This window comes from Streptomyces sp. NPDC079020 (assembly GCF_044542225.1).
Classification (GTDB): domain Bacteria; phylum Actinomycetota; class Actinomycetes; order Streptomycetales; family Streptomycetaceae; genus Streptomyces.
The window spans coordinates 397,862-454,740 of sequence record NZ_JBITUB010000008.1 but is presented as its reverse complement, the minus strand read 5'-3'; the positions used below and the strand labels follow the sequence as shown (position 1 = coordinate 454,740).

The following is a 56,879-nucleotide window of genomic DNA, read 5'->3' as shown; positions in this document are numbered from 1 at the left end:
GCACCGAACTCCACGACGCCTTCGTCTCCCTCGCCTGCAGCCTCATCTGCTGGAGACGCCTCAAGAAGTCCCGCTCATGATCGTGTTACGAGCTCTTAGGTCGTCGCCGAGGGGGCGCCCGCGGAACTGATCACCGAGAACCGGTCGAGGAGGTGTTCGGGCCGCCCTGCCGGATCATCGAGGACCCGGTCTCGCACAGCCCGCTGGTCATTCCGCTCGGCGGGTACGCCGCACAGCCGTCCCCGCCGCGATGACCAGCGCCAGTCCCGCCGCGCACACCGGCGCCGCGTAACCGGTCACCGTCCCGGCGTGCTCCACCAGCCAGCCGCCGGCCGCGGCCCCCGCCCCGATGCCGCCCAGCAGTGCGGTGACCGCGAGCGTCATGCCCTCGTTCAGCCGCGCCTCGGGCGTGAGGCGCTGGACCACGGTCATACCGGTGACCATCGTGGGCGCCGTCGCCGCGCCCGCCAGCAGCAGGCAGAGGGCGAGAACGGGCAGGGAACCGGTTGTGGAGGCGGCCAGCAGCGGCAGTGACATCAGCGCCGTCATGCACGCGAGGCAGACCAGCAGCCGGCGGCCGATGTCCGGGGCGGGCCGCAGCGATCCGTACAGCAGCCCGGCCACGCAGGAGCCGCCCGCCTGGAGGGCGAGGATCGCGCCCCCGGCGTGCGCGATCGAGACGACCTCCATGGTCCCGAACACCGCGCCGGTGGCGAGGAAGACGGCGAGCAGGGCGGGCATGCCGGGGGTGCGGAGCGGGGAGACCGCCCGCGTACGGGCGGCGACCGGCGGTTCGGTCGAGCGCTGGGCGGCGAAGACCAGCATGCCGGTCATCAGCAGGACCGCCCCGACGAGCGTTCCCGCCTCGGGGAACAGCGCGGCGCACAGGGTCGCGGCGACGACCGGGCCCAGCATGTAGCAGAGTTCGTCGACGGCCTGCTCGAAGGAGTTCGCGGTGTGCAGGGCCGCCGGATCGCCCCGGTGCAGATACGCCCAGCGGGCCCGGGACATGCCGCCGGTGTTCGGGGTGGTCGCGGTCGCGGCGTACGCGGCGAAGAGTGTCCAGGCCGGGGCGCCGCGGTGCACACAGAGCAGGAGGGCCAGGGAGCCGAGCACGGCGATCGCGGTGGCGGGCACGGCGATCCGGGCCTGGCCGTAGCGGTCCACGAGCCGTGCGGTCCATGGGGCGACCAGGGCCGTCGCGGCCAGCCCGGTCGCGGTCACGGCTCCGGCCAGGGCGTACGAACCGTAGGACCCGGCGATCATGATGACCGCGCTGACGCTGAACATCCCCTGGGGGAACCGGGCGATGAGGTTGCCCGCCGTGAAGGCCCGCGCGCCCGGGGTGGCGAGCAGCCGGCGATACGGGTAGGCGGCGGGAGCAGGCGGCGCGGCGGTCTCCTTCCCGTGCGGCCGCGGTACGGACTTCCCTCCGGGCCTCCGCGGAACGGCCGCCCCGGTGGGGCGCGGTACGGCCGCCCCGGCAGGTTCCCCCGGCGTGACCGGTGTCCGCGGGGCGATGATCAGCAGGTCGCCGCAGACGGTGTGCAGCGGGCCCGCGGCGCGGGGCCCGGGGGCGGCGGAGGGCATCGGCATACGGCAAGCCTCACGGCCCCCGGCCCGTACGGTCCAACACCTGTTCCGCACCGACTCACGCACCCGTGTTGTAAATTCTGCGGCGTGACCACGCCCGACACCGACCCCCGTCTCCTGCGCGCCTTCCTCGCCGTGGCCGAGGAACTGCACTTCACCCGCGCCGCCGCCCGGCTCTTCCTCGCCCAGCAGGCCCTGAGCAGGGACATCCGCCGTCTGGAGCGCGGGCTCGGCACGGAACTGTTCGTCCGGACCACCCGCCGGGTGTCGCTCACCCCGGACGGCGAACGCCTCCTCCCGTACGCCCGGCGGGTGCTCGACGCACACGCCGAACTGGCCGGAGCCTTCGCCGATCCGGCCGCCCGGCCGCTGCTCGTCGACCTCAACACCGACGGCATGACCGCCGCCCGGGTCCTGGCCCGCGCGCGGGAACTGGCCCCGGAGTGCGAGCTGATGGCGCGCTTCGAGTCCGGGCTGACCCGGGCGGCCGACGAGATCCTCGCGGGCCGCCTCGACGTCTCCTTCGGGCGGGCCGCCGGGCTCGACCCCGCGGTGCGCGGCGGGCTCCACGTACAGCCCGTGCGGTACGAGCCGATGGCCGTCCTGCTCCCGTCCGCCCACCCGCTCGCCGGGCGGGAGACGGTCGCGCTGGACGAACTGGCCGGGGAGACCGTGTACGCCGGGGCCGGCAACGAACGCACCCGGGAGTGGACGGCCCTGGCCGCCCTGCTGTTCGCCGAGTACGGCATCGAGCTGGCCCCGCCCACGCCGCTCGCCGTCGGAGCGGCCGAATTCCAGCGGGTGATGGCCAAGGCGGGGAATCCGGTACTCGCCGTCGTCGGCTTCCCGCCCCTGCCGGGGACCGTGCTGCGCCCGCTCACCCGGCCCGTACCGCTTTCCGCGCTGATGCTGGTCTGGCGCAAGGGTCTGCGCCATCCGGGACTCGACGCCCTGCGCGCGGCGGCCGGTCAGCTCGCCGCGTCCGAGGGATGGATGGAGAGGCCTCCCCACGGCTGGCTGCCCGAGGGCGACGCGGCACTGATGCGCCAACCCCCGCCGGCCACCGGACACTGAACCGGCTCCCGGCCTGGCCGGGCCGCCTCGCTCACCTTTTCTACGCCGTCTGTTCCGTCCTCACCCGGGCGGTATACCTTCGCCGCACCGCCGCCGTGTCCGCGAAGCCCCGGCTCGGCTACGCGGAGGTGTGAGGACGACGGCCGGGCGTCGAGCGACGTAACGGGCGGGAAATACGGGCGAACCGAGGACGACACGCGGGGTTGGCAGTCTCGCTCCTCCGCACCACCGAGCAGCAGCGGGACCACGAGAGCCGGGTATCACGCCATGCAGGACGACGACGCAACGCACGGGCCCCTCGCGGGCTTCACGGTCGGGGTGACCGCCGCCCGCCGGGCCGAGGAACTCGGCACCCTCCTCAAGCGCAGGGGCGCCGCCGTCATGCATGCCCCCGCCCTGCGCATCGTGCCGCTCGCGGACGACCGTGAACTCCTCACCGCCACCGAGGAATTGATCGAGCACGCCCCCGATGTCGTGGTCGCCACCACGGCGATCGGCTTCCGGGGCTGGGTGGAGGCCGCGGACGGCTGGGGGATCGGCGACCGGCTCCTGGACCGGCTGCGCGGGGCCGAACTGCTGGCCCGCGGCCCCAAGGTCAAGGGCGCCATCAGGGCGGCCGGGCTGACCGAGACCTGGTCGCCCGGCTCCGAGTCCATGGCCGAAGTGCTCGACCGGCTCCTCGGCGAGGGCGTCGAGGGGCGCCGTATCGCCCTCCAGCTGCACGGCGAACCGCTGCCCGGTTTCGTCGAGTCGCTCCGGGCGGGCGGCGCCGAAGTCGTCGGCGTACCCGTCTACCGCTGGATGCCCCCGCAGGACATCGCCCCGCTCGACCGGATGCTCGATGTCACGGCGGCCCGGGGCCTGGACGCGGTCACCTTCACCAGCGCCCCCGCCGCCGCCTCGTTCCTGAACCGCGCCGAGGAGCGCGGTCTGCTCCCGGAGGTCCTGGGCGCCCTGCACGACGACGTCCTGGTGGCCTGCGTCGGCCCGGTCACCGCGCTTCCCCTCCAGGCCCGGGGCATCGGCACGCTCCAGCCGGAGCGCTTCCGGCTCGGCCCCCTCGTCCAGGTGCTCTGCGCCCGGCTCCCGGGCACCGTCCGCACCCTGCCGGTCGCCGGACACCGCGTCGAGATCCGCGGCCACGCCGTGCTCGTCGACGACGAGCTGCGCCCGGTGGCGCCCGCGGGCATGGCCCTGCTGCACGCGCTGGCCCGCCGGCCGGGCTGGGTGGTGGCCCGTGCAGACCTGCTGCGGGCGCTGCCCGGCAGCGGCTCCGACGAGCACGCGGTGGAGACGGCGATGGCCCGGCTGCGTGCCGCGCTCGGTGTGCCCCGGCTGATCCAGACGGTCGTCAAGCGCGGCTACCGGCTGGCGCTGGACCCGTCGGCGGACACCGAGTACGCGGGGTAGGGCGCGGGAGTACGGCGGGCGCGCGCACGGCGGTTCCGGGGCGCGAGGACCGGCGTACGAGGACCGGGGTACGGGAGCCGGGGCGCGGGCCACCGGGGACAGGCGACCGCACCGGAATCAGGCCCACCGCACCGGCACCCGACGCCCCGGCCCCGGGATAACGTAATCCGATGATCCACGACAGCCACCCCGTCGCCCAGGACGTGACTCTGCGGCCTGCGGCCCTCACCGACGCCCACTCGCTGGCCGCCGTACTCGTCCGCAACCGCGCCTACATGGCTCCCTGGGAGCCCATCCGCACCGAGGCCTTCTACACCCCCGAGGGGCAGGCCGTACGCCTCACCTCGATGCTGGTCGAGCGGAACGCGGGGCGCTCCATGCCCTGGGTGCTGGCCGACGGGGAGGACCGGGCGATCGGCGCCGTCACGTTCAACAGCATCGTGCGGGGACCGCTCCGCAGCGCCGGCCTCGGCTACTGGGTCGACGCCGACCGGGCGGGCCAGGGGCTCACGACCGCCGCCGTCCGTGTCGTCTGCGACATCGCCCGGGACGAGCTGGGGCTGCACCGGGTCTCGGCGGGGACCGCCCTCGACAACGTGGCCTCCCAGCGCGTGCTCGCCAAGTGCGGCTTCGAGCACATCGGCACCGCCCCGTGCTATCTCCACATCAACGGGGAGTGGCGCGACCACCGGCTGTTCCAGCGGATTCTGCACAACGACCCGCCGCGGGACTGACCCCCGCCCCCGGGGCGTGGCGGACGTGGAGATGGCGGCCCTGGAGATGGTCCGGGGGCAGCGCGGGCAGGATCCCGGCGAGCGCGTAGCCGCACTTCTCCGCCACCCGGCACGAGGCCTCGTTGTCCACGTGGTGCAGCAGTTCCAGCCGGGCCGGCGCCCGTGCGCCGAGACCCAGGAACGCCCAGTCGGTGAGCGCCCCGAGCGCTCGGGGGGCCACGCCCCGGCCCCGGGCCGCCGCCGTCGTCCAGTAGCCGACCTCCGCCCGGTCCGAGGCGGGGCCGGACCGCTTCAGCGCGAGATGGCCGACCAGTTCGCCGTCCCGCTGCGTGTCGGTCACCGCGAAACCGAACCGGTCGCCGGACTCCCACCCCGCGCGCTGTACGTCCAGCCAGCGGGCCGCCTCCTCGGCGTCCGCCACCTGTGAGCGGAGCCAGAGGCGCATCGCGGGATCGTCGTACGCGCGGACCAGCGCCGCGATGTCCCCGGGGCCCCAGGGGCGCATCAGCAGCGACCCCGCCGTGAGCGTGACGGCTCCCTGATCGTTCTCCATGGCCACCACCGTACGGCGGCCCCTCCCCGGCATGCCCCGCGGTGGCAGGGGTTCCGGCCCGGACCGGGGACGGGCACTCTGGGAGTGGCATCCCCACCGGTGACCTGGAGGCGGTGACAGGCGCATGGCTACGGGCGTGGGCAGGGGCACGGTTACGGGTACGGGTACGGGCGCGGGCCGACGGCGGTTCGACTCCGGCCGGGTCTGTCTCGACCTGGTCGCGACCGGGACGGTCACCTCGGGTGCGGGCGAACTGCTCGACGGCCCCGAGCGGCTGGCCGACTGGCTGGTGGCCGCCCGGCTGGTACCGGAAGGGACCGCGCTGACGGCCCTGGACGACAGCTGGGTGACCCGCTTCCGGCAGCTGAGGACCGGCGTCGACCGGCTGATGACCGCCGAGCTCTGCGGCCGGGGCGCCGACGCGGCCCTGGACCGGGTGAACGCGCTGGCGGCCGGGGCGCCGCCGGGACTGCGGGCCGTGCGGGGCCGCGGCGGCACTCTCGTACGGGCGCTGAACGCCGAACCCGACTGCGGGGCGCTGCTCGCCGCCGTGGCCAGGGACGCCGTCGAGCTGCTCACGGACCCGGCCGCGCGGGCGGTGCTGCGCCGCTGCGAGGGGGAGGCCTGCCGCCGCCTCTACCTGGACACCTCGCGCGGGAGGCGCCGGCGCTGGTGCTCCAGCGAGGTCTGCGGCAACCGGGAACGGGTCGCCAGACACCGGCGCCGGGCGGCCGCGGCCGCCACCGGCGCGTGACCCCACGGGGGGTGCGCGCCCCGCGCCCCGGCACGCGGAGGCACCGGCGCGCACTCGGCGCGCGGCCGACAGGTGCGCTCGGGCGCCCCTTCGCATAAGGTTGACGGCTGCCCAGTGCACGTCAGAAGGGGGCCTCGGTGGCCGCGCAGGATGCCGCTGTCGATTCGTTGCGGGACCGGGAAATCGGTGTCGAGCAAGAACATCTGGACCGGGTTTACCACCGCCTCGAAGAGAAGATCCACGAGGCGGAATTTCTCATGCACGACGCCGTCAAGCGCGGGCAGGTCGGCACGCCCGGCGCGCTCGCCGAGCGGGACGCCCAGGTCTTCCGGGCCGGCGTCCACCTCAACCGGCTGAACAGCGAGTTCGAGGACTTCCTCTTCGGACGGGTCGATCTGCTGCTCGGCAAGGACGGTGAACGCGGCCCGGACGGCGCGTACACCTCCGTCGAGCCCGCCGACGACGCCGTGCGCGAGGACGCCACCGCCGATATCGCGGAGACGCTCCACATCGGCCGCATCGGAGTCCTGGACTCCGACTACGCCCCGCTGGTGATCGACTGGCGTGCCCCGGCCGCCGCGCCGTTCTACCGCTCGACGCCGAAGGAACCGGGCCGGGTGGTACGCCGCCGGGTCATCCGCTCCAAGGGCCGCAGGGTCCTGGGGGTCGAGGACGACCTGATGCGGCCCGAACTGACCGCGTACCTGGACGGCGAGAAGCTGCCCGTGATCGGCGACGGTGCCCTGATGGCCGCGCTCGGCCAGGCCCGCAGCCACACCATGCGGGACATCGTCTCCTCCATCCAGGCCGAACAGGACCTGGTGATCCGGGCCCCCGCCGCCTCCGTCACGGAGGTCACCGGCGGGCCGGGCACCGGCAAGACCGCGGTCGCCCTGCACCGCGCGGCCTACCTGCTCTACCAGGACCGGCGGCGGTACGCGGGCGGCATCCTCATCGTCTCCCCGACCCCGCTCCTGGTCGCGTACACCGAAGGGGTGCTGCCCTCGCTCGGCGAGGAGGGCCAGGTCGCGATCCGCGCGGTCGGCTCGCTGTCCGACGAGGCGGCGGGCGTCGCCGGGGCCACCACGTACGACGAACCGGCCGTCGCCCGCGTCAAGGGTTCCTCCCGGATGCTCCAGGTGCTGCGCAAGGCCTCGCGCGGAGCCCTGGAGACCCCGGGCACCCGTTCGGCACCGCGCGAGGGCCAGCTCGCCTTCGGCGAGGAGGCGTCGGACGGCCCCGCCGCCACACCGACCCGGCTCCGGGTGGTCGCCTTCGGCGCCCGCGTCGAGCTGAACGCCGACGAGCTCCAGCGCATCCGGCACAACGTCCTGGGCGGCACCGCGCCGGTCAACCTGCTGCGCCCGCGCGCCCGCAAGCTGCTGCTGGACGCGCTCTGGAGCAAGTCCTCGGGCAAGGGCCGCTACACCGACCCCGAGCTGGTCGCCGAGTTGCGCTCGTCCTTCGACGAGGACGTCTCCACGGAGACCCCGTTCCTGGTCTTCCTGAACGCCTGGTGGCCCGAACTCACCCCGCGCGGGGTGCTCGCCGCGATGGCCGACGAGAAGCGGCTCGGCCGCTGGGCACGCCGGGTGCTCAACCAGGGGGAGGTGCGGCGGCTGGCCCGTTCGCTCAAGCGGCTCGACGCCGACGGGCAGGGCCCCCTGTCCGTGCACGACGTGGCGATCCTGGACGAGCTCCAGGCGCTGCTCGGCACCCCGCACCGGCCGAAGAAGAAGCGCGAGTACGACCCGCTGGACCAGCTCACCGGGCTGGAGGAGCTGATGCCGCAGCGCGAGGAGACCCAGCGCGAGCGGGCCGAGCGGCTGGCGGCGGAGCGCACCGAGTACGCGCACGTCATCGTCGACGAGGCACAGGACCTGACGCCCATGCAGTGGCGGATGGTCGGCCGCCGCGGCCGGCACGCGACCTGGACGATCGTCGGGGACCCGGCGCAGTCCTCCTGGTCCGACCCGGACGAGGCGGCGGCGGCCCGCGACGAGGCGCTCGGCAGCCGTCCGCGCCGGCGCTTCACCCTCACCGTCAACTACCGCAACCCGGCGGAGATCGCCGAGCTCGCGGCGAAGGTGCTGGCGCTCGCGATGCCCGGGACCCCGTCCCCGTCCGCCGTCCGCTCGACCGGCGTACAGCCCCGCTTCGAGACCGTGCGGGACGGCGATCTGGCCGCCGCCGTGCGCGAGGAGGCACGCCGGCTGCTCGCCGAGGTGGACGGCACGGTCGGTGTGGTGGTGGCGATGAACCGCCGCGCCCAGGCCCGCACCTGGCTCGCGGAGCTGGGGGAGCGGGTGGTGGCGCTGGGCAGCCTGGAGGCGAAGGGCCTGGAGTACGACGCCACGGTCGTGGTCTCGCCCGCCGAGATCGCCGACGAGTCCCCGGCCGGGCTGCGGGTGCTGTATGTGGCGCTGACCCGTGCGACCCAGCAGCTCACCGTGGTCTCGGGGGAGCGGGACATGCCGGACGAGGACGGTGTTCCGGACCTGCTGCGGGACTGAGAAGGGCGGTCCGGGGCCGACCCGGGCAGAACGGGTGGGCGGGAACGATTCGATTCCGGGTCAACCCGCCGTTGGGGAATCACTTCTCGGGGGTGTTTGTTAGCCTGGTGTCGGCACCGGCTCGATCCAAGCCCCCGGGCCCAACCTTCGTCGCTACGAGCGACCACTTGCCGCGAGGCGAGCATGGCGGGTCGGTGCCGCTCAACCGAAAAAGACAGGCCCGCGTCACCTGATGGTGGCGCGGGCCTGTTCTTGTGAGGGGGGCGGCAGGGGTTCCGCCGGAACGGTGATTTCTCGTATGGTGGAAAAAACTTTCCGAAACGTGGCACTCATTACCGGCTACCGGTCGGTAGGTGCGACGATCGGGAAGCGTGTACGGGGCGATTGCCCCGGCCGCGTAGCAATGAAGCTAAGGAAAGCGAAGGACTCGGCCATGGCAACGGCGCCCAGCGTCTCGTACTCGATGACGGTCAGGCTGGAGGTGCCCGCGAGCGGCACAGCAGTCTCCCAGCTCACCACGGCCGTGGAGTCCTCCGGGGGTTCCGTCACCGGCCTCGATGTGACCGCTTCCGGCCACGAGAAGCTGCGGATCGATGTCACCATCGCGGCCTCCTCCACCTCGCACGCGGACGAGATCGTCGAAGGTCTGCGCGACATCGAGGGCGTCGTGCTCGGCAAGGTCTCCGACCGTACGTTCCTGATGCACCTCGGCGGCAAGATCGAGATGGCGTCCAAGCACCCCATCCGCAACCGTGACGACCTCTCGATGATCTACACCCCGGGTGTCGCCCGGGTCTGCATGGCGATCGCCGAGAATCCCGAGGACGCCCGCCGCCTCACCATCAAGCGCAACTCCGTCGCAGTTGTGACGGACGGCTCCGCCGTGCTCGGCCTCGGCAACATCGGCCCGATGGCCGCACTGCCGGTGATGGAGGGCAAGGCGGCCCTCTTCAAGCGCTTCGCCGGCATCGACGCCTGGCCGATCTGCCTGGACACCCAGGACACCGACGCCATCGTCGAGATCGTCAAGGCGATCGCCCCGGGCTTCGCGGGCATCAACCTGGAGGACATCTCCGCACCCCGCTGCTTCGAGATCGAGGCGCGGCTGCGCGAGGCCCTGGACATCCCCGTCTTCCACGACGACCAGCACGGAACCGCGATCGTCGTCCTGGCCGCGCTGACCAACGCCCTGCGCGTGGTGGGCAAGGACATCGGCGACGTACGGGTCGTCATGTCCGGTGCCGGAGCCGCCGGTACGGCCATCCTGAAGCTGCTCATCGCCGCGGGCGTCAAGCACGCGGTCGTCGCCGACATCCACGGCGTGGTGCACGCGGGACGCACGGACCTGGTCCCCGCCGACCCCGATTCGCCGCTGCGCTGGATCGCCGACAACACCAACCCGGAGGGCGTCACCGGCACGCTCAAGGAGGCCGTCGTCGGCGCCGACGTCTTCATCGGTGTCTCCGCTCCGAACGTCCTGAACGGCGACGATGTCGCGGCGATGGCGGACGGCGCGATCGTCTTCGCGCTCGCGAACCCGGACCCCGAGGTGGACCCGGCGGTCGCCCGCCGGACGGCGGCGGTCGTCGCCACCGGCCGTTCCGACTTCCCCAACCAGATCAACAACGTGCTGGTCTTCCCGGGTGTCTTCCGCGGCCTGCTGGACGCCCAGTCCCGCACCGTCAACACGGAGATGATGCTCGCCGCGGCCGGCGCCCTGGCCGATGTCGTCGCCGAGGACGAGGTGAACGCGAACTACATCATCCCGTCGGTCTTCAACGACAAGGTCGCGGGAGCCGTCGCGGGCGCGGTCCGGGCCGCCGCGAAGGCCGCCGGAGCCGACGGGGCGACCCCGGCCGTCCAGGCGTAGCACCTTTTCGCAGGACTTTTCCGCGGGAGCCGGTCACGGTTCCCGCGGAGAGTGCCGTACCTCACGCGGGCCGCCGTACGGCGCGTCGTGGGTCGCGGCGCCCCAAACGCCCCTTTAGGGTGGGCGGGCAGCGGGCCCCGCAGGCCCGGCATCCGCTGCGGACCGCTCAGGCCAGTCGACGGAACGTCACCACGAGCAAACCGTGGCGCTTTTCGTGTGACCCCGGAGGGTTCCGGATTGGCTTTCCCGCCGCAGGTGGGGGCAGGATGCGTAATCGGGCGCGAGGGTCTGACATCAGACCCGGGTCCGGGGACTGTCAGAGGGCCCTGGCAGCATCGGCTTCGATCTCACGCCTCACAGGCAAGAAGAACACGGGAGTAACAACATGAACCGCAGTGAGCTGGTGGCCGCCCTGGCCGACCGCGCCGAGGTGACTCGCAAGGACGCCGACGCCGTGCTGGCCGCGCTCGCCGAGACCGTCGGTGAGATCGTCGCCAAGGGCGACGAGAAGGTCACCATCCCCGGCTTCCTGACCTTCGAGCGCACCCACCGTGCCGCTCGCACCGCTCGTAACCCGCAGACCGGCGACCCGATCAACATCCCGGCCGGCTACAGCGTGAAGGTCTCCGCGGGCTCCAAGCTCAAGGAAGCCGCCAAGGGCAAGTAAGTCTTCTCGGGCCCGTCGTCGCACGACGGGCCCCGTGGACGCGAGAAGGGCGGCCACCCCGACCGGGGTGGCCGCCCTTCGGCGTGTCATGTGGTGCCCGCACGGGCTCCGGCCGCCGCCGGGCGGGGGCGAGGGACCGCAATGGCCTGTACGGGCCTGTACGTGGCGTCCAGCGGGGCTGTAGGCCCCGGCCCGGGACACCGCGACGGGCTGTCCCGCACGCGACGGCCCGTCGCACCGCACACGACAGCCCGCCGGCCCGGCCCCGGACACGGGGCGGAGCGGCGGGCTGCGGTGGACGGCCGTGCCGTACGGCGGCCGTCCGGGTACGGCCGCACAGGCGTACGGGTGTGCGAGCTGCGCAATGCTGTGTGTGGCAGCACTGTGCGGGCGGGCCGGCCCGGGGCCTGCCCCGGGGGTCACCCCGGTGTCGTCCGTGCGTCAGACGAGCGAGCCGCCGGGCAGTTCGACCTTCGCGCCGAGCTTCTCCAGCTTCTCCATGAAGTTCTCGTAGCCGCGGTTGATCAGGTCGATGCCGTGCACCCGGGACGTGCCCTGGGCCGCCAGCGCGGCGATCAGGTACGAGAACCCGCCACGCAGGTCGGGGATGACCAGATCCGCGCCCTGGAGCTTCGTCGGCCCGGAGACGACCGCCGAGTGCAGGAAATTGCGCTGGCCGAAGCGGCAGTCGGAGCCGCCCAGGCACTCGCGGTAGAGCTGGATGTGCGCACCCATCTGGTTGAGCGCCGAGGTGAACCCGAGCCGGGACTCGTACACCGTCTCGTGGACGATGGACAGGCCCGCGGCCTGCGTCAGCGCCACCACCAGGGGCTGCTGCCAGTCGGTCTGGAAGCCGGGGTGCACGTCCGTCTCCAGCGCGATGGCGTTCAGCGCGCCGCCGGGGTGCCAGAAGCGGATGCCCTCGTCGTCGATCTCGAACGCCCCGCCGACCCGGCGGAAGGTGTTGAGGAAGGTCATCATCGAGCGCTGCTGGGCGCCGCGCACATAGATGTTGCCCTCGGTCGCCAGCGCGGCGGACGCCCAGGAGGCGGCCTCCAGGCGGTCCGGGATCGCCCGGTGCGTATAGCCGTCGAGCCGGTCGACACCCGTGATCCGGATCGTCCGGTCGGTGTCCACGGAGATGATCGCGCCCATCTTCTGCAGTACGCAGATGAGGTCCTCGATCTCCGGCTCCACGGCCGCGTTGGACAGCTCGGTGACGCCCTCGGCGAGCACCGCCGTCAGCAGCACCTGCTCGGTGGAGCCGACCGACGGGTAGGGCAGCCGGATCTTCGTGCCGCGCAGGCGCTGCGGGGCCTCCAGGTACTGGCCGTCCGCCCGCTTCTCGATGGTCGCGCCGAACTGGCGCAGCACCTCGAAGTGGAAGTCGATCGGCCGGCCGCCGATGTCGCAGCCGCCGAGGCCCGGGATGAAGGCGTGGCCCAGCCGGTGCAGCAGCGGGCCGCAGAAGAGGATCGGAATGCGCGACGAGCCGGCGTGGGCGTCGATGTCGGCGACGTTCGCGCTCTCGACGTGCGACGGGTCGAGAATCAGTTCGCCCGGTTCGTCACCGGGGCGCACGGTCACACCGTGCAGCTGGAGAAGTCCCCGGACCACCCGTACGTCACGGATGTCGGGCACGTTGCGGAGTCGGCTGGGACCGCTGCCGAGCAGCGCGGCGACCATTGCCTTCGGCACCAGGTTCTTGGCGCCTCGGACGCGGATCTCGCCCTCCAGCGGGGTTCCGCCGTGGACAAGCAGGACATCGTCTGTGCCGGTCATGAATCTCGCGTTCCGGAGTGGTCGGGCGGGGGGCCAACGAAAAGGGTAATGGCCTCTTACCCCCATTCCGTAAGGCAAAGGGGGGTGTACGAACGTCATGAATCCGCCACAACACGCTCCGCGCCCCCGCACGTGCGGAGGGTCACCGTCCGGAACGCCCGCCCGTGGTGCGCTCCCCGTGCATCCGTGCGCCCTGAGCTGCGCTCGCTCGGCCCGGGCGGGCCGTGGCGCCATCCGGTGTCCACCGGGGCCGAAGATGCGGGATCATTTCTCCATGACCGAGGTGTCCTCGCTCACAGGGCGACTGCTCGTGGCCACACCCGCACTGGCGGACCCGAATTTCGACCGGGCGGTGGTGCTTCTTCTCGACCACGACGAGGAGGGTTCGCTCGGCGTTGTCCTGAACCGCCCGACCCCGGTCGGCGTCGGCGACATCCTCGCGTCCTGGGCCGGTCTGACGGGGGAGCCCGATGTGGTCTTCCAGGGCGGCCCCGTCTCGCTGGACTCCGCCCTCGGTGTGGCGGTGATCCCCGGGGACGAGGGCCCGCTCGGCTGGCGCCGGGTGCACGGCGCGATCGGCCTGGTGGACCTGGAGGCGCCGCCCGAGCTGCTGGCCGCGGCGCTGGGCTCGCTGCGGATCTTCGCCGGGTACGCCGGATGGGGGCCGGGCCAGCTGGAGACGGAGCTGACGGACGGCGCCTGGTACGTGGTCGAGTCGGAGCCGGGCGATGTCTCCTCGCCGCGCCCGGAGAACCTCTGGCGGGCGGTCCTGCGCCGCCAGCGCAGTGAGCTGGCGATGATCGCGACGTATCCGGACGACCCTTCGCTCAACTGACTCGCGCGGCTTTCAGTACCCTTGGCGGTTATGAGCACTCTTGAGCCCGAGCGCGGGGCAGGTACGGGGACCCTCGTAGAGCCGACGCCGCAGGTGTCGAACGGCGACGGCGACCACGAGCGCTACGCCCATTACGTCCAGAAGGACAAGATCATGGCGAGCGCCCTGGAGGGCACTCCCGTGGTGGCACTGTGCGGCAAGGTCTGGGTACCGGGGCGTGACCCCAAGAAGTATCCGGTCTGTCCCATGTGCAAGGAGATCTACGAGTCCATGGGCGCCGGCGGCGACAAGGACAAGGGCAAGGGCGGCAAGGACAAGAAGTAGTCCTCACTCCCGGACACCCTCCAGAAGATGCCCCCGGGGTGCGCAGAGATGCGCGCCCCGGGGGCTTTTCGTATGCCTCGCAGCCTCGCAGCCTCGCAGCCTCGCAGCCTCGCAGCCTCGCAGCCTCGCAGCCCCCGGCCCCCGGCCCCCGGCCCGGCAGCCCCGGGCGCCCGGCAGCCCCCCCCCGCGCGCCCGGCGTGTGTGCGCGGCTTGTGCGCGGCTCGTCTCCCGGGGTGCCCGGAGTGCGCCCGCGCGCCCGGCCCGGTGCGGCGCCGGATGTCCGGGGCGGCCTCCGGTGGATGGCCGGTATCGCTGCCCCGCGAGAGGCGCGCGGGAGCTCCCGTGCGAGGCCGCGCGTTGCACGGGCTGCACCCGCGGGTCACAGAGTGGTAGAGACCACTTGTCGGCGCGAAAGTCCGGACCTACTCTCCTGCCAGTTGTGCAGAACGAAACGCCCGTTGCGCGTGTTGCAACGGCCGATCGGTAAGGGTTCCTTATGAAGCTTTCTGCCCGAATTGCTGCTCCCGCGGCGGCACTTGTGCTGGCGGGCCTCACCGCCACCGCCTGCGCGCCGCAGACGTCCGACACCAGTGCGAAGGGTGACGAGAAGACCGGCACCCTGCGCGTCTGGCTGTTCCAGGAGGTCGGCAACAAGCCCAAGGAGAAGGTCGTCGACGCGGCCGTGGCCGACTTCAGGAAGAGCCACAAGGACGCGAAGGTCGAGATCGAGTACATACCCGTCGACACCCGCGCCCAGCGGATCAAGGCGGCCTTCAACGACCCCAAGAGCGCGCCGGACCTCATCGAGTACGGCAACACCGACACGGCCGGATACGTGAAGGACGGCGGACTGGCCGATGTGAGCGCGGAGTTCGCCGCCTGGGACGAGGCCAAGGACACCGACCCGACCGCCAGGCAGTCCGTCACCGTCGGCGGCAAGGTCTACGGAGCCCCGCTCTTCGTCGGCGTACGCGCGCTCTACTACCGCACCGACGTCTTCAAGGACCTCGGCATCGACGCCCCCAAGTCCCAGGCCGAGCTGATCTCCACCGCCAAGAAGATCCACAAGGCGAAGCCCGACCTCTACGGCCTCGCGGTCGGCGGCGCCTACACCTACGGTGCGATGCCGTTCATCTGGGCGAACGGCGGCGAACTGGCCGGGGAGAGCGGCGGTACGTACACGTCGGCCATCAACAGCGACAAGGCCCGCAAGGGCATCGAGGCCTACACCTCGCTCTTCGGCGACGACAACTGCCCGGCCGCCAAGTGCGCCTCCATGGGCGGCAACGCCACCGTCACCGCCTTCGCCTCCGGCAAGGCGGCCATGGCGATCGGCGGCGACTTCAGCCACGCGGCGGTCGAGGCGGGCTCGGTCAAGGGCAAGTACGCCGTGGTGCCGCTGCCCGGCGTGGCCGAGGGCTCCATCGCCCCCGCGTTCGCCGGCGGCAACAACATCGGCGTGCTCAAGAGCAGTTCGCACCGCACCCTCGCCGTCGACCTGATGAAGTCGCTGACCGGGAAGAAGACCCAGGCGGAGCTGTTCGACGCGATGGGCTTCCTGCCGACGTACACCGACGTGCTGGACAACGCCGCGAAGAAGCAGCCGTTCGTCGCCCCCTTCGTCCGGACGCTGGGCGCGGGCGCCAAGTTCGTACCCGCCTCGGCGGGCTGGGCGCAGATCGACGCCTCGCTGATCCTGCCGACGATGTTCCAGGAGGTCGTCAGCGGCCGCAAGGACGTGGCACAGGCCTCGGACGACGCGGCGAAGAAGATGGACGCGGCGTTCACCGCCGCGGGCTGACGATGACCACGGACACCACGGAGTACAAGAACTCCGGCCGGACCGGGGCGTCCGGGCGCGGCGGCCCCGCGGCCGCCCGCCCGCCCCGGCGACCCCGCTCCTCGCCCACCCGGCGCCCCGGCTGGACCCCCTGGCTCTATCTGCTGCCCGCGCTCGTCCTGCTGGCCGGGCTGCTGGTCTACCCGATCTACCAGCTCGGCCTGATCTCCTTCCTGGAGTACACCCAGGCCCAGGTCAGCGGTGGCGAACCGACCACCTTCAAGGGCCTCGGCAACTACGCGACCCTCTTCGACGACGGCCAGTTCTGGCAGGTGCTCCTCGCCACCGTGGTCTTCGCCACGGCCTGTGTGCTGGCCACTCTGCTGGTCGGCTGCGCCCTCGCCGTCCTGCTGACCCGCATCCGCGCCCTGCCCCGGCTCGCACTGATGATGGCCGCGCTGGGCGCCTGGGCGACGCCCGCGATCACCGGCTCCACGGTCTGGGTCTTTCTCTTCGACCCCGACTTCGGACCGGTCAACAAGGTGCTGGGGCTGGGTGACTTCTCCTGGACGTACGGGCGCTACAGCGCCTTCGCCCTGGTGCTCCTCGAAGTCCTCTGGTGCTCGTTCCCGTTCGTCATGGTGACCGTGTACGCGGGCATCCGGGCCATCCCCGCCGAGGTGCTGGAGGCCGCTTCGCTGGACGGTGCCTCCCAGTGGCGCATCTGGCGTTCCGTCATGGCGCCGATGCTGCGCCCGATCCTGATCGTCGTCACCATCCAGTCGATCATCTGGGACTTCAAGGTCTTCACCCAGATCTACGTCATGACCAACGGCGGCGGCATCGCGGGCCAGAACCTGGTGCTGAACGTGTACGCGTACCAGAAGGCGTTCGCGTCCTCGCAGTACAGCCTCGGATCGGCGATCGGCGTCGTGATGCTGGTGATCCTGCTGGCCGTCACGCTGGTCTATCTGCGCCTCGTACGGCGCCAGGGGGAGGAACTGTGAGCCCGACCACCGCCGCCACCGACACCACCGCCGTCACCGCGTCCGCCGCCGCTTCCCGCCCCGCCTCCGCGGGTGCCCGGCTGCGCACGGTCATGCGGGTCCGCCGGCCGCGCCGGCTGGCGGCCGAGGCGGCGGCCCTCCTGATCGCCGCCGCCGTCGCCTTCCCGCTGTACTGGATGGTGCTCTCCGCCGTGAAACCGGCCGGCGAGATCCAGTCGGCCGAGGCCCGTCCCTGGACGCTGTCCCCGTCGCTCGACTCGTTCCGCCGGGTCTTCGAACAGCAGGACTTCGGCCGCTACTTCCTCAACAGCCTGATCGTCGCGGGCACGGTCGTGCTCGCGTCCGCGCTGATCGCGTTCCTGGCCGCCACGGCCGTGACCAGATTCCGGTTCCGCTTCCGCACCACCCTGCTGATCATGTTCCTGGTCGCGCAGATGGTGCCGGTCGAGGCGCTGACCATCCCGCTGTTCTTCCTGATGCGGGACTTCGGACAGCTGAACACCCTGGGCTCGCTGATCCTGCCGCATCTCGCCTTCTCGCTGCCGTTCGCGATCTGGATGCTGCGCGGCTTCGTCAAGGCGGTCCCGGAGGCGCTGGAGGAGGCCGCGTACATCGACGGGGCGAGCCGCACCCGCTTCCTGTGGCAGATCCTCTTCCCGCTGGTCTTCCCGGGCCTCGTGGCGACGAGTGTCTTCTCCTTCATCTCGACCTGGAACGACTTCCTCTTCGCCAAGTCGTTCATCATCAGCGACACCTCCCAGTCGACGCTCCCGATGGCGCTGCTGGTGTTCTTCAAACCCGACGAGAACGACTGGGGAGGGATCATGGCAGCCTCGACGGTGATGACCATTCCCGTGCTGGTCTTCTTCGTACTCGTACAGCGACGCCTGGTCTCGGGACTGGGCGGAGCGGTTAAGGACTGACGTCATGCCCATGGACCTGATCCCGGCGCCCCGGAACACCCGTGGGGCGGGGCGGCCCGGATTCGCTCCGGACCGGGACACCACCATCACCGCGGCACCCGGCACCGAGAACACGGCCCGCTGGCTGCGCACCACGCTCGGGGCCGCGTTCGGCCTGCCACTGGCGCCGCGCGCGGGCAGCGCGACGGGCGCCGACGGCGCGGCGGGCCCCGGCAGTGCGCCGGGCGCGGAGAGCACCACCCGCGCCGGGAACACCGTCGAGCTGCTCATCGACCCGGACCTGGAGCCCGAGGGCTACCGGCTGTCCGTCACCCCCGGACACGGCATCCGCGTCACCGGCGGCAGCGCCGCGGGCGTCTTCTGGGGCGCGCAGACACTCCGCCAGCTGCTGGGCCCCGAGGCCTTCCGGCACGCCCCGGTGAGCGCGGAACCGGACCTGGAGCTCCCCGCACTGGAGATCGAGGACGGTCCCCGCTTCTCCTGGCGCGGCCTCATGCTCGACGTCTCACGGCACTTCATGCCCAAGGACGACGTCCTGCGCTATCTCGACCTCCTCGCCGCCCACAAGCTGAACGTCTTCCACTTCCACCTCACCGACGACCAGGGCTGGCGCGTCGAGATCAAGCGTCACCCCCGCCTCACGGAGGTCGGCTCCTGGCGCTCCCGCACCAAATACGGCCACCGGGCCTCCGAGCTGTGGGACGAGACCCCGTACGGCGGCTACTACACGCAGGACGACATCCGCGAAATCGTCGCGTACGCCGCCGAGCGGCATATCAGCGTCGTCCCCGAGATCGACATCCCCGGCCACTCGCAGGCCGCCATCAGCGCGTACCCCGAACTGGGCAACACCGACGTCATCGACACCACCACCCTCTCCGTCTGGGACACCTGGGGCATCAACCCGAACGTACTCGCCCCCACTGACAGCACCCTGCGCTTCTTCGAGGGCGTCTTCGAGGAGATCCTGGAGCTGTTCCCGGCCACGACCTCGCCGTTCATCCACGTCGGCGGCGACGAGTGCCTGAAGGACCAGTGGCGGAAGTCCCCGACGGCCCAGGCCCGGATCGCCGAACTCGGCGTGGCCGGCGAGGACGGGCTCCAGGCCTGGTTCATCGGACACTTCGACACCTGGCTCACCGAGCGCGGCCGCCGCCTCATCGGCTGGGACGAGATCCTCGAAGGCGGCCTTCCCCAAGGTGCCGCCGTCTCCTCGTGGCGCGGCTACGCGGGCGGCGTCGCCGCCGCCGAGGCCGGGCACGACGTCGTGATGTGCCCCGAGCAGCACGTCTACCTGGACCACCGTCAGCACGGCGGCCCCGACGAGCCGATGCCGATCGGGTTCATCCGGACCCTGGAGGACGTCTACCGCTTCGAGCCCGTACCGCCGGGCCTCTCCGAGGAGGCGGCCCGTCACATCCTGGGCACCCAGGCCAATGTGTGGACCGAGGTCATGCAGAACCGGGCCCGTGTCGACTACCAGGTCTTCCCGCGCCTCGCGGCCTTCGCGGAGGTCGCGTGGTCGGCGCTGCCCGCCTCCGCCGACCGGGATTTCACGGAGTTCGAGCGCCGTATGACCACCCACTACGCCCGGCTCGACGCCCTCGGCGTCGACTACCGCCCGCCGGGCGGCCCGTTGCCCCGGCAGCAGCGCCCCGGCATCCTCGGACGCCCGCTGGAGGGTCCGCCGCCGAACGTCTGAGTCACCCTGCCGGGCGGTTTCCGGACCGTCGGGTTGCCCGCGCCCGCGTGAATTTCACGCGGGCGCGGGGCGTGCGGAACGAACCGTGCAAGTCGCACAGGACTCGCCGAAGAGTGGCAATTCACACTCTGCGTCAAACAGGTGCGAAAGCGGATTTTCCCCCTGGTCAGGGACGGATGCGTCCTTCGTGGACCCTCGCGTCGGTCCGGTCGGAAGATGTGCCAGAGTTGCCACGTCCGGGCTGTGAGCACGTACCGTACGGCGGAACAGGCGGACTGCCGGGACACCGGGAAGGGGCAGCTGGGTTGACCACGCACGCACCGCAGGCGATGCAGTCGGTGACGCTGCCGGCCTCGTTGGACGAGGCCGTGGCGGCACTCGGCGCCATGCCCGCCGCAGTTCCGGTCGCCGGTGGCACGGACCTGATGGCGGCCGTCAACAAGGGGCTGCTGCGCCCCTCCGGACTGGTCGGTCTCGGCCGGATCAGCGAACTGCGCGGCTGGCACTACCAGGACGGTCACGCGCTGCTCGGCGCCGGCCTCACCCACGCACGCATGGGACGGCCCGACTTCGCCGCCCTCATCCCCGCGCTCGCCGCGTCCGCGCGCGCGGCGGGCCCGCCCCAGATCCGTAACGCCGGAACGCTCGGCGGCAACATCGCCACCGCCGCGCCGACCGGTGACACCCTGCCGGTCCTCGCGGCCCTGGAGGCCGAACTCGTCATCGCGGGCCCCGGCGGAGCCCGCCGCGAGATCCCGGTCTCGCACCTGCTGGCCGGCCGCGAGATGCTCGAACCCGCCGAGCTGGTCGGCTTCGTCCGCGTACCGCTGCTGCACGCCCCGCAGGTGTTCCTGAAGGCGACCGGCCGCACCGGACCGGGCCGCGCCACTGCCTCCGTCGCGATCGTCCTGGACCCGGCCCGGCGCGGTGTGCGGTGCGCGGTCGGCGCCATCGCGCCGATGCCGCTGCGCCCGCTGGAGGCGGAGCACTGGATCGCCTCGCTGATCGACTGGGACGGCGAACGCGGGCTGGCCCCCGACGCGCTGGCCGCCTTCGGCGAGTACGTCGCCGCGGCCTGCATCCCGGACCAGGTACCACCGGACGACGGGGGAGAGGCACCACCGCTGTCCCCGGCCGTACTGCACCTGCGGCGTACCGTCGCCGCACTGGCCCGACGCGCGCTGGGGAGGGCACTGTCGTGAGCAATGAGGAAAACCCCGGACAGCAGGGGCACTCCGGCGGGCCCGACCCGCGGTACGGGGCCTGGCAGCCGACCCCGCAGAGCGGCGAGTACGACGCCGACGCGACCGCGTTCGTCCACCTGCCGCCGGAGGACCTGGCCAACATCCCGCTGGCCGCGCCCGGCCACGGGTTCGTACCGCCGATGATCCTGCCGCTCACCCCGGCGGTGGGCCTGGACCCGGCGGCGACGGGCAGCTGGGTCGTGCAGACCCAGGCCCAGCAGGAGCAGGCCGAGGCGAGGGCGCAGGACCAGGCCCCCGGCGCCGTGCACTGGCCGGACCCGAACCAGCAGGGCCTGCAGAACCAACAGGGTCTCCAGAACCAGCAGGGCTTCCAGAACCAGCAGGGCCTGCAGAATCTGCCGGACGGGCGGAGCACGCTGGACGAGCGGCGCATGCGCGAGGAACAGCGCATGCACGACGAGCAGCGCATGCACGACGAGCAGCGCATGCACGACGAGCAGTACCTGCGCGCCCAGCAGCACCTGTCGGGTCACGGGAATCAGCCGGACCGGCAGGGTTTTCCGGACCAGCAGAGCCTTTCGGACCAGCACGGCCGGTCCGATCAGCACGGCCTGCCTGACCAGCGCGGACTGGCGGACCAGCACGGACTGCCTGACCAGCATGGCCTGGCGGATCAGCACGGCCTGTCCGACCCGTACCTGTCGCCGTATCAGGACACCTCGCACTCGACGGCCCAGTGGAACTTCAGCGAGATCACGGGCGAGCCCCCGGCGGCCGCGGCGGAGCCGGAGTCCATCGAGCCCGTGGGCCACACCGGCGAGTGGACGATCCCGGTGGCGGACGGGGACCTGCCGGACGAGTCGGGCGAGTTCCTGGCCTCGGCGCAGGCACCCCAGTGGTACGCGGACAGCGCGCCTCCGGCCACGCTGCCGGGCGGCGCCCCCGCACCGTGGGCGACACCGGAGACCCCGGCTGCGGAGCCCGAGGCCACCTCAGCCTCCGCGGCCTCCATCGAAGCGGCCACCTCCGCCTCCGTCGAACCGGCCACCGCGGCCGAAGTGGCCGCCACGGCCGAGCCGTCCGCCGAGCCGTCCGCGTCCGGCCCCGTTGACCACGGGCACATCGACGCGCAGGCCCCCGCCGGTGGGTCCGCCGACGTGCTCACCGACGCGCCGCTCGACGCCCACGCCGAAGAGTCCGCCGGAGAGTTCACCGAGGCGGTCGCCGAAACCGTCGCCGGAACGCCCGCCGAAGAGGCCGCGGAAGCTGCCTCCGGAGCCGCCGCCGAGGAGAGCGCCGAAGCGGCCGCCGATACGGCCACCGAGCCGGTGACCGAACCGGCCGCGGACCCGACGTCGGGCCCGGCTGGGGACCCGACCGGGGAACCGGCCGTCGAAGCCGCGGTCGAGGGTCTCAGCGAGCACCCCGCAGCTTCCTACCTCCTGCATGTGAATGGTGCCGACCGCCCGGTGACCGACGCCTGGATCGGCGAGTCCCTGCTCTACGTGCTCCGCGAACGCCTCGGCCTCGCCGGTGCCAAGGACGGCTGCTCGCAGGGCGAATGCGGAGCCTGCAACGTCCAGGTCGACGGCCGTCTCGTCGCCTCCTGCCTGGTCCCCGCGGCCACGGCGGCGGGGAGTGAGGTCCGTACGGTCGAGGGCCTCGCCGTCGACGGCGAGCCGTCCGACGTGCAGCGGGCACTCGCCCGTTGCGGGGCGGTCCAGTGCGGCTTCTGCATCCCCGGCATGGCCATGACCGTCCACGACCTGCTGGAGGGCAACCACGCCCCCAGCGAACTGGAGACGCGCCAGGCACTCTGCGGCAACCTCTGCCGCTGCTCCGGCTACCGGGGTGTGCTCGACGCCGTGGCCGAGGTCGTGGAGGCCAGGGAAGCGAGCGCGGAAGCGGCCGGGACCGCCGCGCACGACCACGACGAGGACGAAGCGCGTATTCCGCACCAGGCCGCGCCCGGTGCGGGCAGTGTCCGCATGCCCCACCCGCACGAGGGAGGCGCGCTGTGAGGCACGCACGCGGACCCGCCGCACAGCACCACGACGCCACCCCACAGCACCACGACGCCACCCCACAGGTCACCATCTGCTGCCGCCGCAGCGGGGCGAACGACAAGGAGGCGGCGTGAGCAGCGACGCAGCCACCGCGGCCAACGCGACCAGCACCAGCCTGCCCAGGATCGACGCCGCGGGCAGCGGTCCCGGCCCGGACGAGGAGAAGCCCGCGCTCGGCCTCGGCGTCTCGCTCCCGCCCGCCGACACCCGTGCCAAGACCGAGGGCACCTTCCCGTACGCGGCAGACCTGTGGGCCGAGGGCCTGCTGTGGGCGGCCGTGCTGCGCTCGCCGCACCCGCACGCCCGGATCCTGTCCGTCGATGTCTCCGCCGCGGCGGAGATGCCGGGGGTGCGGGCCGTCATCACGCACGAGGACGTCCCCGGGGACAGCGCCTACGGCCGCCGGGTCGTCGACCGCCCGGTGTTCGCGTCCGACCTGGTACGCCACCACGGTGAGCCGATCGCCGCGGTCGCCGCCGACCACCCGGACACCGCACGCCTGGCCGCGGCGGCGATTGCCGTCGAGTACGAGGTCCTGGAACCGGTCACGGACCCGGAGAAGGCGTTCGTCGCCGAGCCCCTGCACCCCGACGGCAACCTCATCCGCCATATCCCGCTGCGCTACGGCGACCCGGAGGCGACCGGCGAGGTCGTCGTCGAGGGTCTCTACCGCATCGGCCGCCAGGACCCGGCCCCGATCGGCGCCGAGGCCGGGCTCGCGGTGCCCCGCCCCGACGGCGGCGTGGAGATCTACACGGCCTCCACCGACCCGCACACCGACCGTGACCTGGCCGCCGCCTGCTTCGGCCTCCCGGCGGACCAGGTGAAGATCGTCGTGACCGGCGTCCCCGGCGCGACCGGCGACCGCGAGGACCCCGGCTTCCAGATCCCGCTCGGCCTGCTCGCCCTGCGCACCGGCTGCCCGGTGAAACTGGCCGCCACCCGCGAGGAGTCCTTCCTCGGCCACGCCCACCGCCACCCGACGCTGCTGCGCTACCGTCACCACGCGGACGCCGAGGGCCGGCTGGTCAAGGTCGAGGCCCAGATCCTGCTGGACGCGGGCGCGTACGCCGACTCCTCGTCCGAGTCCCTGGCCGCGGCCGTGGCCTTCGCCTGCGGCCCGTACGTCGTACCGCACGCCTTCATCGAGGGCTGGGCGGTCCGTACGAACAACCCGCCCTCCGGCCATGTGCGCGGCGAGGGCGCGATGCAGGTCTGTGCCGCGTACGAGGGCCAGATGGACAAGCTGGCCGCCAAACTCGGCGTGGACCCGGCGGAACTGCGTCTGCGCAACGTTCTGTCCACCGGCGACATCCTGCCCACCGGCCAGACGGTGACCTGCCCGGCCCCGGTGGAGGAACTCCTCGGTGCCGTACGGGACTTCCCGCTCCCCGTGCTGCCCAAGGACGCCCCGGAGGACGACTGGCTGCTTCCCGGCGGCCCCGAGGGCGCGGGCGAGCCCGGGGCCGTACGCCGGGGTGTCGGGTACGCCCTCGGCATGGTGCACATGCTGGGCGCCGAGGGCACGGACGAGGTCTCCACGGCCACGGTCCGGGTCCACGACGGCATCGCCACGGTCATCTGCGCGGCGGTGGAGACCGGCCAGGGGTTCACCACGCTGGCCCGCCAGATCGTCCAGGAGACCCTGGGCATCGAAGAGGTCCACGTCGCCTCGGTCGACACCGACCAGCCCCCGGCGGGCCCGGCGACGCACGGCCGCCACACCTGGGTGTCGGGCGGTGCGGTGGAGCGGGCCGCCAAGATGGTCCGCACCCAGCTCCTCCAGCCGCTGGCCCACAAGTTCGGGATGTCCACCGAACTGCTCCAGATCGCCGACGGCAAGATCACCTCGTACGACGGCGTCCTGTCCACGACGGTCGCGGAGGCCATGGACGGCAAGGAACTCTGGGCCACCGCCCAGTGCCGCCCGCACCCCACCGAACCGCTCGACGATTCCGGCCAGGGCGACGCGTTCGTCGGCCTCGCCTTCTGCGCGATCCGCGCCGTGGTGGACGTCGACATCGAGATCGGCTCGATCCGTGTGGTCGAGATGGCCGTCGCCCAGGACGTGGGCCGGATCCTCAACCCCGCCCAGCTGGCCATCCGTATCGAGGCGGGCATCACCCAGGGCATCGGCGCGGCCCTCACGGAGAACCTCCGGACCGCCCGTGGCCTGATCCGCCACCCCGACCTCACGGGGTACGCACTTCCGACGTCCCTGGACGCTCCGGACATTCGCATCGTCAAACTGGTCGAAGAACGCGACGTGGTGGCCCCCTTCGGCGCCAAGCCCGTCTCGGCCGTACCCGTCGTGACCGCCCCCGCCGCGGTGGCCGCCGCAGTCCGATCGGCGACCGGCCGCCCGGTCAACCGCCTGCCCGTCCGGCCCCAGGCGGCGGTGGCAACGCCCAAGTCCTGACTGTCCAATTGATGATGTGATTCGCATTGCACGTGCAACCCAGGGATGCGAGTTGTCAGTGATGCTGACTACAGTGATGCCCAAAGCTGTAGCCAGCTGTAAACGGGGAGGGTGCTGTGGAGCCGACTGAGGCTGCCGTGGCGGGGTTCGCGGCGATGCCGTTCGGATCGATCATCGGGGCCGCGCACAGCGCGGTCGGGGAACTGGTCACCGAACTGTCGTCATTCACGAAGTTCCGCGACCGTATCGACGAGCTGCTGACGGACCTCAAGACGTCCCCCGCCGGCCCGAACAAGCTGGGTGAGGACCCGGTGACCAAGAGCCAGTTCGGCGACCCCGGCTGGGCCGAGGCGACCGGCCTCTACGCGACGTACAACACGGTCATCACCGAGCTGGAAACCCTGTCGAAGCTGCTCTCGGACTCCATCGAAGGCATGGGCATCGCGGTCCTCGCCTCCCACAACGGCTACGAGAACCTGGACATCGACATCCGGCGCCGCATGCTGGCGATCAGCAAGGACGCGACCGAGCACTACGGCGGTGCCTACGACCCGACGAAGCACGACGGCAAGCCGACACCGGCGCCCACGTCCACCGAGTCCACCGGCGACGGCATCTGATGACAACGACGATCACAGGCATGACACGGGGATAACGGGGGCTGGATATGGGAACGACGTCATTCGAAGGCATGTCGCATGAGCAGATGCTGGCCTGGCTCGACCAGGCGAACAGCGGGGCTGTCCAGGGGGCGGCCGACCGTCTGCTGAGCGCGGCCACGGAGATCCGCAAGATCGCGGAAGACCTGAAGATCCGCCCGCAGATGGTGGAGTGGAAGGGCGAGGGCGCGGACGCCTTCCGTACCTGGAGCGCGGACCTGGCCAACTCGACGCTGCGCCTGGGCGACTACAGCGAGGGCGCGTCGAAGTGGCTGGCCCGCGCCTCCGACGCGATCGCCACAGCTCAGGTGGCGATCCCCCGCACCCACGCCGGCGCGGCAGCCAACCTGGCAGCGGCCAAGGAAGCGCGCAACGACCCGGACGCGTCGGCGGTCGCACGCGAGGCCGCGGACACCTTGATCGCGAACAAGGAGGCGAACCGCCAGGAAGCGGCCGCGCAGATGCGGAAGCTGGCGGAGTCGTACGCGTTCTCGTCATCGCAGATGAAGGGCATGGAGAAGCCGGCATTCCCGCCGCCGCCGGCGGCGATCTCTGCACCACCCGAGGAAGGGCGTGGGCAGTACGAGAATGTCGGCCGTGGCATAGGGGCGGCTGTCGGCAGCGCTGGGCACGTTTCAGGCCCGCAGGCCCCCGGCCCTGAAGGTCCAGGCAGCGTTACTGCGCCGCCGATCTCTGGTGACACGCCCACGCCCACGGTCCCGGTTCGTCCCACCGTGGAACAACCGGTCGACATGGGGATCGACAGTGTGGCCACGCTTCCGGACCCTTCGACTCTCCCCCCGACCACCACGCCGAGCGTTCCGAGTCCGGGCAGGCCCGAAACCGGCCTTCCGACGTCGCCCACGGTGTTTCCCAACGTCGGACCCGTCGCTCCGCCCACGACGAGCGGAGGTGGCCGTGGGCTGCCCAAGGGCATACGGCCTCCCATGCCTCCGGTGGGACCGACGAATGTCAACGGTCCCGGTGTCCGGCCTCCTGGTCCCAGCATTGTCGGCGGACGTCAAGTGCCGCAGAACCCTGGCCGCCCGATGGGCGGCCTCCCCCGCAGCCCGGTGATCGGGAACGAGGGAACGCACGCCGGCCGTACTCCGATGGGTCACGGCCCAGGTATGGGCGGCACCAGTGCTGGCCAGAATGGCATTGTCGGCGGCCGGCGTCTCGCCGGTGAGGCGGGCGGCATGGTGGGCGGTCGCCCGCAGCAACCCGGGCATGCCAACGCACGCCCGTTCACGCCCGGAGGCACGGGTTTGGTGCGAGGAGGCACGTCGCCTGAAGGCGGCCGCGGCACCGGCCAGTTCGGACGAGGGGGCGCAGCGGCTGCGCAGCGCCCCGGGGAGCCGCGTCGGAATGAGGGTGCTGACCGACCCGACTACCTCACTGAGGACGAGGAAACCTGGCAGCAGGGCAGCCGCCGCATAGTTCCGCCGGTTATCGACTGACCAGTAATAACCTGGAAAAGGGATCAGATGCTTACCAGTAAGAGCAGTGCGGGAGCGGCCCGCTTTCGTACCGCGATTTCCGTTACGCTCGGGCTTTTGCTGGTAGGTGCTGCATCCGCCCCGGCACATGCAGAAACTGTGCGCTCCAAGCAGTGGCATCTTGATGCCATGCAGGCCGAGAGTATGTGGAAGGTGAGCACCGGGAAGGGTGTCACTGTTGCTGTCATCGACTCGGGAGTCGATTCCTCCAATGGTGATCTTCGAGGTCAGGTAGTCAAGGGGCTCAATCTGGAGAAGGACATTCCAGGGGATGAGTTCGACGATTACAACGGCCACGGTACGGGCATGGCGGGCATCATCGCCGGTACAGGTGAGAGTTATGGTGGGGACGGCGCCTTTGGTCTCGCTCCCGGGGTCAAAATTCTTCCGATCCGTATGCCGAAGTCCACGGATGCGGCCAACCAAGCTGCATCCGATCGAGAGTTCAGCCGGACGGCTCCTCAAGCCATCCGATTTGCTGTTGACCACGGGGCTAAAATCATCAACATTTCCTTGGGGAGGCAAACTAATTCACAGGCTGTGTCGGATGCTGTGAAGTATGCGCTGAACAAAGATGTGTTGATCTTTGCGGCCGTCGGGAACACCGGCGACTCCGCAAATTTGATGGAATATCCTGCTGGGGCGCCTGGGGTAGTTGGGGTCGGCGCCATCGGCAGAGATCTCAAGAAGACGAAAGAATCGCAATTCGGACCGCAGGTGGATCTCGCTGCACCCGGTGAAGAAATGATCTACGCCTGTGCGGGCAAAACAGGTGTGTGTAAGGGGCATGGCACCAGCGACGCAACTGCCGTTGCCTCTGCCTCGGCCGCTCTGATCTGGTCCAAGCACCCTGACTGGACCAATAATCAGGTCCTGCGGGTCATGCTGAACACGGCCGGTGGCCCGGTCAGTGGTGACGAGCGCACGGATGCCATCGGTTACGGCATTGTCCGTCCCCGTGTCGCGCTGAAGACCCCCGGCGACCCCGGCCCCGCCGACGAGTACCCGCTTCCCGACCTGGCCGCAGCCGAGAACGCGTCTCCTTCCGCCAAGCCTTCGAAGCCCACGGGGAGTTCCGAGCAGGACGACAAGCCCGCCGCTGCCGCTCCGTCGACCGATGAAGGCGGCGGCAGTAGCACGGGCCTCTGGATCGGCCTCGGCGTCGGAGCCGCTGCTCTCATCGGTGCGGGTGTGGCGGTGGTGGCGGTACGGTCGCGTCGTCGAAAGGCAGCCGCCTCGCCGTCGGCCGCGCCTTACCCGCCGCAGTACCCGGGGCAGGCCCCGCCCGCATACCCGCAGCAGCCGCAGGCACAACCTCCTTATCAGGGCTACGCGCCGCCGCAGAATCCTCCTGGCTCGAACCCGCCTTACGGCGGCGCGTCCGGTCAGGACCGCCACACCTGAGGTCCGTCGGATTGCTCCCGTTGTGCCAGCAGTAGCCACGGGCGCAGGATTTGGGAACGGAAGCGGGCGAAGAATCCGGAGCGGAGGGGAGACGGCGTGTTCGGTGACTATCCGCAGACAGTAGGAACCGTGCCCGAGAGGCGGTGCGGTGGCTTTCACCGCAGCGCTCTCGTGGTGTCGGCACTGCTCTTCGGCGTTGTTGGGTGCAGCGACGAAGCCCCGGAATCATCGGCCGACTAAAAAGTGGGCGCTGGGACCCTCGGTCTGGGAGAAGTTGCGTCGATCGGCACAGGATTCTCGTACCTTCAGTTTGTCTGTAGCGCTGAGAAGTTGGTTGGATCTGCCGAATCGCCGGCGCACATCGCAGTCTCTGTGAACCGAGAGCGTAAGCCTGAAGGATCGACGGCAGAACTGCGAAAGCCTCAGGCGAAAGTGGTCCATTCGGTTTCCCTGGCCCCGGTGCAAGCACTCTCTTGCACAGGCGAGGGAGAGCTCGAAGCAGACCCTGCAGACGTGTTGATGTAGCCATCTCCACCTCTGGCGCGAGTGGTACGGGGCCGTGCCCGCCCCGTACCACTCGCGCCTTCGCCGTTGGCCGAGCCGACGGTCGCCTGCACGGTGAGGTCAGGGCCACTCCACGGATGGCTGGGAATGCCACGTCCGGGTTTGATGCTGCCGCCGATTGGGCGCGACAGAACATGAGGTCGCCAGACTTCGTCAACCCAGCCACGCCAGCACTTTGGCTTTTGTTCGTTCAGGCTGGAAAGCTCCGTCTGTGGCGGGTCGCCGAACAGTGAGCCGCTAGCGTGGGCGTCATTGAGAGCGGGGCCAGCAGGCTTCGGTGACATCCGGGATCGATAACGGGAATTCCGTGACGTTCGACTCGGAATGGGCAACGCTTCGTGCCGAATCGATGCAGCGGGTCGATATGCGGCTGAACGGAGCACGCGTCTGAAGACGTTGCTGGACGCGTGTGCGCAGATTTCGAATCACCTCAATTACACGACGTCGTCGCTGAGGAGCTGAAGAATCTGGCTATGGAGAAGAATGCGGAATGGTGGAAGTGTGGCGTCAACAGTGGCGTCGCTGGGGTGATCGGTGTGGGCTCGGCCGTAGGGCTCGGTCCGACTGCGGGCGTCGTAGCGGTGACGGCTGTACCGCTCGTCATGGAAACAGTGGGAGGTGCGGTCAATACCCAATATGCCACTCAAACCTTGCAGTGTTTGAAGGACGCCGAGTACAAAAATGATGACGAGGCGCTCACCGGCATCGGACGGAATGATAAGCAGGGGAAAGCCAGCGCAGTAGCACCGATTCTTCAGTATGTGAACTCCGTAGGAATGACCTTGGGTGAGAAGCGTGCACTCCTGGCCGATACGGAGACGTATGACAACAACGGTGTCGTGGCGGCCTGCCGGCTGATGAAGGTCAACTGATGACGATGCGCGCTTCCTTGTCGGCAATGGCCTCTGCCGCGCTCTTCGGTGCGCTTGCGCTCTCGGGCTGTTCGCAGAGTGCTGAGAGCAAAGGCGCCGTTCCCGCGGATCTCCCACGCTGCGAGCAGATTCTGGGCAAGCAGAACGTTCGAGATGCGGTCGAAGCCATGGGGAAGGGGGATCTTGTGGTCAGCTCCCGCCTCCCGGCGAAAAAGTTGGCAGCACTTCTCTCCCGTGAGTCGAAGGCATCGGATGCGGAGGACCTTCTGCACCACTCTTACCGCGCCTGCCGTGTCACCATGCTGGAGAGGGAGGAAGGGGGCGCTGTCGTCGTGGAAGCCACGGTCAAGTGGTCCGTCCTGCTTCTGGACGGGATGACCGAGCCAAAGTATGCCGAGACCTGGCGCAAGGTGAACGAACAGGTCTTCGTCGAGACCCGGCGGAATGGGTCGGGCATGAGACTGCTCGTCGCATGTGGTCTGCCGGGTGCCGCGGACGGCCAACTGCGGGCGCCCCTTGAGATGGAGGTGAGCGACCCGGGGTTCGATCCGGCTCTGCGCGGGAAGCTGCTGACGACGTTTGCCCGTTCCCTCACGGATGCTCTGGCGTGCACCAACGTGCCCGAGATCCCCCTCGCTTTGTCCGCGTGAGGATGCCGCACAGAGCCAACAGTGCCGCGAACGTGACGTGCCGGTCTGAGAAGAGTTGATCGAAGTGTGTGGGTCGTCTTTTCCGGGCCGTCGGTGAAGGCGGGGGAGGCCGTTGTCGGCGGTACGTCCTCGACCGGCGTCCTGGAGGGGCCGCGGACCGGGTGGTCGTGGCGATCAAGAAGGGACATGCGTCCGGACGCAGGTGGGTGCCCGGCGAAGAGCCTTGCGGCATGCGTACCAAGGGTGTCGATTCTCGGAAAGCGACCACGGTGTCCTTCCCTATGTACGTGCCGGATGCTGTGGGCGATCCGAGTAGCCCTGAGAGAACTCGACGGGTTCCGCTGGGCAGGGAAGTGGTAGCCGGTCCTACTGTGTGCGCGGCGGCGCCCGGGTCCAGGGGAGTGGCACTTCGGCAGGCGCCGGTGGTGGGCGGTCGGTTGTGGCGACTGGTGGGGCGAGTCGGCCGCCGCCCGGTTGCCGCGCGCCGTGCGCGCCGCCCCTCGCCGGCGACTGCGGTGACTGGCCCGCGGTGGCCCGTACCTTCCCCGGAAGGTGAGCCGGCCGTGGGGCCTTCCGTGGATCGAACCCGCTCCGGGGGAAGGCGGCGCGCCGGTGAACCGTCCTCGGAATGGGAACCGGTCTGCCTGAATTTATGCGTTTGGGGGCGGAAAGTGCTCTCATCCTGAGGTGACTCGGCTGAAACTGAGCCGCTAGCGTGGGCGTCATTGAGAGCGGGGCCGGCAGGCTTCGGTGGCATCCGGGATTGAGTACGGGGGATTTCGTGACGTTCGACTCAGAATGGGCAACGCTTCGTGCCGAATCGACGCAGCGGGTCGATATGCGGCTGAATGGTGTGCCGGCGGAGCCGGGTGGCCCTGGTGGGCCGGTCGTTGCGGATCTCGCGGTGAACAAGGACAACCTGGGTGCTGTCGGGCATGAGGCGTACGGTCTGCGGACCCGGGTGTCGAAGGATGGTGATCATGCCCGTCCTTCGACGTTCGACGCGGCCATCGCGCTCACGAACGGGAACTTCGAGAGCGGGTCGGGGCTTTTGAAGGTCCATGACCGGTGGAACACGCATCTGAAGACCTTGCTGGACGCGTGTGCGCAGATTTCGAATCATCTCAATTACACGACGTCTTCGCTTCAGAAGGATGATGTGCAGATCGCCGGGGATCTGATCTCGGTTTCCAAGCTGAACGAGTATCTGAAGTAATCCCCGGGGGATATGACGTGCTGAAGTACGAGGACATTGTCGATGCGCCGGTGGTCAAGCTCCAGACGGCGGTGACCGACTGGGCGGAGATGGTCACCAAGCTGGACAAGCTGGCCACGGACGCCAATGACGGGATGAAGACCAAGGCGGACAAGGCCGAGTGGGAGGGCGAGAACGCCGGGATCACCAAGGCGTTCATCGCCAAGACCGCCAAGGAGTTCAAGGACGCCGCGGCGGAGGCCAAGGGGGTCAAGCAGATCCTGGAGGACGCCCACACGGCCATCAAGAAGGCCAAGGACGACCTGGTGAACATCCGGGACGTCGAGGGACGCGAGGCCGGAATCCATGTCGATGCCAAAGGTGTGGTGACCGCCCGGCATCCGCTGGAGAAGGACAACACCGCACGGCACGACCCGGACTACTCCGAACTCCTGCGCAAGCAGAAGGAGTCCATCGAGGCCTGGCAGAAGAAGATCGACCTGATCGTCGACAACGCCAACGACACAGATGTGGCCTTCAAGAACGCGCTTGAGGCCAACGTCACCGAGGGCAACGACTTCAGCGCCCCGAAGTACCAGAACCTCGACCAGGAGGAAGCGGCCCGCGCCGCGGACCTGGCCGCCAAGGGCCGCGACATCAGTCACACCGAGCTCGCGGCGCTCAATGAACTCCTGCACGACAACAGCAAGTCGCCGGAGTTCTCGAAGAACTTCTACGAGAAGCTCGGCCCGGAGAAGGCCCTCGCGTTCTTCGGGCAGCTCTCGACCGACACGTACGACTACGGCAAGGTCGACAAGGAGCGCCTCAAGGACGTCCAGGATCTCCAGAAGAACCTGGGCCTCAACCTGGCCACCGCCTCGCAGGACCCCAAGTTCACGGCCGAGTGGGGGCCGGAGCTGCGCAAGCTCGGCACCGAGCGCGTCCCGCTGGCCAAGTACGACAGCAACGGGCCGTTCGGCTACCAGCTGCTCGGCGGCATCATGCGGTACGGGAACTACGACCCGAAGTTCCTCAACCCGATCGCCGAGCACGTGGCGCAGCTGCACCAGAAGGACCCGTACATGTTCGCCGAGAACAAGCAGGTGAACAGCCCGTTCAAGAACCCGTTCAACCCGTCCGGGGTGAACGGTTCCGGTTACGACCCGTCGGTGGCCATGCTGGAGGCGCTGGGGCACAGCCCGGAGGCGTCGAAGCAGTTCTTCACCGATCCGCCGACCGCGTACAACGAGGACGGCACCGTCAACAAGGGTGCGACGGCCGACCTCGGCAAGAAGGACGGCCAGGCGGTCGACAACTACCTCGATTTCTTCGGGAACGAGAAGTGGGAGTCCTACGGGGACGTCGACTCGCTCGACCCGGACGAACTCAAGCGGTCGCTCAACTACATGCCGGACGCCCTGGGGCATGCCCTGGAGTCGGCGACCCTCGGTTATCCGTACGACAGCCCGGACGCCACCGTCGCACGGGATGCGGACAACGCCGATGTCATGCGTCAGGTGATGGAGAAGTACGGATCGGACGCGGGCCTGCTCAAGCAGCAGGAGGCGATGGCCGACAGCCTCGGGAACATGGGCGCGGGCTACATCGACGACATCAACTGGTCCCTGGACAAGAACAACCCGGACAGCGTGTTCGCGCCGACGAAGAACCCCGAGGGACACCTCGACTTCTCCGACCTCGCCAGCCAGGACGGTGGCCGGGATGCCGCACGCGGCTTCCTCAGCGCTCTGGGGCAGCACCCCGACGCGTACGCCACCGTCTCCAAGGCGGAGCAGATCTACACCACGAGTGTCCTGGAGGCGCAGTACCAGGACGGGAACATCAAGGAGGGTGCCGCCCGGTCGGCCGTGCATGTCGGCGCCGAGGTGCAGGGCATGCTCGACCAGTCGCGGGCCGACCAGGTCGAGGCGACGAACCTCAAGACCCACGAGGAGTACGAGAAGGCCGTGGCCAAGCGGGCCGGCTGGGTGGAGTTCGGGGCCGGTGCGGCGGTCGCCGCGGGTGTCGCCTTCCTCCCGGTCACCGCGGCCGTGGGAACGGCGGCCATTCTCATCCCGCTGGCCACGGACACGGCGAGCGGGGCCGCGGAACAGCTCATCGGTCAGGTCGTCGGCGACATCTCCGACAACTCCGTGGACAAGAACAAGGACAAGGTCGACGAACTCACCCGGGAGGAGAAGACCAAGGTCTACTCCTCCGGTGAATCGATGGCCGAGGCCCCCATGGAGAAGTTCATGGCCCTGCACCACATCGACATCAACAGCGATCTGGGCCAGGACCTCAAGGAAGCGATGCGGATCGGGTACGGGACCGGGAACGACCGCGAGAACCAGCAGGGCAACGACCCCGAGACCGGCTGACGCCACGGGTGCGGGGAGACGAGGGCTGTTCCGCCGCGAACCGCGGGACGGCCCTCGGGCGGAAGGACCGGTGAGGAAGGACGTGGGTCGGGTGCGCATGATGAGGACGCTGTCCGTGATCGGGCTGGTGATGACCGTCGGGGCGGGCGCGGTGGCGTGCGGCTCCGGGACGGAGGAATCGGAGGAATCGCCGTATGTGGGCGCCGGGGAGGTGTGCGGGGGTGTGTTCTCCGGTCCGTTGGAGAAGACCCTCGAAACCGTCACGGGCGCCACGTCCTTCGACCGGTCGGACGGCAAGGGCCTGGACCGGGTGGCCGAGGCGGTCAGGAAGGGCCACGAGTCGGGCCGCAGCTGGGCGACGGGCGCCGACCTCTGTGTCCTGGGCGCGGAAGGCGCCGGCCATCGCGACGACATCAAGATCAATTTTTCGCTCTACGCGCCGCAGGATCTGGGTGACACCCAGCTTCGCGGGGGCGCCCGTATGTTCTCCATGGGCAAGGAGGCCACGGCGGGGCCTGTCGGGGCCCGCATCAATTTCGAATGCGTCAGCCCGCAGCTCGACGGTTCGAAGGACCGGCCCGCGCGTATCAAGGGGGGCTTCGGGAACGCCAAGGACCGTGGACCCGCCCCGGAGAACCTGGCAGCCAATCTGACCCTCGCCCATGCCGCGTCCCTCGCCGTCGCCGAGAAGCTCGGATGCGAGGACAGCGGCGGTCTGCCGAAGAAGCCGGACCTTCGGCCCCTGCCGTAGACCGGCTCCCCTGCCGTGTACCGGCTCTCCCGCCGCGGACCGGTCCATGGCGGGAGAGCCGGGCGCCGGGCTTCCCCGGCGGGCCCCGTGGACCCGTCACGTGCCGGAAGGGCCGCCCCCGCGGGGGCGGCCCTTCCGGTGGATCCCGTAAAGCGGCGGGATCCCGCGAGCGGTGGATCCCGTACAGCTGAACCGGAGACCGTGACCGGATTCGAACCGGTGTAACTCGAGTTGCAGTCGAGCCCCTGAGCCTCTCGGGCACACGGTCGGGGTGTGGCGCGTCGTGCGTCGTGCTGTTCCTTGTTCTGATGTCGACCGTAGAGCGGGCGGGGGTGGCACTCAAGAGGTGGGGGCGCGCCGCAATACGACTGCCATACGCCGTTCATGACCGGAGCCGCCCGGCCTACGACCAAGGGATGAGGCCGGGGTGGTACATCGACAGGGTTCAAACCGTTTCGTGCCCCTTACTCTTGGGCCATGACCGCCCTCGAACCCCGTGACGCCGACGTCGCGCCCCCCGTGCAGCACCACATATCGGACCCGACGCCGGACCGGGTCTCCGACGGGCCCGTCGGAGACCCGGGCGAAGGGGTCCTCGGGCGGACCTACCGGGCGCTCAGCATCGGCATCGTCTCCGTCGTCCTCCTCATCGCGTTCGAGGCGACCGCCGTCGGTACCGCCATGCCGGTCGCCGCGCGGGAGCTGAACGGCATTCCGCTGTACGCGTTCGCGTTCTCCGCGTACTTCACCACCAGCCTGTTCGCCATGGTGCTCTCCGGGCAGTGGGCCGACCGGCGCGGGCCGCTCGGGCCGCTCGCCACCGGGATCAGCGCCTTCGCCGTCGGTCTGCTGCTCTCCGGTGCCGCGAGCAGTATGTGGATCTTCATCGCGGGCCGGGCCGTCCAGGGCCTCGGCGGCGGGTTGGTGATCGTCGCCCTGTACGTGGTCATCGGGCGGGCCTACCCGGAGCGGATCCGGCCCGCGATCATGGCCGCGTTCGCGGCGAGCTGGGTGATCCCCTCCGTCGTCGGACCGCTCGCCTCCGGAACGGTGACCGAGCACCTCGGCTGGCGCTGGGTCTTCGTCGGCATCCCCGTGCTCATCGTCTTCCCGCTGGCTCTCGCGCTCCCCGCGATCCGGCGCATGGCCGCCGGGCCGGCGGACCCGGACGCGCCCGTCGCCCCGTACGACCGCCGTCGCATCCGGCTGGCGCTCGGTATCTCGGTGGGTGCGGCGCTGCTCCAGTACGCGGGGCAGGAGCTGAACTGGTTCGCCCTGCTGCCGGCCGCGGCTGGGGTCGCGCTGCTGGTTCCGGCCGTACGCGGACTGCTCCCGGCCGGTACGGTGCGGGCGGCGCGCGGGCTGCCCGCGGTGGTGCTGCTGCGCGGGATCTCCGCCGGTTCGTTCATCGCCGCCGAGTCCTTCGTACCGCTGATGCTGGTGACCCAGCGCGGGCTGACCCCGACCATGGCCGGGCTTTCGCTCGCCGTCGGCGGTGCGACCTGGGCACTCGGTTCGTACGTGCAGTCCCGGCCGCGTCTGGAGGTGCACCGCGAGCGGCTCATGGTGACCGGCATGGTGCTCGTCGCCGCGTCGATCGCCGTCGCGCCCTCGGTGCTCATCGAGGCCGTGCCCGTCTGGATCGTCGCCGTCGCCTGGGCCTTCGGCTGCTTCGGCATGGGCATGGTGATCGCCTCGACGAGCGTGCTGCTGCTGAAGCTGTCGGCCCCCACGGAGGCCGGATCAAACTCCGCCGCGCTCCAGATCTCGGACGGCCTGTCGAACGTCCTGCTGCTGGCCGCCGGAGGCGCCGCCTTCGCCGCGCTCGGCGGCGGGGCGATGGGGGCGGCGCACGGGGCGGTGGAGGCGGGAGCGTCCGGCTCCCACCCGGCGGCGTTCGCCGCGGTCTTCCTGCCGATGGCGGGGGTGGCGCTGGTGGGGGCGTGGGTGGCGGCCCGGGTGCGGGTGAAGTGACGCACCGGTTCGTACCGCGCGGCATCCGGGCCCGACCTGTGGCACAACGCCGCGGCTCTGATGGAGTCACCGGCGCGCGACCACGCGCCGCCGTGCGACCACGCGCCGGTGGGCGGGAAATCGAGGCAACTGCGGCAATCGGGGCAACCGCAGCAACCGCGGCAGCAAGCGCCTCGCCCCGTGCGCGACCGCCGGGGCTTCCCGCACAAGAACGGGCATCCGCCGAACGCGAGCCTTGATGTGGCGTTCCGGGCTCTTCTGCCTGGCGGAGACGTTCGTGCCGGGTGTGTGCCGGGCGTGTGCCGGGCGTGTGCCCGGCGTGTGCCGGGCGCTCCGGACATGCCCGGGATCGCCGATCGGCTGCCCGGGTCCGCCGCGCGGGCACACCTGTGAAGAGCGTCTCAACGGTGCCGGACCACGGCTCGTTCGTACGGGGTTCCGGCCGGGCCGCCGGTAGGGTGGCCCGGTTGTCGTATCTCGTACGAGGTCGTGCGAGCTCAGTACGGACAGCGCCCCACGTACCCGAGAGCCCCGAACCGGAGACCGTGACTACTACCGCCTCCCACCACCTCTCACCCGCCTTTCCCGGCCGTGCCCCCTGGGGCACCGCCGGCAAGCTGCGAGCCTGGCAGCAGGGCGCCATGGAGAGGTACATCCAGGAGCAGCCGCGTGACTTCCTCGCCGTCGCGACGCCCGGCGCAGGCAAGACCACCTTCGCGCTGACCCTCGCCTCATGGCTGCTGCACCACCATGTCGTCCAGCAGGTCACCGTCGTCGCACCGACCGAGCACCTCAAGAAGCAGTGGGCGGAGGCGGCCGCCCGGATAGGCATCAGGCTCGACCCCGACTACAGCGCCGGACCCGTCAGCAAGGACTACCACGGCGTCGCCGTCACCTATGCCGGTGTCGGCGTCCGCCCGATGCTGCACCGCAACCGCTGCGAGCAGCGCAAGACCCTCGTGATCCTCGACGAGATCCACCACGCCGGTGACTCTAAGTCCTGGGGCGAGGCATGCCAGGAGGCGTTCGACCCGGCCACCCGGCGGCTCGCGCTGACCGGTACGCCGTTCCGGTCGGACACCAACCCGATCCCCTTCGTGGCGTACGAGGAGGGGAACGACGGCATCCGCCGGTCGTCCGCCGACTACACGTACGGATACGGAAACGCGCTCGCCGACGGCGTCGTGCGTCCGGTCATCTTCCTCAGCTACAGCGGCAACATGCGCTGGCGCACCAAGGCCGGTGACGAGATCGCGGCGCGGCTCGGCGAGCCGATGACCAGGGACGCCATCGGGCAGGCCTGGCGCACCGCGCTGTCGCCCACCGGCGACTGGATCCCGAACGTCCTCTCCGCCGCCGACAAGCGGCTCACCGAGGTGCGCAAGGGGATTCCTGACGCGGGCGGGCTCGTCATCGCGACCGACCAGGAGTCGGCGCGCGAGTACGCCAAGATCCTGAAGAGGGTCACCGGCGAGAAGGCGACCGTGGTCCTCTCCGACGAGAAGGCCGCGTCGAAGAGGATCGACCAGTTCACCGAGGACGGCTCGCGCTGGATGGTCGCGGTCCGCATGGTGTCCGAGGGCGTCGACGTGCCGCGCCTGGCGGTGGGGGTGTACGCCACCACCATCTCGACGCCGCTGTTCTTCGCGCAGGCCGTCGGGCGCTTCGTGCGCTCCCGCCGGCGCGGTGAGACGGCCTCCGTCTTCGTGCCCACCATCCCGATGCTGCTCGACTTCGCCAACGAGATGGAGGTCGAGCGGGACCACGTCCTGGACAAGCCCAAGAAGGGCAGCGACGAGGAGAACCCGTTCTCGGAGGAGGACAGGCTCCTCGCCGACGCCGAGAAGCTGGAGGACGAGGAGACCGAGGAGCAGCTGCCCTTCGAGGCGCTGGAGTCCGACGCGGTCTTCGACCGGGTGCTGTACGACGGTGCCGAGTTCGGCATGCAGGCCCACCCCGGCAGCGAGGAGGAGCAGGACTACCTGGGCATCCCGGGGCTGCTCGAACCCGACCAGGTGCAACTGCTCCTCCAGAAGCGGCAGAGCCGCCAGATCGCGCACAGCCGCCAGAGGCCGGCCGCGGAGGCCGATCTCCTGGAGAAGCCCGCCGAGGCGCGCCCGGTCGTCACGCACAAGCAGCTGCTGGGCCTGCGCAAGCAGCTCAACACGATGGTGTCGGCCTACACCCACCAGAGCGGCAAGCCGCACGGCGTGATCCACACCGAGCTGCGGAGGGTATGCGGCGGGCCGCCGAGCGCGGAGGCCACCGCCGGGCAGATCCAGCAGCGGATCTCCAAGGTCCAGGAGTGGGCCACCCGCATGACGTGAGGCGAAGCGGTGTGAGGGACCCACCGGTCCGGGACGGGAGCGCGCTTCCCTGTCCCGGACCGGTCGCGTTTCGGACGGGAGCGCGCTTCCTGTCCCGGACCGGTCGCGTTTCGGGGAGCTGCCGGGACCTACCAGACGAACGCAGCCGACTGGTTCGCCGTCGCCACGCAGGGGACGGTCGCCGACGTCGGGGACGAGGCGACGATCTGCAGCGACCAGTTGGCGGCGCCCGGGGGAGAGGGCAGCACCACGGAGTTCGTCGTGTCGCCCGCGGCCAGTGTGCCGGTGGTCAGCTTCAGCGGGCCCAGGCTGATCGGACTGCCGCCGCTCATTCCCGGGTTCGTCTTCCCGGAGAACCGCACCTCGCTCGTGACGCCGCCCGAGGTCTTCGTCAGCTTGAGCGTGGTGGTGATGCTGTTCGGGTCGGCACTCGTGCCGGGCGGCATGGTGATGGCCGTGGAGGTGATCTTGATGGTCTTGCCGCTCGCGCCGTCGGCGGCCGTCAGCGTGGCCAGTCCGCTGCCCCAGCTGCCGCAGTTGTACGTCGCGGTCGCGGTGAGCGGAGTGACGGCGGCCGACGTGGTCGACAGGGCGAGCGTCGCCGCGACGGAGCACGCCGCGGTGACGGTCAGCAGGGGCAGGCGTCTTCGGCGCGGCCGGCTCGGCCGGGCCATTGTTCCGGGTGCATTCGACATGACGGGAGGAACTCCTTCCGGTTGAATTCCACAGATCCGCTGCGATTGCCGATCTGGGTGCCGGGCCCGGCATGTCGGTGCAGTGAAACGGCGCCCATCGGAGAAGTCAATAGCCGTCGGGAGCAGGTGATTACGGTGGAGAAATGCCTTCCGGGTGTTTCCCGAAAGGATCAAATAATTCTCTCTTGACTTCTCCGCACCCGCCCTCCTCAATGTGCGCAATCAATGGGGTGTGGAGGGATGTGGTGCCGATGCGTCGGGTGACACGGGTGACACGGGTGAGGCGGACGATCCGCCGACGAAGATCCGGCGGGGCCGGCCGCCGGTCAGGTGGATCAGGCCGTACGGGACTGGTCGTGGGCTGCCTCGTCCTGTCACTGGGCTGTATCGGCGCCACCACGGCTGCCACGACTGCCACCGCCACTGCCACCGCGGGTGGTTCCGGCGCGGCGGGCACCGTCACGCCCACCGTGCACTGTGTGCTGCCCGCCGGGCAGGGCGAGGCCACCGGACCGCAGACGATGACGGTCGAGCTGACCCCCGATGTGGTCGCTCCCGGGGGGACCGTGCACGCCAGGGTCACCCTCGGCCCGTCGCCCGCCACCAGCGGCATCGCCCTGAAGGACGTCCCCACCATCCCGAGCCTCGACCTCGCGATGACCGGCGGGGCCACCGGCACCGTCACCGTGCGGGGCGAGGAGTTCACCATGGACGTACCGGCCGGGCAGCCCATCGAAATACCGCCGTACGAGGGGGACTTCCTGGTCCCCGCGGACGCCTCCGGCGAGATCTCGTTCGCCCCCCTGCGCACGCTGACCCAGACCAAGGTCTTCGGTTCGGTCTTCGAGACCCCCTGCGACGTGGTCGGCGCCGCCGGGTCCATCGGGACGGTGACGGCCGAGGGGGACGGCGGTGAGCCCGCAACCCTGACCGCACCAGCCGGCTCCGTACGCCCCAACACCCCTGTCACTCTTGGGGGTTCGGGGTGGACGCCGGACGGGGCGCCGGTGCCTTCGCTGTGCGCGGTGGGCGGCGGTGGCTGCGATCCGCTGAAGTTCCGGGCGCACTCCCTGCGGATCGACTCCTACGGGACCCTGACCGGTACGGCGACTCTCGCCGAGGCCGGGGCGGTGCCGGACGGGGCGTACGAGGTGAAGGTCAACGACGGGGCGAAGGAGGCCACCGCCCCGCTGACCGTGAAAGCCGTCGCGGCGGGCGACCGGGAGATCACGCTGTCGAGCGACAGCGGCCCGGTGGGCAGTGTCATCACCGTCAGCGGCAAGAACTACAACCCGGACCGGTGGATCAATGTCATCGGTCTCGACGCGGCGGGTACCGCGCTCGACGACACGGCCGTCTATGTGAAGAGCGGCACGGACGGCACCTTCTCCGCCGACTTCACCGTCACGTCCGACGTCGTCGCCGCCGTCCGGGCGGACGAGGGCAATGACCCCGCCACCGTACGGACGGCTCCCTTCACCGTCACCACGGGCGGCGGCGGGGACGGCGGCACCGCCGAACAGAAGCTCACCGCCTCCGTCCGGGCCGGCACCCTGAGCATGGTCCAGGACGGCGACACCGTCGACTTCGGTACGACGGTCCTGGGCACCGGCAGCGGTGTGCAGCGCTCCCGGCTCAACCGGGTGGAGGTGGAGGACGCACGCGGCGTCAACAGCGGCTGGTCCCTCACCGCCACGCTCACCGACTTCACCGCCGCGGGTGTCAGCGGCGCGGGCCCGGCCACCATCCCGGCCGACGCGGTGAGCTGGACCCCCAAGTGCCGTGCGCAGAACGGCAGTCAGGGTACGCCGGTGGCGGGGTCGCCCGCGCGGCTCGGCAGCACCGCGGCGAGCCTGTGCCGGATGAACCCGGACGGCTCGCGGCCGTTCACCGGCGGACGCTTCGACGCCGACGCCGATCTCACCCTGACGGTCCCCGGGTCCGCACTGCCCGGTGACTACAGCGCCACGCTCACCCTCACCCTGCTCTGAGAGCAGGCACCGCGAAGAGCCCGCCCGATGATCCGTGGCGCCATGGACAGGGCGGGCTCTTCCTCGCCCGGGGCCCGAACGCCCACGCACCCGCCCCGCCAGGACCCGTCCCGCCCGCACCCGCCCCGCCCGCACCCGCCCCGCCAGGACCCGTCCTCTCCAGGGGCCCCGACACGCCACCAGCCCGTCCTGCCCGAAGGAGCGCCCATGCGACCGTCCCCGTCCCCGTCCCCATCCCCGATCCCGCCCCCGTCCTCTTCCCCCTCTCCGTATTCCGGTTCCGGCCGAAGACGGTCATGGCGCCGCGCCGTCGCCCTCGCCGCCGGGGCCGTTCTCGTCTGGACCGGCGGTGCCGTCGCCCTGGCGCCGGCCGCCCACGCCGGTACGGTCACCCCGACCGTCCACTGCACGCTGCCCGCCGGACAGGGCGAGGCCACCGGGCCGCAGGAGATGACGGTCGAGCTGACCCCCGATGTCGTCGACCCGGGCGGGAAGGTACACGCCAAGGTCACCCTCGGCCCCTCGCCCGCCACCAGCGGCCTCAGCCTGAACGACGTGCCCACCACACCCAGCCTCGACCTCGCGATGTCGGGCGGCGCCACCGGCACGGTCACCGTCACCGGACCCGAGGTGACACTCGACATCCCGTCCGGGCGGCCCATCGAAATACCGCCGTACGAAGGGGACTTCCTCATCCCCGCCACCGCGAGCGGGCCGATCTCCTTCACCCCGGTGCGCAATCTGACCCGTACGAAGGTGCTGGGCGGCACCTACCAGACCCCGTGCGACGTGGTCAGCGGCAGCGGCTCCATCGGCACGGTCACCGCCGAGGGCAGCGCCGGACAGCCCCCCACCCTGATCGCGCCCACGGCCCCGGTCCGGCCCAGCACCTCCGTGGCTCTCGCGGGCAGCCGCTGGACCACCGGCGGTGCCCCCGTACCGTCCCTGTGCGCACCCGACGGAGGCGGCTGCGACACCGGGGCGTTCGCCTCGAACTCCCTCGCCGTCAACGGCTCCGGACAGCTGACCGGCAGCGCGGTGCTCGCCGCCGCGGGCGCCGTGCCGGACGGGTCGTACCTGGTCAAGGTCAACGACGGTACGAAGGAGGCGACCGCACCCCTCACCGTCCGGGCGTTCGTCCCCGGCGGTCCGCGGGCGATCGCGCTGTCCCGCGCCGCCGGACCGGTCGGCACGGTCGTCCGGGTCACCGGCACCGACTACCTCCAGGACCGGTGGATCAATGTCATCGGTCTCGACGCGGCGGGTACCGCGCTCGACGACACGGCCGTCTATGTGAAGAGCGGTCCCGAAGGCACCTTCTCCGCCGACTTCACGGTTCTCTCCGATGCCGTCGCCGCCATCCAGGTCGACGAGGGCAACGACCCCGCCACGGTCCTGAGCCGTCCCTTCACCGTGACCGACACCGCCGCCACGCTCACCGCCGGGGCGGGGAAGGTGAAGCCCGGTGGAACCCTCGCGCTCGGCGGCGGCGACTGGCCGGCCGGGGCCGCTCCGGCCGCCGCGCTGTGCGCCGCCGACGGAACCGGCTGCGACCCGGGCCGGATCAGCGGCTCCACCCTCCGTATCACCGCCGAAGGCGCCCTGACCGGCACGGTCACCGTGGCGGGCACCACCCCGAAGGCCGTGTACACGCTCCAGGTCACCGCCGGGTCCGCGCAGGCCGTCGTCCCGCTGACCGTCGCCCCTTCCTTCGTCGTCCTCACCCCCTCGTCGGGTCCGCGGGGTACCGCGGTCACCGTTCTCGGGCAGGGCTTCGCCAAGGTGGCCACCGTCTCGATCGTGGGACTGCGGGCCGACGGATCACAGACGTCCGACCCGGTACGGACCAAGGTCGTCGGGCTGGACGGGGCGTTCTCGCAGACCTTCACCGTCAACGCCGCCGACACCGTCGCCGTCCGAGTACGGGAGGTCCTGGTCAACCCGCGGACGGAGACGGCCGCGTTCACCGTCCGGGACGGCACGGTCCCGGCCGGTCCCTCCTTCCAGCTCTCCCCGCCCGAAGGGCCGGTGGGCACCGTGGTCCAGGTGACCGGACGCGGCTTCGCCCCCGTGGCGACGGTCGTGGCGACGGGGCGCACCGCGGACGGGAGACAGACCTCGGACAGCTATGTCACCCGGATCGTCGGACTCGACGGAACGTTCGCCCTCAACTTCACCGTCCGGGACCCGGCGACGAGGTCGATCAGGGTCTGTGAGGTCCTGGTGAACGGGAAAATCAGCCAACTTGAGTTCACGGTGAGTTAACGCCGGTTCACGAGTGAGTACGGAGTGTCGCGAGGGCGTCGCCCGACCTGGACGCGCGTAGACGTTCGGTTTCCGGACGATGCCCCGCTGACCGGCGCTTATGCTCCACCGGTTCCGCCGGGTTCCGGCGGGAGACCGGATTCTGGACGAGGTCTTCCGCTGAGCGGACTGGCTCGCTACTGTCCCCGCAATGTGAACGCGCCGTGGCAATGTCGCCGCGTAGCGCAGCCGGTGCCTTGTCAGACCGGCGGCTTTCTCCGTGCGATGCCGCTGGGACCGGTGTCGCAACCGCCGGGAGACTGCCGTCGTCGCTCACCCGAAGAGGAGAGGGCGTCGTGACCGCGGAGACTTCCCAGACGCTCGACCGAGGACTGCGTGTCCTCAAGCTGCTCGCCGACACCGATCACGGTCTGACGGTCACCGAGTTGTCCAACAAACTCGGTGTCAACCGCACCGTCGTCTACCGTCTGCTCGCCACCCTGGAACAACACGCCCTGGTACGGCGTGACTTGGGTGGCCGTGCCCGGGTGGGCCTGGGGGTGCTGCGCCTCGGCCGTCAGGTGCACCCGCTGGTCCGCGAGGCGGCGCTGCCCGCGCTGCGCTCGCTGGCCGAGGACATCGGGGCCACCGCCCACCTCACGCTCGTCGACGGCAGCGACGCCCTCGCGGTCGCGGTCGTCGAACCGACCTGGACCGACTACCACGTGGCCTACCGGGCCGGCTTCCGTCATCCCCTGGACCGGGGTGCCGCGGGCCGGGCCATACTTTCCGCCCGGCAGAAGAACCTGGCCGGCGACCCCGGCTACACCCTCACCCACGGCGAGCTCGAAGCCGGTGCCAGCGGGGCGGCCGCGCCCCTGGTCGGGGTGTCGGGCGTGGAGGGCAGCGTCGGTGTGGTGATGCTCGCCGACGCCGTACCGGAACGGGTGGGCCCGCGGGTGCTCGACGCGGCCCGGGAAGTGGCGGACGCGCTGCGCTGACGGCGGCGGACGCACTGCGGGGGCCGGCGGATAGATTGGGCGGGTGCTCTCTCGTCTCTCGCGCCCCCGTGCCCTCGCCCTCTGCGCGCTGCCCGTCCTCGCCCTGTTCGGCACGGCCGCCTTCGCGCCCCTGCCGTTCACCCTGGCGCAGCCCGGCACGACCGCGAACGTCCTCGGGAAGAACGACGGGAAGCCCGTGATCACCATCACCGGCGCGCCCACCCGCACCACCCAGGGGCAGCTGCGGATGACGACGATCTTCGCGACCTCGCCGAATGCCGATGTCGGGATCGGCCAGGTGATCGACGGCTGGTTCAGGACGGACCGGGCCGTGATGCCCAGGGACTCCGTCTATCCGACCGGCGGCTCCGAGAAGGAGATCGAGAAGCACAACCTCGACGACATGAAGGAGTCGCAGGACGTCGCCGTCGACGCGGCCCTGGACTATCTCGACCGGGACCTCGGCTCCATGCGGATCAGCGTGGACCTCGGTGACGTGGGCGGCCCCAGTGCCGGGCTCTTCCTCGCCCTCGGCATCATCGACAAGCTGGACGGCGACGGCTCCGGCGGGGATCTGACCGGCGGCCGTTCCATCGCGGGTACGGGCACGATCAGCGCCGACGGCAAGGTCGGCGCCGTCGGCGGTGTATCGCTGAAGACCCAGGCCGCTCACCGCGACGGGGCGACGGTCTTCCTGGTCCCCGAGGACGAGTGCAAGCAGGCGGAGGCGGAGCGGCCCGAGGGGCTGCGGCTGATCCCCGTCACGACGCTGACGGGCGCCGTGGACTCGCTGCGCTCCCTGGAGCGGGGCGGGAAGGTCCCGAGCTGCTGACCTCCCCCGCCATCGGAGCGGGTACGGGTAGGGGCAGAGGTGTGGGGGAGCCCCCGGACCCCGCAGCGCGTCCGGTGTCCGGCCCCTCCGCGTACGCGGCACCCGGCCCGGTCACCGTACCCGGCCCGGTCACCGCACCCGGCCGGTCCATCGTCCGCCAGACCGGGAACACCAGCGGGCTCAGCGTCGCCAGGAGGTACACCCCGCCCATCGCGAGCAGTGCCCCCGTCACCCCGAATACCTCCACCAGCAGGCCCGCCGCGAGGCCGCCCACCGGCATGGCGAGCTCGCAGCCCGCGGTGAGCGCCCCGGAGACCCGGCTGCGCAGTTCCTCGGGGACCCGTTCGTACGTCACCGTGGTCAGGATCGGGTTCAGCACGCCGCCCGCGATGCCGCCGAGCAGCATCGTCACGGCGAGCGGCAGGGTCGTCCCGGTCACCGCGGCGACCAGGAACCGCGGTGCTCCGCACAGGAGCACGCACGTCGCGAACACCGTCCACCGCGAGAACCGGTGACCCACCGCCCCGTACAGCAGCGCCCCCGTCAGTCCGCCGGCGCCGAACAGCGCGGTGAGCAGACCGAGGTCGGTGGCCCCGCCGAGCTCGCCCTCGGCGTGCACCGGCAGCAGGACGGCGTTCCAGCCCTGGTCGGTGCCGTTCATGAACATCACCATGATCACGACCGCGAGCAGCAGCCGGTTGCCGAGCAAGTAGCCGTATCCCTCGCGCAGTTCGGCGCGGTACGTGCGCAGGGAGACGGGGGCCGCCGCCTTGCGGGGCTCGGCCGCCCGGACCCCGCGCACCCCCGTCGCGACCAGCAGCGCGGACAGCCCGAACGTGGCGGCGTCCAGCAGCAGTACGGTCTCGGCCCCGACCAGCGCGATCAGCAGACCGGCCAGTGCGGCGCCGACCATCCGGGCGCCGCGCGAGACGGCGTCGAAGAGACTGGCGGCGCGGGCGAGCGTGGTGCCCGCGTGCTCGGCGAGGTCGGGTACGAGGACGTAGCGCGCGGTGTTGCCGGGGGTGTGGACCAGTCCGTTGAGCGCCATCAGCGCGCACAGCATCCAGAATTCGAGCGCTCCCGCGTAGTGCAGAAGCGGAATCGTGGCGATGGCGAGGCCGCATACGGTGTCGGAGGCGACGGCGACCCGGCGCCGGCCGAGCCGGTCGATGATCGGTCCGCCGATGAGCGCCGAGACGACGATCGGCAGCGTGGCGCAGAACGCGACGAGGCCCGCCCGTCCCGCACTGCCGGTGGTCTCCAGGACGAACCACGGAACACCGATGAGGGTGAGTGACGTCCCAGCTGTGGATATGGAGTTGGCCGCGAGCACGCTGATGAGCGGTGTGCGCCGGCCCGCCTTCGGCCGGTGCCGCGTGTGCTGTGTGTCCTGCATGTGATGCCCCCCGTTCATCGGTTACGCCGGACGGGGCGCGCGCACGGCGGCCCGGGTGGGCCGGTTCTGGGCGAGGCGGAGACCCAGCTCGACCATCGTCCAGCCGACTCGGCTGCGCAGGCTGGTGTGCGGCGGCCGCAGGGTCATGGCCTCGCGGCGCAGTTCGGTGGCGCGGTAGGCGTGTGCCCGGTGGTGGATGTCGCAGTGCATGGCTGGTGGGCCCCTTCGGTCGGCTCGTCGGTGGCACGTCGGTCTGTCGTCGGTCTGTCGTCGGCCGGTCCGGCCGGTTCTGCTGGTCCGGCCGGTTCTGCTGGTCCGGCCGGTTCTGCCGGTCCGGCTGGTTCTGCTGGCCGGGCCGGTTCGGCTGGTCTGCCGGTCGGTTCGTCGTCCGCCGGGCATGACGGGATACCGGGCCGGCCCGTCATGCCCGGCGGCCCGTCAGCCCGCTGTTCGTGGGTTCGTCCGGTGGCCTACTCGGGAGGCCGCGGGAAGACGTGCACATGGCTGCGGACGGTGGCCGAGCCCTCGGTGCCCTCGGGAACCACACCCTGGTAGCTCTCGATCAGCTCATGGATCTTCCCGGTCAGCTCCTGGGCGAGCTCGGGCGTGAGCCGTACCTTGAAATTGCTGATGTCCCAGCTCTGATGCCAGGCCTCGGGCCATTCGTGCATCGTGCCGAGCCAGGTGTTCAGCTCCTGGGCGTGGGCCGTGGCGATCTCGTGGAGGATGACGCCGGTGGCCCCGCGCACCTCGGGGTCCGGGTGGGACAGGAAGCGGCCCGTGTTGAAGGCGGTGCCCCTGTGCACGGCCCGCCACCACCGCTCCCGGCCCTTGCCCAGCTCCGGGGCGTCCTCGACGAGGCCGTGCGACGCCAGTTGCCGCAGGTGGTAGCTGGCGGCACCGCTGGATTCGCCGAGCCGCTCCCCGAGGCCGGAGGCGGTCGCGGGGCCGTACTCCCGAAGGGCGCTCAGCAGCCGCATTCTCAGGGGATGGGCGAGGGCGCGCAGGGTGCGGGCGTCGACGAGGTGCATGTCGGTCCCGGCGCGGGACTCCTGCCGGCCGGGGAGAGGAGTCCCGTCCCCGGCCTCGCCGCCGGTCGCTGCCCCGGGCTCGGCCTTGTCGGCCTCGTTCGCTGTCATGCCATGACTGTAGAGTTGCAAAGGAACCTTTGCAACGCTTTTTTGCAACGAAACCTTTGCAAGGGAGTTCCGCGACTCGGCGGGACGGTCACTCCTGCTCGATGAACCCCTCCGCCACCAGCCATTCCTTCGCCACCTCGTGCGGGTCCTCCCCGTCCACGTCCACCTTGGCGTTGAGCACCTGCGCGACCTCCGTCGTCAGCTTCCTGCTGACCGGGTCCAGCAGCCCCGCGATCTCCGGATACTTCTCGAAGGCCGCCGTGTGGATGACCGGAGCGGCGTTGTAGTTGGGGAAGAAGTGCTTGTCGTCCTCCAGCACATCCAGGTCCATCGCCTCGATCCGGCCGTCCGTGGTGAACACCTCGCCCAGCAGGCAGGAATCGGACTCTGAGACCTGGGTGTAGATGATCCCGGTGTCCATCTTCTGGATGTGGGAGGCGGGGAGCGACATCCCGTACGCCTTCTCCATCCCGGGCAGCCCGTCGTCGCGGGAGGCGAATTCGTTCTCCACACAGACCAAGACGGCGTTCGGGTCCTTCCTCGCCAGCGCGGCGGCGTCCGAGAGCGTCCGCAGCCCGTACTTCGCGTTGTTCTTCTTGCTGATGGCCAGCGCGTAGGTGTTGTCGAGGGTGGACTGCGGCAGCCAGGTCACCCCGTTCCTCCGGTCCTCGTCCCGGACCGCCTCCCACTGCTTCAGCGGATCGACGATCGGCTCGGCGTGCCCGAGATAGGTGATCCAGGCCGTGCCCGTGTACTCGTACATCGCGTCCGCGTCGCCCTTGACGATCGCCTCGCGCGCACTGATCGAGCCGGGCAGATTCGTCCGGTCCAGCACCTCCGCGCCGGCCGCCTTGAAGACCAGGCCGATCATCTGGCCGAGGATGATGTTCTCGCTGAAGTTCTTCGAGGTGACCGTCAGGGAGGCGCCCTTGAGAGGCTTCCCCCGGCCGACCGACCCCGGCGACACCTCGTCGACCATCGGCGATCCGCTCTTCAGCCCGCACCCGGCGAGCGCCAGCGACAGTGCCAGGGCCAGCGGCAGCCCGGCCCGGTGTCCGCGGGTCACGGCGCCTCCAGCCCGCGCGGCGTCAGCGACAGCTCGACCAGCGAGGCCAGCCAGTCCACCAGCAGCGCCAGCACCACCGTCAGCACGGACCCCAGCACCAGTACCGGCATCCGCTGTGTCTGGATGCCCGAGGTGATCAGGTCGCCGAGCCCGCCGCCCCCGCCGAACGTGGCCAGCGTCGCCGTACCCACATTGAGCACCAGCGCCGTCCGCACCCCCGCGAGGATCAGCGGCACGGCGAGCGGCAGCTCCACCTTCCTCAGCGTCCCGAGCCCCGACATCCCGATCCCGCGCGAGGCCTCCACCAGGGTCGGGTCGATCGCCCTGAGACCGGCCACGGTGTTGGACAGCACCGGCAGCACCGCGTAGATCACCATGCCGACGATCGCCGTCGAGGGGCCGATGCCCAGCCAGATCACGAGCAGCGCCAGCAGACCGATCGCCGGGGTGGCCTGCCCGATGTTGGCGACGGCCGTGACCGCCGGGGCGCCCCTGCTGAGCCCGCGCCGGGTCAGCGCGATGCCGAGCGGGATCGCGATGATCAGCACCCAGAACGTCGAGATCGCCGTCAGTCTGATGTGCTGCCACAGCCGCAGCTGCACATTGCCGTCGGCCAGTGAGTTCTCCGCGATCGAGTCGAGGCGGACGTTGGTGATCCATATATAGGTGAGGGCCAGGACGGCCGCGAGCACGAGCGGCAGCACCACCAGCTTCTGCCAGGTGATCCGGCGCGGCGGCCCGGCGGGCGGGGGCGCCGGCTCCGCCTCCTCGTCGCGGAAGGCATGCCCCTTGACGTCGTGTTCGCCCGGTGGCCGGGTCTCGGAGGCGCCGGGCTCGCCGGAGTGCGGACGGCCGGTGGTCATACGCCGCCGGCACCCCCTTCCAGCTCCTGCTCGGTCGAGTGGGTGCGCAGCTCCTCCAGCTCGTGCTGGTGCTCCATGGCGGTCAGCCGGTCGGCCTCCAGCAGCTCCTGCACGTTGTCCATGAGGGTGTGCATGTCGACGACGCCGATGAACTCGCCGCGCCGCCCGGTCACCGCGACCCGCCCCCCGCTGTCTGTCAGTACGGCCTCCAGCGCGTCGTGCAGCGTGGCATCCCGGGTCACCGTGTCGTGCACCAGCTGCCCGGCACGGGCCAGCGAGCCGCGGGCCCGCATCAGGTCGCCGCGCCGCAGCCACTTGTACGGGCGGTTCCTGCGGTCCAGCATCAGCAGCTCGTTGTGCGTGCCGCTGCGCAGCTTGTTGAAGATGGACTGGAGCGGGTCGTCGACCGTCACCGTCGGGAAGTCGGCGATGCCCACATCCCGTACGCGCGTCAGGTTGAGGCGCTTGAGAGCCGCGCCCGCCCCCACGAAACCGGAGACGAAGTCGTCCGTGGGATTGGTGAGGATCGCCTCCGGGGTGTCGAACTGCGCGATGTGCGAACGCTCGCGCAGCACCGCTATCCGGTCGCCCAGCTTGATCGCCTCGTCGAAGTCATGGGTGACGAAGACGATCGTCTTGTGCAGCTCGTGCTGGAGCCGGATCAGCTCGTCCTGGAGGTGGTCGCGGGTGATCGGGTCGACCGCCCCGAACGGCTCGTCCATGAGCAGCACCGGGGGATCGGCCGCCAGCGCGCGGGCCACGCCCACCCGCTGCTGCTGGCCGCCGGACAGCTGGCGCGGGTAGCGCCCGTGGAACTCGCGCGGGTCCAGCCCCACCAGGTCGAGCATCTCCTCCACCCGGTCCTTCACCCGGGACTTGGACCAGCCGACCATCTTCGGTACGAGGGCGATGTTCTCGGCGACCGTCATGTGCGGGAACAGCCCGGAGGACTGGATGGCGTACCCGACCTTGCGCCGCAGCTTCACCGGGTCGATGTCCGTGACGTCCTCGTCGTTGATCCTGATCCGGCCGGAGGAGGGCTCGATCAGCCGGTTGATCATCTTCAGGGTGGTGGACTTCCCGCAGCCGGACGGGCCCACGAAGATCACGGTCTCGCCGGCCCCGATGTCCATGGAGACGTTCTCGACGGCCGGGTTCGGGTTGCCGGGGTAGCTCTTGGTCAGCTCCTCCAGCTGGATGGTGGCCCCGGAGGCGACCGCCGAGGTCCCCTTGTCGCCGTCCTTCCCGTAGGCCCCGTGGGCGGTCCCGGAGAAGGTCTCAGGCACGGATCCCCCCGGGGATGGTCAGCCGCCCGAGCAGGACGTACGCGGCGTCGAAGAGCAGGGCGAGAATGACGATGCCGAGCGTGCCCGCGAGGACCTGGTTGATCGCGTTGGCGCTGCCCAGCGAGGCGATACCGCGGAAGATCTCGTTGCCGAGACCGGGCCCGGAGGCGTACGCGGCGATGGCGGCGATGCCCATCAGCATCTGGGTGGAGACCCGGATGCCCGTGAGGATCGGCGGCCAGGCGAGCGGCAGCTCCACCTTGCGCAGCCGGGCGAACCGCGACATCCCGATGCCCTTCGCCGCGTCGACCAGCGAGGGGTCGACACCGCGCAGCCCGACGATGGAGTTACGGACGACGGGCAGCAGCCCGTACATCGTCAGGGTGATGACGGTGGGGGCGACCCCGAGCCCGACCAGCGGGATCAGCAGGCCGATCGCGGCGAGGGAGGGGATGGTGAGGATCGTCGCCGTGGAGGTGATGGCCAGCGACCCGGCCCAGCCGCTGCGATAGGTGACCACCCCGATCACCACCCCGAGCACGGTGGCGATGACCATGCACTGAAATACGGCGCTGACGTGCTGGAACGCGTCGGTGAGCAACTGCTGGTGCCGATTTTCCAGATACTCCCAGAAGCTCACACGTCACTCCTCGGCTCGGTCAGTCGGTGTCCTGTGCGGCCTGCTCGACGAGCGGGATGACGCGCAGCGGGACCGGGTTCTCCATGACGATGGCCGTGGAGGCCCGGACAATGCCATCAAAACCGACAACCCGGTCGATCACCCGTTGGAGGTCGGCGTTGGAGCGGGCGACGAGCCGGCAGAACATGTCCCCGTGCCCGGTGGTGGTGTGCAGTTCGAGCACCTCGGGCACACCACCCAAGTGGGCCCGTACCTGCGCCCCTTGGCCCTGCTTGATCTCCAGCGTCGCGAAGGCGGTGACGGGGTAGCCGAGCGCCGCGGGATCGACGTCGGGGCCGAAGCCCCGGATGACGCCATTCGACTGAAGGCGGTCCAGACGGGCCTGTACGGTTCCGCGCGCCACGCCGAGCCGGCGGGACGCCTCCAGTACCCCGATCCGCGGCTCGCGTGCCAGCAGCACGATCAGCTGCCCGTCCAGACGATCGATCGCCATGTCCCCGCCTCCGATGGTCATCATGTACAGAACGCCTGCCCATAGTGCCGAACGGCTGCGCAGATTGCCCAGCGATTCCGCGAACTGTTGCGCACCTTGCGGAGCGGGGAGAGCCTGGGTTTATGACTGAGACTCTGCACACCACCCCCGACACCGCCCGGCAGGCCGATCCCTTCCCGGTCAAGGGAATGGACGCGGTCGTCTTCGCCGTGGGCAACGCCAAGCAGGCGGCGCACTACTACTCCACAGCCTTCGGAATGAAGCTCGTGGCCTACTCCGGACCGGAGAACGGCAGTCGCGAGACCGCGAGTTACGTCCTGACCAATGGCTCGGCCCGCTTCGTCCTCACGTCCGTCATCAAGGCGTCCACCGACCGGGGCCGCTTCCTGGAGGACCATGTCGCGGCGCACGGCGACGGCGTGGTCGACCTGGCCATCGAGGTCCCGGACGCCCGCGCCGCGTACGCCTACGCGGTGGAGCACGGCGCCACCGGTCTGACCGAGCCGTACGAGGTCGAGGACGAGAACGGCACCGTCGTGCTCGCCGCCATCGCCACGTACGGCAAGACCCGCCACACCCTCGTCGAGCGCGGCGGCTACGACGGCCCGTACCTCCCCGGCTACACGGCGGCCGCCCCGATCGTCGAGCCGCCCGCCAAGCGCACCTTCCAGGCCATCGACCACTGTGTGGGCAACGTCGAGCTCGGCCGGATGAACGAGTGGGTCGGCTTCTACAACAAGGTCATGGGCTTCACCAACATGAAGGAGTTCGTGGGCGACGACATCGCCACCGAGTACTCCGCCCTGATGTCGAAGGTCGTCGCGGACGGCACCCTGAAGGTCAAGTTCCCGATCAACGAGCCGGCGATCGCGAAGAAGAAGTCGCAGATCGACGAGTACCTGGAGTTCTACGGCGGCGCGGGCGTCCAGCACATCGCCCTCGCCACGAACGACATCGTCGCCTCGGTCCGGACGATGCGCGCGGCCGGCGTCCAGTTCCTGGACACGCCCGACTCGTACTACGACACGCTCGGCGAGTGGGCCGGCGAGACCCGGGTCCCGGTGGAGACGCTGCGCGAGCTGAAGATCCTGGTCGACCGCGACGAGGACGGCTACCTGCTCCAGATCTTCACCAAGCCGGTCCAGGACCGTCCGACGGTCTTCTTCGAGATGATCGAGCGGCACGGCTCGATGGGCTTCGGCAAGGGCAACTTCAAGGCCCTGTTCGAGGCGATCGAGCGCGAGCAGGAGAAGCGCGGCAACCTCTGACCGCAGCGCTCACGCGCGGAGCGGGGTTCGCGGTACGAGGGCGGGGCACCCGGCACACGGGGTGCCCCGCCCTCCCGCGTACGGGCGCCTCGCGGCGGAAGCGCCGCGCTCCGGGCGCGCGCCGTCGGCCCCCTTGCGCAACACTCGCGCTCCCGCTTTGGTGATCTGGATCACCTTGGGGACGAGCGGGAGGACACCGGCATGGCAGAAGCGACCGACAGCGGTACCGGCAGTGGTACCGGCCGCAGCGCCGACAGCGGTACCGAACCCCTGAACACCCTTCCGCGCAAGTCCCGTTGGACCTACATCGGTCCCGGCATCGTCGTCGCGGCGACCGGGGTCGGAGCCGGTGACCTCGTCGCGACGCTGATCGCGGGCAGCAAGTTCGGCTACACGCTGATGTGGGCGGCCGTCATCGGCTGCGTCGTCAAGATCTCGCTGGCCGAGGCGTGCGGCCGCTGGCATCTCGCCACCGGACGCACCCTCTTCGACGGCTGGCGCAGCCTCGGCCCGTGGACCACCGTCTACTTCGCGGTCTACGTCGTCGTCTGGGGCTTCATCTACGGCGCGACGGCCATGTCCTCGTCCGCCCTGCCCATTGTCGCGCTCTTCCCGGACGGCCCGAACCTCAAGACCTGGGCGATCATCACGGGCCTGACCGGCCTGGCATTCGTCTGGTTCAACCGGTACGCCGTCTTCGAGAAGGCCATGACCGTCCTGATCGGCGTGATGTTCGTGGTCGTCGTGTACGTCGCGGTGCGCGTCGGCCCCGACGTCGGCGCGTCGTTCGCGGGTCTGGCCCCCGTACTCCCGGACGGCTCGCTCCTCTACACCCTGGGGCTGATCGGCGGCGTCGGCGGCACCATCACCATGGCGGCCTACGGCTACTGGGTGAACGCCAAGGGCTGGACCAACTCCTCCTGGATGAAGGTGATGCGCCTCGACAACCGGGTCGCCTACCTCACCACCGGAATCTTCGTCGTGGCGATGCTGATCGTCGGCGCGGAACTCCTGCACTCCTCCCACCTCGCCCTCACCAAGGGCGACCGGGGTCTGATCGACCTCGGCGCGATCCTGGAGGACCGCTACGGAACGGCGACCGCCAAGCTGTTCCTCATCGGCTTCTTCGCCACGTCCTTCTCGTCCCTCATCGGCGTGTGGAACGGCGTGAGCCTGATGTTCGCCGACTTCGTCGACCGCTTCCTGCGCGGGCGCGGGGGCGCCCCGGCCGGGGTGAGCACCGTGGAGGAGGTGGCGTCCGGGACGAAGGAGCGCTCCTTCGCCTTCCGGGCGTACCTGCTGTGGCTGACGTTCCCGCCGATGACGCTGCTCTGGCTGGACCAGCCGTTCGGGCTGGTCGTGGTGTACGGCGTGCTCGGCGCGTTTTTCATGCCGTTCCTGGCCCTCACACTGGTGTGGCTGCTCAACTCCTCGCGCACACCGAGGGAATGGCGCAACGGAGCGCTCAGCAATGTGATGCTCGTGGCGGCGGGCCTGCTGTTCGTCGTGCTGTGTGTGCAGCAGCTGCGGGAGCTGCCCTGGTAGGCGACCGGCCGGGGGACCCCCGTGTCCCCCGGCCGGTCAGCGGCCGGACGGTGTCCCGTCCGCTGACGGGGCGGCCGCAGATGCGGCCGCCGGGCCCGCCGCGCCCGGCTTCGTGGATGCCGGTCCGCTCGGCGGGGACTTCGGGGAGTCGGGGGAGGCGGGGGTCTGCTCCGGCGGGGCCGGCTTCGCCGTCCCGGTACCGGCCTGCGGCTCCGGCTCCGGCTCCGGCTCCGGCTCCGGTTCGGGCTCGGGCTCGGGGGCCTGCTCCGGCGGGGGCTGCATGTCCTTCGGGCCGCCCGGGGCGGGTTCCCCCAGCGCGTCCAGGGCCTCCTCGGCGCGGGGCGCGTCCAGCGGGGAGAAGGCCGGGTTGGTGCGCAGGGCCTCCTCCAGATGGCGGCGGGCCGCGCCGTACTGGGCCATCTCCCGTTCGATCGTGCCCAGGTGGTACGCGTAGGAGGCGTTCCGGCCCCCCGTGTCGACGGCCCGCCGGGCGTACTCCAGCCCCTCCTCCGGCCGGCCGGCCCGGTGCAGCGCCCAGCCCAGCGCGTCCGCCACCGCCGCACTGCGGTGCTGCCGGGACCACTCCGCGCGCAGCAGCTCCACCGCTGCGTCCGCGTCGCCGTGGTCGCTCTCGTAACGCGCCCGGAGCAGGGACTCGTTGACCCCGGCGGCCTTAGACCGCGACAGCAGCGTGCGCGTCTTCGCGTACTGGCTGCGGGCGTCGCCGTCCAGGCCCAGCGCCTCGTACAGCTCGCCCAGTTCGAGGGCGTACTCCGCGCGGGGCAGCTCCGCCACCGCCGCCTGGTACGCGTCCAGCGCCTCGTCGCTGCGGCCCAGGGCCGCCAGGGCGCGGGCCCGGCCCGCCAGTGACGCGTGCTGGCCGCTGTCCGTGCGCAGCGCCGCGTCGTACTGCGCCACGGCCTCCTCCGGCTC

The 56,879-nt window shown here is 70.7% G+C and carries 46 protein-coding genes and 1 tRNA gene (1 of these 47 cut by a window edge); 33 read left to right on the top strand and 14 right to left on the bottom strand.

The features are described from left to right. Positions 1-207: 207 nt before the first annotated feature. A complete protein-coding gene (locus ACIGJO_RS20030) occupies positions 208-1,596 on the bottom strand; it encodes an MFS transporter (RefSeq protein ID WP_399959727.1) in 1,389 nt (462 codons plus the stop codon). A gap of 84 nt (positions 1,597-1,680) precedes the next feature. Between ACIGJO_RS20030 and ACIGJO_RS20025 the strand changes: the two genes are divergently transcribed. The 3 genes from ACIGJO_RS20025 to ACIGJO_RS20015 all read left to right on the top strand — a co-directional run bounded on the left by ACIGJO_RS20025 (position 1,681) and on the right by ACIGJO_RS20015 (position 4,811). Further along, positions 1,681-2,667, top strand: a complete 987-nt coding sequence (locus ACIGJO_RS20025) for a LysR family transcriptional regulator (RefSeq protein ID WP_399959724.1) — start codon at positions 1,681-1,683, stop codon at positions 2,665-2,667. A gap of 267 nt (positions 2,668-2,934) precedes the next feature. Further along, positions 2,935-4,077, top strand: coding sequence for a uroporphyrinogen-III synthase (locus ACIGJO_RS20020; protein ID WP_399959722.1), 1,143 nt, complete (start codon positions 2,935-2,937; stop codon positions 4,075-4,077). 170 nt (positions 4,078-4,247) lie between these two features. Beyond that, on the top strand, positions 4,248-4,811 hold the full coding sequence (locus ACIGJO_RS20015; protein WP_399959720.1) for a GNAT family N-acetyltransferase: 564 nt from the start codon (positions 4,248-4,250) through the stop codon (positions 4,809-4,811). On the opposite strand, the gene ACIGJO_RS20010 is transcribed toward ACIGJO_RS20015, so the two are convergent. Next, positions 4,744-5,364, bottom strand: coding sequence for a GNAT family N-acetyltransferase (locus ACIGJO_RS20010; RefSeq protein ID WP_266931530.1), 621 nt, complete (start codon positions 5,362-5,364; stop codon positions 4,744-4,746). The two genes, ACIGJO_RS20015 and ACIGJO_RS20010, sit on opposite strands and share 68 nt — an antisense overlap. Before the next feature lie 124 nt (positions 5,365-5,488). Here ACIGJO_RS20010 and ACIGJO_RS20005 point away from each other — a divergent pair, with 124 nt between their 5' ends. From ACIGJO_RS20005 to ACIGJO_RS19990, 4 genes are all read left to right on the top strand, one after another. After that, complete coding sequence (locus ACIGJO_RS20005) at positions 5,489-6,118, top strand: CGNR zinc finger domain-containing protein (protein ID WP_399959718.1); 630 nt, start codon at positions 5,489-5,491, stop codon at positions 6,116-6,118. A gap of 137 nt (positions 6,119-6,255) precedes the next feature. Further along, positions 6,256-8,631, top strand: a complete 2,376-nt coding sequence (locus ACIGJO_RS20000) for a HelD family protein (protein ID WP_399959716.1) — start codon at positions 6,256-6,258, stop codon at positions 8,629-8,631. A 433-nt stretch (positions 8,632-9,064) separates the two neighbouring features. After that, positions 9,065-10,501: an NAD-dependent malic enzyme gene (locus ACIGJO_RS19995; RefSeq protein ID WP_399959714.1), complete on the top strand. Its 1,437-nt coding sequence runs from the start codon at positions 9,065-9,067 to the stop codon at positions 10,499-10,501. Positions 10,502-10,886: 385 nt separating this feature from the next. Then, positions 10,887-11,168, top strand: coding sequence for an HU family DNA-binding protein (locus tag ACIGJO_RS19990; protein ID WP_003968811.1), 282 nt, complete (start codon positions 10,887-10,889; stop codon positions 11,166-11,168). 441 nt (positions 11,169-11,609) lie between these two features. Here the strand turns inward: ACIGJO_RS19990 and murA are convergent, their stop codons facing one another. Further along, positions 11,610-12,950 carry a UDP-N-acetylglucosamine 1-carboxyvinyltransferase gene (gene murA, locus ACIGJO_RS19985; RefSeq protein WP_365549551.1) on the bottom strand — a complete coding sequence of 447 codons (1,341 nt, stop codon included), beginning with the start codon at positions 12,948-12,950 and terminating at the stop codon, positions 11,610-11,612. Positions 12,951-13,224: 274 nt separating this feature from the next. On the opposite strand from murA, the gene ACIGJO_RS19980 reads away from it, so the two are divergent. From ACIGJO_RS19980 to ACIGJO_RS19895, 18 genes are all read left to right on the top strand, one after another. Then, a complete protein-coding gene (locus tag ACIGJO_RS19980; protein WP_266931523.1) occupies positions 13,225-13,785 on the top strand; it encodes a YqgE/AlgH family protein in 561 nt (186 codons plus the stop codon). A gap of 30 nt (positions 13,786-13,815) precedes the next feature. Further along, a complete protein-coding gene (locus tag ACIGJO_RS19975) occupies positions 13,816-14,109 on the top strand; it encodes a DUF3039 domain-containing protein (RefSeq protein ID WP_072484142.1) in 294 nt (97 codons plus the stop codon). A 496-nt stretch (positions 14,110-14,605) separates the two neighbouring features. Then, positions 14,606-15,910, top strand: coding sequence for an extracellular solute-binding protein (locus ACIGJO_RS19970; RefSeq protein WP_399959711.1), 1,305 nt, complete (start codon positions 14,606-14,608; stop codon positions 15,908-15,910). Positions 15,911-15,912: 2 nt separating this feature from the next. Then, positions 15,913-16,896, top strand: a complete 984-nt coding sequence (locus ACIGJO_RS19965; RefSeq protein WP_399959709.1) for a carbohydrate ABC transporter permease — start codon at positions 15,913-15,915, stop codon at positions 16,894-16,896. Between the two features lie 92 nt (positions 16,897-16,988). Continuing rightward, a complete protein-coding gene (locus tag ACIGJO_RS19960; protein ID WP_399959764.1) occupies positions 16,989-17,819 on the top strand; it encodes a carbohydrate ABC transporter permease in 831 nt (276 codons plus the stop codon). 4 nt (positions 17,820-17,823) lie between these two features. Beyond that, the gene (locus ACIGJO_RS19955; RefSeq protein WP_399959707.1) at positions 17,824-19,521 is read left to right on the top strand and encodes a beta-N-acetylhexosaminidase; all 1,698 of its coding nucleotides are present in this window, start codon (positions 17,824-17,826) and stop codon (positions 19,519-19,521) included. Between the two features lie 305 nt (positions 19,522-19,826). Next, entirely contained in the window at positions 19,827-20,723 is an 897-nt protein-coding gene (locus tag ACIGJO_RS19950; RefSeq protein WP_399959705.1) for an FAD binding domain-containing protein, read from the top strand. After that, positions 20,720-22,747 (top strand): (2Fe-2S)-binding protein, encoded by a 2,028-nt coding sequence (locus ACIGJO_RS19945; RefSeq protein ID WP_399959703.1) that lies wholly within the window; start codon positions 20,720-20,722, stop codon positions 22,745-22,747. Before ACIGJO_RS19950 ends, ACIGJO_RS19945 begins: the two co-directional genes overlap by 4 nt. Continuing rightward, a complete protein-coding gene (locus ACIGJO_RS19940) occupies positions 22,744-22,866 on the top strand; it encodes a hypothetical protein (RefSeq protein ID WP_399959701.1) in 123 nt (40 codons plus the stop codon). The genes ACIGJO_RS19945 and ACIGJO_RS19940 overlap by 4 nt, the downstream gene beginning before the upstream one ends. Then, entirely contained in the window at positions 22,863-25,211 is a 2,349-nt protein-coding gene (locus ACIGJO_RS19935; RefSeq protein ID WP_399959699.1) for a xanthine dehydrogenase family protein molybdopterin-binding subunit, read from the top strand. Before ACIGJO_RS19940 ends, ACIGJO_RS19935 begins: the two co-directional genes overlap by 4 nt. A gap of 116 nt (positions 25,212-25,327) precedes the next feature. Continuing rightward, positions 25,328-25,831, top strand: a complete 504-nt coding sequence (locus tag ACIGJO_RS19930; protein ID WP_399959697.1) for a hypothetical protein — start codon at positions 25,328-25,330, stop codon at positions 25,829-25,831. Between the two features lie 71 nt (positions 25,832-25,902). Then, positions 25,903-27,330, top strand: a complete 1,428-nt coding sequence (locus ACIGJO_RS19925) for a WXG100 family type VII secretion target (protein ID WP_399959695.1) — start codon at positions 25,903-25,905, stop codon at positions 27,328-27,330. A 27-nt stretch (positions 27,331-27,357) separates the two neighbouring features. Further along, positions 27,358-28,773 (top strand): type VII secretion-associated serine protease mycosin, encoded by a 1,416-nt coding sequence (gene mycP, locus ACIGJO_RS19920; protein ID WP_399959693.1) that lies wholly within the window; start codon positions 27,358-27,360, stop codon positions 28,771-28,773. Between the two features lie 1,037 nt (positions 28,774-29,810). Continuing rightward, positions 29,811-30,209, top strand: coding sequence for a hypothetical protein (locus tag ACIGJO_RS19915; protein WP_399959691.1), 399 nt, complete (start codon positions 29,811-29,813; stop codon positions 30,207-30,209). Then, complete coding sequence (locus tag ACIGJO_RS19910; protein WP_399959689.1) at positions 30,209-30,859, top strand: hypothetical protein; 651 nt, start codon at positions 30,209-30,211, stop codon at positions 30,857-30,859. Before ACIGJO_RS19915 ends, ACIGJO_RS19910 begins: the two co-directional genes overlap by 1 nt. 781 nt (positions 30,860-31,640) lie before the next feature. After that, positions 31,641-32,075, top strand: coding sequence for a hypothetical protein (locus tag ACIGJO_RS19905; protein ID WP_399959687.1), 435 nt, complete (start codon positions 31,641-31,643; stop codon positions 32,073-32,075). 17 nt (positions 32,076-32,092) lie between these two features. Then, positions 32,093-34,435, top strand: coding sequence for a hypothetical protein (locus ACIGJO_RS19900; protein WP_399959685.1), 2,343 nt, complete (start codon positions 32,093-32,095; stop codon positions 34,433-34,435). Between the two features lie 100 nt (positions 34,436-34,535). Then, entirely contained in the window at positions 34,536-35,186 is a 651-nt protein-coding gene (locus tag ACIGJO_RS19895; RefSeq protein WP_399959683.1) for a hypothetical protein, read from the top strand. 196 nt (positions 35,187-35,382) lie between these two features. On the opposite strand, the gene ACIGJO_RS19890 is transcribed toward ACIGJO_RS19895, so the two are convergent. Continuing rightward, a tRNA-Cys gene (locus ACIGJO_RS19890) sits at positions 35,383-35,454 on the bottom strand. 209 nt (positions 35,455-35,663) lie between these two features. On the opposite strand from ACIGJO_RS19890, the gene ACIGJO_RS19885 reads away from it, so the two are divergent. Further along, positions 35,664-37,160: an MFS transporter gene (locus ACIGJO_RS19885; protein ID WP_399959681.1), complete on the top strand. Its 1,497-nt coding sequence runs from the start codon at positions 35,664-35,666 to the stop codon at positions 37,158-37,160. Between the two features lie 545 nt (positions 37,161-37,705). Then, on the top strand, positions 37,706-39,487 hold the full coding sequence (locus ACIGJO_RS19880) for a DEAD/DEAH box helicase (RefSeq protein WP_399959679.1): 1,782 nt from the start codon (positions 37,706-37,708) through the stop codon (positions 39,485-39,487). A gap of 128 nt (positions 39,488-39,615) precedes the next feature. Here ACIGJO_RS19880 and ACIGJO_RS19875 read toward each other — a convergent pair whose 3' ends face one another. Beyond that, positions 39,616-40,182: a hypothetical protein gene (locus ACIGJO_RS19875; RefSeq protein ID WP_399959677.1), complete on the bottom strand. Its 567-nt coding sequence runs from the start codon at positions 40,180-40,182 to the stop codon at positions 39,616-39,618. Positions 40,183-40,538: 356 nt separating this feature from the next. Between ACIGJO_RS19875 and ACIGJO_RS19870 the strand changes: the two genes are divergently transcribed. The 4 genes from ACIGJO_RS19870 to ACIGJO_RS19855 all read left to right on the top strand — a co-directional run bounded on the left by ACIGJO_RS19870 (position 40,539) and on the right by ACIGJO_RS19855 (position 46,250). Then, complete coding sequence (locus ACIGJO_RS19870) at positions 40,539-42,173, top strand: hypothetical protein (RefSeq protein WP_399959675.1); 1,635 nt, start codon at positions 40,539-40,541, stop codon at positions 42,171-42,173. 207 nt (positions 42,174-42,380) lie between these two features. Beyond that, positions 42,381-44,438, top strand: coding sequence for a hypothetical protein (locus ACIGJO_RS19865; protein WP_399959673.1), 2,058 nt, complete (start codon positions 42,381-42,383; stop codon positions 44,436-44,438). Positions 44,439-44,773: 335 nt separating this feature from the next. Further along, entirely contained in the window at positions 44,774-45,418 is a 645-nt protein-coding gene (locus ACIGJO_RS19860; RefSeq protein ID WP_399959671.1) for an IclR family transcriptional regulator, read from the top strand. A 43-nt stretch (positions 45,419-45,461) separates the two neighbouring features. Next, on the top strand, positions 45,462-46,250 hold the full coding sequence (locus ACIGJO_RS19855) for a S16 family serine protease (protein WP_399959669.1): 789 nt from the start codon (positions 45,462-45,464) through the stop codon (positions 46,248-46,250). Here ACIGJO_RS19855 and ACIGJO_RS19850 read toward each other — a convergent pair. The 8 genes from ACIGJO_RS19850 to ACIGJO_RS19815 all read right to left on the bottom strand — a co-directional run bounded on the left by ACIGJO_RS19850 (position 46,180) and on the right by ACIGJO_RS19815 (position 53,133). After that, positions 46,180-47,646, bottom strand: coding sequence for an MFS transporter (locus tag ACIGJO_RS19850; RefSeq protein ID WP_399959667.1), 1,467 nt, complete (start codon positions 47,644-47,646; stop codon positions 46,180-46,182). The genes ACIGJO_RS19855 and ACIGJO_RS19850 overlap by 71 nt on opposite strands. A 21-nt stretch (positions 47,647-47,667) precedes the next feature. Then, positions 47,668-47,856 carry a hypothetical protein gene (locus ACIGJO_RS19845; RefSeq protein WP_399959665.1) on the bottom strand — a complete coding sequence of 63 codons (189 nt, stop codon included), beginning with the start codon at positions 47,854-47,856 and terminating at the stop codon, positions 47,668-47,670. A 260-nt stretch (positions 47,857-48,116) separates the two neighbouring features. Beyond that, entirely contained in the window at positions 48,117-48,677 is a 561-nt protein-coding gene (locus ACIGJO_RS19840) for an ArsR/SmtB family transcription factor (RefSeq protein WP_399959762.1), read from the bottom strand. Positions 48,678-48,873: 196 nt separating this feature from the next. Next, positions 48,874-49,851: a glycine betaine ABC transporter substrate-binding protein gene (locus ACIGJO_RS19835; protein ID WP_399959663.1), complete on the bottom strand. Its 978-nt coding sequence runs from the start codon at positions 49,849-49,851 to the stop codon at positions 48,874-48,876. Further along, on the bottom strand, positions 49,848-50,714 hold the full coding sequence (locus ACIGJO_RS19830; protein WP_399959661.1) for an ABC transporter permease: 867 nt from the start codon (positions 50,712-50,714) through the stop codon (positions 49,848-49,850). Before ACIGJO_RS19830 ends, ACIGJO_RS19835 begins: the two co-directional genes overlap by 4 nt. Next, on the bottom strand, positions 50,711-51,913 hold the full coding sequence (locus tag ACIGJO_RS19825; RefSeq protein ID WP_399959760.1) for an ABC transporter ATP-binding protein: 1,203 nt from the start codon (positions 51,911-51,913) through the stop codon (positions 50,711-50,713). The genes ACIGJO_RS19830 and ACIGJO_RS19825 overlap by 4 nt, the downstream gene beginning before the upstream one ends. Positions 51,914-51,992: 79 nt before the next feature. Then, a complete protein-coding gene (locus ACIGJO_RS19820) occupies positions 51,993-52,640 on the bottom strand; it encodes an ABC transporter permease (RefSeq protein ID WP_399959659.1) in 648 nt (215 codons plus the stop codon). Positions 52,641-52,659: 19 nt separating this feature from the next. Beyond that, complete coding sequence (locus ACIGJO_RS19815; protein ID WP_266931474.1) at positions 52,660-53,133, bottom strand: Lrp/AsnC family transcriptional regulator; 474 nt, start codon at positions 53,131-53,133, stop codon at positions 52,660-52,662. A 122-nt stretch (positions 53,134-53,255) separates the two neighbouring features. On the opposite strand from ACIGJO_RS19815, the gene hppD reads away from it, so the two are divergent. Further along, a complete protein-coding gene (gene hppD, locus ACIGJO_RS19810) occupies positions 53,256-54,401 on the top strand; it encodes a 4-hydroxyphenylpyruvate dioxygenase (RefSeq protein ID WP_399959656.1) in 1,146 nt (381 codons plus the stop codon). 201 nt (positions 54,402-54,602) lie between these two features. Beyond that, a complete protein-coding gene (locus ACIGJO_RS19805; protein ID WP_399959654.1) occupies positions 54,603-55,946 on the top strand; it encodes an Nramp family divalent metal transporter in 1,344 nt (447 codons plus the stop codon). Between the two features lie 36 nt (positions 55,947-55,982). On the opposite strand, the gene ACIGJO_RS19800 is transcribed toward ACIGJO_RS19805, so the two are convergent. After that, positions 55,983-56,879 carry the 3' portion of a tetratricopeptide repeat protein gene (locus ACIGJO_RS19800; RefSeq protein ID WP_399959651.1) on the bottom strand. Its footprint extends 861 nt past the window's final position, so only the last 897 of its 1,758 coding nucleotides appear in the window; its start codon lies beyond the right edge, outside the window; its stop codon occupies positions 55,983-55,985.

Bases quoted from the DNA above. Each gene is read 5' to 3' on its own strand.
- ACIGJO_RS20030 (WP_399959727.1), bottom strand. From the start codon at position 1,596: ATGCCGATGCCCTCCGCCGCCCCCGGGCCCCGCGCCGCGGGCCCGCTG.
- ACIGJO_RS20020 (WP_399959722.1), top strand. From the start codon at position 2,935: ATGCAGGACGACGACGCAACGCACGGGCCCCTCGCGGGCTTCACGGTC.
- ACIGJO_RS20015 (WP_399959720.1), top strand. From the start codon at position 4,248: ATGATCCACGACAGCCACCCCGTCGCCCAGGACGTGACTCTGCGGCCT.
- ACIGJO_RS20010 (WP_266931530.1), bottom strand. From the start codon at position 5,364: ATGGAGAACGATCAGGGAGCCGTCACGCTCACGGCGGGGTCGCTGCTG.
- ACIGJO_RS20005 (WP_399959718.1), top strand. From the start codon at position 5,489: ATGGCTACGGGCGTGGGCAGGGGCACGGTTACGGGTACGGGTACGGGC.
- ACIGJO_RS19995 (WP_399959714.1), top strand. From the start codon at position 9,065: ATGGCAACGGCGCCCAGCGTCTCGTACTCGATGACGGTCAGGCTGGAG.
- ACIGJO_RS19990 (WP_003968811.1), top strand. From the start codon at position 10,887: ATGAACCGCAGTGAGCTGGTGGCCGCCCTGGCCGACCGCGCCGAGGTG.
- murA (WP_365549551.1), bottom strand. From the start codon at position 12,950: ATGACCGGCACAGACGATGTCCTGCTTGTCCACGGCGGAACCCCGCTG.
- ACIGJO_RS19980 (WP_266931523.1), top strand. From the start codon at position 13,225: ATGACCGAGGTGTCCTCGCTCACAGGGCGACTGCTCGTGGCCACACCC.
- ACIGJO_RS19975 (WP_072484142.1), top strand. From the start codon at position 13,816: ATGAGCACTCTTGAGCCCGAGCGCGGGGCAGGTACGGGGACCCTCGTA.
- ACIGJO_RS19970 (WP_399959711.1), top strand. From the start codon at position 14,606: ATGAAGCTTTCTGCCCGAATTGCTGCTCCCGCGGCGGCACTTGTGCTG.
- ACIGJO_RS19965 (WP_399959709.1), top strand. From the start codon at position 15,913: ATGACCACGGACACCACGGAGTACAAGAACTCCGGCCGGACCGGGGCG.
- ACIGJO_RS19960 (WP_399959764.1), top strand. From the start codon at position 16,989: ATGCGGGTCCGCCGGCCGCGCCGGCTGGCGGCCGAGGCGGCGGCCCTC.
- ACIGJO_RS19955 (WP_399959707.1), top strand. From the start codon at position 17,824: ATGCCCATGGACCTGATCCCGGCGCCCCGGAACACCCGTGGGGCGGGG.
- ACIGJO_RS19925 (WP_399959695.1), top strand. From the start codon at position 25,903: ATGTCGCATGAGCAGATGCTGGCCTGGCTCGACCAGGCGAACAGCGGG.
- mycP (WP_399959693.1), top strand. From the start codon at position 27,358: ATGCTTACCAGTAAGAGCAGTGCGGGAGCGGCCCGCTTTCGTACCGCG.
- ACIGJO_RS19915 (WP_399959691.1), top strand. From the start codon at position 29,811: ATGGAGAAGAATGCGGAATGGTGGAAGTGTGGCGTCAACAGTGGCGTC.
- ACIGJO_RS19910 (WP_399959689.1), top strand. From the start codon at position 30,209: ATGACGATGCGCGCTTCCTTGTCGGCAATGGCCTCTGCCGCGCTCTTC.
- ACIGJO_RS19895 (WP_399959683.1), top strand. From the start codon at position 34,536: ATGAGGACGCTGTCCGTGATCGGGCTGGTGATGACCGTCGGGGCGGGC.
- ACIGJO_RS19885 (WP_399959681.1), top strand. From the start codon at position 35,664: ATGACCGCCCTCGAACCCCGTGACGCCGACGTCGCGCCCCCCGTGCAG.
- ACIGJO_RS19875 (WP_399959677.1), bottom strand. From the start codon at position 40,182: ATGTCGAATGCACCCGGAACAATGGCCCGGCCGAGCCGGCCGCGCCGA.
- ACIGJO_RS19865 (WP_399959673.1), top strand. From the start codon at position 42,381: ATGCGACCGTCCCCGTCCCCGTCCCCATCCCCGATCCCGCCCCCGTCC.
- ACIGJO_RS19850 (WP_399959667.1), bottom strand. From the start codon at position 47,646: ATGCAGGACACACAGCACACGCGGCACCGGCCGAAGGCGGGCCGGCGC.
- ACIGJO_RS19845 (WP_399959665.1), bottom strand. From the start codon at position 47,856: ATGCACTGCGACATCCACCACCGGGCACACGCCTACCGCGCCACCGAA.
- ACIGJO_RS19840 (WP_399959762.1), bottom strand. From the start codon at position 48,677: ATGCACCTCGTCGACGCCCGCACCCTGCGCGCCCTCGCCCATCCCCTG.
- ACIGJO_RS19830 (WP_399959661.1), bottom strand. From the start codon at position 50,714: ATGACCACCGGCCGTCCGCACTCCGGCGAGCCCGGCGCCTCCGAGACC.
- ACIGJO_RS19815 (WP_266931474.1), bottom strand. From the start codon at position 53,133: ATGGCGATCGATCGTCTGGACGGGCAGCTGATCGTGCTGCTGGCACGC.
- hppD (WP_399959656.1), top strand. From the start codon at position 53,256: ATGACTGAGACTCTGCACACCACCCCCGACACCGCCCGGCAGGCCGAT.
- ACIGJO_RS19805 (WP_399959654.1), top strand. From the start codon at position 54,603: ATGGCAGAAGCGACCGACAGCGGTACCGGCAGTGGTACCGGCCGCAGC.